Genomic DNA, 56,706 nt, shown 5'->3' on the forward strand with positions numbered 1-56,706 from the left:
GCCGGTCTGGTGGTTTGAGCGGTGTGCCCAGAACCCGATCCCATCTCGAACTCGGCCGTTAAACGCACCAGCGCCCATGGTACTGTGTCTCAAGACACGGGAGAGTCGGTCGCCGCCAGACCTGCCCAGAACAAGAGGCGCTCAACACATGAGCCAGTCCCTCTAAACGATCCGCCAAAGCCGTCTCGATCGAGGCCGTCCCGCCCGGGACGGCCTTTTTCGTGTTTGCGGGCATGACCAAACCGTCATCCGCCTGCCAGCCGTGCGCAACATCCAGTCCCCTACGATCCCCTGCGTCGAGCGCGAGGGGAGGGGTGGCATGAGGATGTCTGGAGAAGGTGGTTTCCCGCGGGCGGGCGAGCCCGTATCACTCGCGTCCATGCGTCTGCTCATCATCGAGGACGATCGCGAGGCGGTCGCCTATCTCGTCAAGGCTTTCCGGGAGGCCGGCCATGTCCCGGATCATGCCACCGACGGCCTCGACGGCTATGCCCTCGCCCGCGAGGGTGCGTACGATGTGCTCATCGTCGACCGCATGCTGCCGAAGCTCGACGGCCTGTCGCTGATCCGATCCCTGCGGGAGCAGGGCGTGACGGTCCCGGTGCTCATCCTGTCTGCCCTGGGACAGGTGGACGATCGGGTGAAGGGACTGCGCGCCGGGGGGGACGACTACCTGCCGAAACCCTACGCATTTTCCGAACTGCTCGCCCGGGCCGAGGTTCTCGCGCGGCGACGCTCCGGACCGAACGCCGCGCCCGAGGCCACGTCCTACCGGGTGGGCGACCTTGAGCTCGACCGCCTGTCTCACCGGGTCACCCGCGCGGGCCACGAGATCGCGCTCCAGCCCCGCGAGTTCCGGTTGCTCGAATACCTGATGCGCCATGCCGGGCAGGTGGTGACCCGCACGATGCTCCTGGAACACGTCTGGGATTATCACTTCGACCCGCAGACCAACGTGATCGACGTGCACGTCTCGCGCCTGCGCGCCAAGATCGACAAGGAGTTCGGGCCTCCGATTCTGCACACGGTGCGGGGCACCGGCTACGTGCTCCGGGCCGACGAGGCCCGCGGCCCCGTCGCGGTCTCGTGAAGGCGGTGGAGGAGGGACGGAGCGGGCGGCTTCGCAACCTGTTTCGCACCACCGCCTTCAAGTTGTCCTTCGCCTACCTCGTGGTCTTTGCGACCTTCGCGCTGCTGGCCCTCGGTTACGTCGCCTGGAATGCGAGCCGGGCCCTCGACGACCAGATGGTCTCCACCATCGAGGCCGAGATCAACGGCCTGTCCGAGCAGTACAAGGTCGGGGGCTTGCGTCGCCTGATCGCCGCCGTTCAGCGGCGTGCCGGTGAGCCCGGCGCCTCCCTCTACCTCGTGACCAACGCGGCAGGCGAACGCATCGTCGGCAATATCGAGGCGCTGCCCACTGGGCTCCTCGTCGATCCCGGCCAGACCGAGGCCGACTACGTCCGCAACGGGGAGTCCCAGTCCCTCGACCACCGCGCGATCATGCAGATCTTCGTGCTGCCGGGCGGCTTTCGCCTGTTGGTCGGGCGCGACGTGGAGGAGCGGGATCGCCTGCGCCTCGTGATCGGGCGGACCTTCGGCTCCTCGGTGGGGCTCGTGGTGCTGCTCGGGGTGGCGGGCGCCTGGTTCATTGCCAGCCGCGTCCTGAAGCGCGTCGATGCGATGACCGAGACCACGCGCCGGATCATGGCCGGCGACCTCGACGGGCGCCTCGCCGTCGCCGGCACCGGTGACGAACTCGATCGCCTCGCTCGCAACCTCAACGCGATGCTAGAGCGGATCGGTGAGCTCATGCGGGGCCTGCGCGATGTCTCTGACAACATCGCGCACGATCTCAAGACGCCCTTGACCCGCCTGCGCAACCGGGCCGAGGAGGCGCTGCGGACCGTCGAGACGCCGGAGAGCCTGCGAGCCGCCCTGGAGGGCGTGATCGCGGAGAGCGATGGTCTGATCCGCGTCTTCAACGCCCTTCTGATGATTGCTCGGCTCGAGGGCATCGACGCCAACCAGGACTTCGTCGCGTTCGATGCCGGTGCGGTGATGCAATCCGTCGCCGAACTCTACGAGCCCCTGGCCTCGGAGCAGGGCACCACGCTGATCGTCGAGACCGGCGACGCGGCGCTGACGATGCGAGGCAACCGCGAACTGGTCGGTCAGGCGCTGGCCAACCTCGTCGACAATGCGGTGAAGTATGGCGGCGCGCAGGGCGTGATCCGCCTCACCGCCGCGCGGCTCGGCGAGACCCTGCGCCTCAGCGTCGCCGATTCCGGGCCCGGCATCCCCGCGGAGGCACGGGGGCGGGTCCTCGACCGCTTCGTGCGCCTGGAGGAGGCACGCTCCCGCCCGGGCTTCGGCCTCGGGCTCAGCCTCGTCAACGCGGTGGTGCGCCTCCACCAGGGCACGCTCAGCCTGGAGGACGATGCCCCCGGACTTCGGGTCGTGGTAACCCTGCCGGTGGATGCGTCGGGAGGGTAGGGCCATGGCTCAGGACGGTGGCGGACGAAGCGGCAGCCTTCGCGCGCGCCTGCGCGCTGCCCCGGTCCTGTCCGATCCCGAGGCTGCCGCCGCCCGACTGGAGGATGTCGCGCCGGACTTCGCACCCGGGTTCCTGAACCCGGAGATTCGGGCGCTTCTGCTCGGGCTCGCCGACCATTCGCCCTTCCTCTGGCAATTGGTCGCCCGGACCCCCGACCGCCTGGCGGCCCTGATCGACGCGGAACCCGAAGCGGCCCATGCGGAGATCGTCGCCCGGCAGCGGACAGCCGGGCGGGAGGTCGACCACGCGCTCTTGGCGACGAACCTGCGGCGAAACCGGGCCGAGCACGCACTCCTCGTGGCACTTGCCGATATCGGTGGCCTCTGGTCGCTGGCCGAGGTGACGGCGGCTCTTTCGGATTTCGCCGATGCCTCGGTGCGCGCCGCCGCGGACGCGATGCTGTTGCAGGCAGCGGGCGCAGGCCGCTTCCTGCCGCGGCATATGGACGATCCTCAGGTGGGCTCCGGCCTCGTCGTGCTGGCGCTCGGCAAGCATGGCGCGGGCGAGCTGAACTATTCCAGCGACATCGACCTCGTGGTGTTCTTCGATGCCGAGGCCGCACCGCTGAAGGCCGACGTGTCCCCGACTCCGTTCTTCACCAAGCTCGCGCAGGGCATGGCCAAGCTCCTGCAGGAGCGGACCGCCGACGGCTACGTGCACCGGGTCGATTACCGTCTGCGGCCGGACCCCGGCTCCACCCCGGCGGCCCTCTCCCTGAACGCGGCCTACCTCTACTACGAGAACCTCGGCCAGAACTGGGAGCGGGCGGCCTACATCAAGGCGCGGGCGATCGCGGGCGATATCCCCGCCGGCGAGGCGTTCTTGGCGAACCTGCGCCCCTTCGTCTGGCGCAAGTACTTCGATTTCGCCTCCATCGCCGACGTGCACGCGATGAAGCGCCAGATCCACGCGGTGCGCGGCCACGACACCATCGCGGTGGCCGGACACGACATCAAGCTCGGGCGCGGCGGCATCCGCGAAATCGAGTTCTTCGTCCAGACCCAGCAGCTCGTCTTCGGCGGGCGCCGGCCCGAGTTGCGCGGACGCGGCACCGTGGCGATGCTCGCGGGCCTGACGCGGGACGGCTGGATCGATGCGACCGCGCGCGACGACCTGACCGCGGCCTACGATTTCCTGCGCACGGTCGAGCATCGCCTGCAGATGGTGCGCGACGAGCAGACCCAGCGCCTGCCCCAGGAGCCGGAGGAGCTCGCGCGCTTCGCGCGCTTCGCCGGCTTCGCCGACCGTTCGGCCTTCGAGGCGGCACTGCTCCATCACGCCCGGCGTGTGCAGGGCCATTACGCGATGTTGTTCGAGGCCGAGCCGGACCTTTCCTCGGATGTGGGCGACCTCGTCTTCAGCGGCACGGGGGACGATCCCGCCACCTTGGCGACCCTTAGCAAGCTCGGCTTCCGCGAGCCCGAGCGGGCTGTCGAGACGGTGCGCGGCTGGCATTTCGGTCGGCGCCCCGCCGTGCGGACCCCGCGCGCTCGGGAGGTTCTGACGGAACTGGTCCCGGCCCTGATGCAGGCGCTCGGCGGCACGGCGCAGCCGGACGCCGCCCTCGATACCCTTGACCGGGCCTTCGCCCGGATGCCGGCGGCCCTCGAACTCCTGACCATCCTGCGTTCCAACGAGCGGCTGCGGCTGCTCTTCGCCGATCTTCTCGGAACCGCGCCCCGCCTGGCCGAGACCGTGGCCTTTAGTCCGCATGTGCTCGATGCGGTGATCGACCGGGATTTCGCCGAGGCAACGACGGATGCTGCGGACCTCGCCGCGCAGTTCCGGAATCGCCTCGGCCAGCCGAGTGACCACGAGGATTTCCTCGACCGCAGCCGCGATGCCGCCCGGCAGCTCCGCTTCCTGACGGGGGCACGGCTCCTCTCCGGGATCTTGTCCCCGGAGGAAGCGGGCCGCGCCTTCACGGGCATCGCGGACGCGGTCATCGGCACGACCCTGGAGCGCATCGCGGACGCGTTCTTCGCCGAGCACGGCGCGGTGCCGGGGGGGCGCATGGCGATTCTCGGTCTCGGCCGCCTGGGCTCGCGCCAGCTCACCGCCGATTCCGACCTCGACCTCGTGATCCTCTACGATTTCGACCCGGCCGATCGCATGAGCGCGGGCCCCAAGCCCCTCGACGCAGCGGTGGCGTACAACCGCCTCGCCCAGCGCCTCGTCGCCTCACTGACCGTGCCCACCCGGCGCGGACATCTCTATGAGGTCGATCTGCGGCTGCGGCCGGGGGGCGGGCAGGGGCCCGTGGCGGTGCAATGGCGAGGCTTCCGCACCTATCACGCCGGCGAGGCGGAACTTTGGGAGCACATGGCCCTGACCCGCGCGCGGGTCATCGCGGGAGATGCGGAACTCGCCGCCGACCTCGACCGGGACATCCGCGCCATCGTCGGCCGCGAGCGGGAGGCCGCCGAGGTCCACCGAGCGGTCCATGCCATGCGCATGCTGGTGGAGCGGGAGAAGGGGGATCGCGGCGCCCTCGACCTCAAGCTCGCCCCGGGCGGGCTGCTCGACCTGGACTTCCTGGCTCAGGCGCTCGTACTCGCCCACGCCCATCGCCTGCCCGATCTCATCGGGCTCGGCGCCTGCGCGGTGTTCGCGCGCGCCGCCGATGCGGGGCTGCTGGCCGCGGGCGAGGCCGAGGCGTTGATGGAAGCCTATCGGACCTTCGACGCCGTGCTGCATTGGCAGCGGCTGATGGTGGAGGGCGATTCCGCGGCGGCGTCACCCGTGACCCTGTCGCGGCTCGCCGTTGCCATGGGCGCGCCCGATGCGGCGCGGCTGGTGGCGCAACTCGACGACCAGCGCCACGCGGTGCGTGTGCTGTTCGACCACCTGCTGTCGGATTGACGGATTGCGTGAGAGGCCGAGGGCCGGGCTTCAGACCCGTTCCGGCAAGCGGGTCGTGGCGCCTGACGCGTCGCGCAGGGAGGCCACGGTCTCCTGGGCGGCCTCGATGGTGAGGGCCTGCCGGTGCTCGGGCGTCGGGGCGGGCAGGCGCACCATCACGATGGTGCCGAGCCCTTCCTGGGAGCGGATGCGCAGGGCGCCCCCGTGCAGCTCGGCCATGGAGCGGGCGATGGCGAGGCCGAGGCCCGACCCCTTGTGGCTGCGGGTGAGGTTGGTTTCGACCTGTTGGAAAGGGGCGCCGAGGCGGCGCAGGGCCGATTTCGGGATGCCGATGCCGGTATCCTCCACGAAGACGTGCACGCTGTCGCCTGCCGGCCGGGCTTTGACGATGATGCGCCCGTTGCCGGACGGCGTGAATTTCACCGCGTTCTGAAGGAGGTTGCTGAGGATCTGGTGCAGAGCGCGCTCGTCGGCCAGGACCGGGAGAGCCTCGACCACGTCGACGTGGATGCTGAGGGATTTCGCCCGTGCCGCCTCGCCGACGAGCTTGAGCGCCCCCTCGATGGCGGTCGCGATCGGGATCTCGCGCGGGACGAGCTTCACGCGTTGGGCCTCGATACGCGACATGTTCAGAATGTCGTCGATCACCGAGAGCAGGTAGTCGCCGCTGGTGCGGATGTCGCGGCAATAGTCGGTGTAGCGCGGCGAGCCGAGGGAGCCGTAGACCTCGCTCTCCATGAGTTCGGCAAAGCCCATGATGGCGTTGAGCGGCGTGCGCAGCTCGTGGCTCATGTTGGCGAGGAACTCCGATTTCGCCTGATTGGCGCCTTCCGCCTGCGCTTTCTGGTCGAGGTAGCGCTCGGCGAGATCGGCGAGCTGCTGAGTCTGAAGCTCGAGGGTACGGCGCGAGCGCTTGAGGTCGCGTACGGTCTCGATCAGCTCCCGCTCGGACTGGACGAGCTGTTCCTGGTGGCGCTTGAGGTTCGTGATATCGGTGCCGACCGAGACGTAGCCGCCGTCCTTGGTACGGCGCTCGCTGATCTGCAGCCAGCGACCGTCGGTGAGCTCGGCCTCGAAGGTCCGGGCGGTGGCGCCGCTCGGCTCCAGGTCGCGCAGTTCGCGCCGCACCGGAGGCAGTACGCCCCGGCCCATGATCTCGGCGTAGCGCCGGCCGGGGATCGCGTCCTCGGGGCTCAGGGCGTGCAGGTGGCGGAACTTCGAGTTGCACAGGACGAGGCGATTGCCGGTGTCCCACAGGACGAAGGCCTCGGAGATCGCCTCGACGGCGTCGCGCAGGCGCATGTCAGCGGTGGCGTTGAGTTCGGCGAGGTTTCGCTGCTCCGTCACGTCGAGGGCGATGCCGACGAGGTGGCGCCCGCCGTCGATCGTGTCGGGCACGATCTCGGCGCGCATGCGCATCCAGACCCAGTTGCCCGTCGCACCCCGGACGCGGAACTCGTGGTCGACGGTCGACTGGCTCGCCGCCAGGTGCCGGGCGAGGCTGTAGAGGTCGCCGTCGTCGGGATGCACCAGGGCGTTCACGTCGCCGAAGGACAGGAACTCACGCTCGCGGTGATACCCCAGAAGGGCATACATCGAGTCCGACCAGTAGATCCGGCCGCGTGGGATGTCCCAGTCCCACAGGCCGCAGCGGCCGCGGCCGAGGGCGGTGTCGAGGCGCTGCTTGATCTGCTCACAGACACGGTCGACCGCGTGGGCCCGGTTGGTCTGGAGCGCGTAGGCGATTCCGGTGCCGATGATGACAAGGGCGGCAGCGCCGAGCAGGATCGCCTGATTGCGCGCGCGCAGACCCCAGCTCGCCGTGATGTCCTCCAGCGGCTGGAGAACCGCGACCTGCCCGCGCCCGCCGGGCAGGCGGCGAAGGGCCGCCACCGCCGTCGATCCGTCGGCCAGGGTCACGGTCATGACGCCGGCGCGTTCGCCGAGCGTGCTGAGCGCCTGCATCTCCCCGAGATGCTCGGTCAGGGTCCGCCGGGGCCCCGGCAGCGGCGGATTGGCCGCCACGATGCTGTCGTCCGGCGCGATCAGGAGGATGCGGCGGCCCGCATGGAGCAGGCCCGGCGGCAGCAGCGTGCGCAAGGCGTGGTGAGCCTCCGCGCCCTTCGCCTCGTCGGCGATCTCGACGCCGGAGAACGCCGCTGCTGCCAGGCGGGTCAGGGCGTCCACGTCGGTCACCGCCGACCGGATCACGTCCTCGCGCTGCGTCTGCAGCAGCAGGGTCGCCACCACCGCGAGGCAGATCAGGAAGGTCGCGAACAGCGCCGGGAGGGCGAAACGCAGCCAGGTCTCCGCACGAACGAACCGGACATGTGTGGAATGCTGCGGCCGATGAATACCCAGGATGGTATCGGCGCGCGCGGAGAGGGAAGCGGAATCCGCCTCCAGCATGGTCTGACTCCGCAACTGAGTTGAATCGGTGGAAGCGGGCCCGCGAGCGCCGCTTCGAATCGTATACGATTCAGCATTTCCACCGGTGTTTTGTCCACGCGTTTTTTTCGGCTCCGCTTGACTCGTCCGCCGAATCGAAGGGCGGAAACAAGTGCTAAGTCGGCCCGAAAAGGCGATTCGGATCAGTGGTTTGGCTAGCCGGCAAGGGTCCGCGCCAGGATATCGCCGACGTCGCGCGACAGCGCGGAGGCCGCACGAATTTCCAGCAGTGTGGATTTTGCCAGATCGCGCCGCCCGGGCTCCAGCATCCGCCAGGAGCCGAAGGCCGTGAGCATGCGCGCGGCGACCTGGGGATTCGTCCGATCAAGGGCCAGGACCGTTTCCGCTACGAGGCGATAGCCGGCGCCGTCTGCACGGTTGAATTGCGTCGGGTTCCCCATGCTGAAGCTGCCGATGAGGGCGCGGACCCGGTTCGGATTGGTCATCGAGAAGGTCGGGTGGACCTGCAGGCGGCGGATGCGCTCGGGCGTGCCCGCCTCCGGGATCGTGGCCTGGATCGCAAGCCACTTGTCGAGGACGAGTGGTTCGGCGCGGTAGGCCTCGGCAAATCGCGCGAGGGCGTTCTCGCGCGCAGGCCCGGGCATCTGCGCCAGCACCGCGAGCGCGGCGAGACGATCGGTCATCGTCGTGGCGCCGGCCATCTGGGCCTCGGCCTGCGCCGTCGCGCCGTCCGGATCGGTCGCGGCCAGGAGGTCGAGGGCGGCGTTGCGCAGCGCCCGGCGGCCGGCCGAGGAGGCATCGGGATTGAACGGAGTTCCGGGCGCATCCGCCAGGGCGTCGCGCAGGTGTCGGAGGCGCTCTGCGAGGCCGGCCCCGAGGGTTCGCCGCAGGGCGTGGCGGGCGCGATGGATGGCATTGGGGTCGATCTCGGCGCCGATCTCGTTGGCGACATCCGCCTCGCTCGGGAGCGCCAGGATCAGGGCGGCGAAGGCGGGATCGGCCAGCGCCTCCGCGTCGAGGAAGGCGGCGAGGGCCGCCGCGAAGGCCTCGGCGGCTTCCTTCGGCAGGATGCCCGAGCGCGTGCCCTGCACGAGGAGACGCATCGCGACACTCTGGGCTGCCTGCCAGCGATTGAACGGATCGCTGTCGTGGCGGAGCAGCACGAGCCGGTCGGCGTCGGCCATGTCCATCTCGATCCGCACCGGGGCGGAGAAGCCGCGAAACAGCGACGGCACCGGCGGTGTGGCGACGCCGGTGAAGGTGAGGGTTTCGCTCGCCCGCTCCAGCACGAACACGCCGTCCCGGACCCGGTCGCAGACTGCTGCGAGGGGACCGTCGGCGCCGACGAGGCCGAGGCTCACGGGAATGACCAGGGGCGGGCTGTCGGGGGCGCCGGGCAGGCTCTGGCGGAAGGTCAGGCGGTAGCTGCGCGCGTCCGCGTCGTAGGCGCCCTGCACGGCGACGCGCGGCGTGCCCGGCCGCTCGTACCAGCGCGCGAAGGCGTCGAGATCCCGGCCCGAGGCGGCCGCGAAGGCGGCCAGGAAATCCTCCACCGTGGCCGCGCGGCCGTCGTTGTCGGCAAAGTAGCGGTCCATGCCGGCGCGGAAGGCCTGAGCGCCGAGGAGCGTGCGCAGCATCCGCACGATCTCGGCCCCCTTCTCGTAGACGGTCGCCGTGTAGAAGTTGTTGATCTCGGCATATTGCCGGGGCCGTACCGGGTGGGCCAGCGGCCCGGCATCCTCGGGGAACTGCCGGGCGCGCAGGGTGCGGACCTCGCCGATGCGGTGCACCGCGCGCGACCGCATGTCGGACGAGAACTCCTGGTCGCGGAAGACCGTCAGCCCCTCCTTGAGGCAGAGCTGGAACCAGTCCCGGCAGGTGATGCGGTTGCCCGTCCAATTGTGGAAATACTCGTGCGCGATGATGGCCTCGATCGCCGCGTAATCGGCATCCGTCGCCGTCTCGGGAGAGGCCAGCACGTAGCGGTCGTTGAAGATGTTGAGGCCCTTGTTCTCCATCGCGCCCATGTTGAAGTCGGAGACCGCGACCACATTGAAGACATCGAGGTCGTAGGCGCGGCCGAAGGCGGTCTCGTCCCAGGCCATCGAGCGCGCGACGGCCTCCAAGGCGTAGTCCGCCCGCGCGGCCTTGCCCGGCTCGACATAGACGGCGAGCGCCACCCGCCGGCCCTCGGTCGTGGTGAAATCGCGCCGGACGTGGTCGAGGCGCCCGCCGACCAGGGCGAAGAGGTAGGCCGGCTTCGGGTGGGGATCGTGCCAGATCGCGTAGTGACGCCCCGGCCCAGCCTCGCCCGCCTCCATCGGATTTCCGTTACCGAGGAGGACCGGAGCCTCGGCCCGGTCCGCCTCGATGCGGGTGGTGTAGACCGCCATCACGTCGGGTCGGTCGAGAAAGTAGGTGATCCTGCGGAAGCCGTCGGCCTCGCACTGCGTGCAGTAGACGCCGTTCGACCGGTAGAGGCCCATCAGCTTCGTGTTGGCCGTCGGGTCGATCTCGGTCTCGATCGTGAGTGTGAAGGGGCCGGCAGGCGGGCGCGCCAGGGTCAGGGTCGAGGGCGTGACCGCGTAGGCGTCGGCCACCAGGGGCGTTCCGTCGAGGCGCAAGCCCGTCAGGGTGAGATCGTCCCCGTCGAGGACCAGGGGGGCGCCGGCCCGGCCGTCCGGGTTAGGGCGCAGGCCGATCTCCGCGCGCACCCGCGTCGCGGTGGGATGCAGTGCGACGTCGAGCGCCACGGTCCCGATCAGGTAGTCGCTCGGGCGGTAATCCTCGAGGCGGATCGCGATCGGAGTCTCGGTGCGCATGCGGGTCCCTTCCGGCGTCCGCCCCATCTTGCGGGGGCGGCGGCAGCGGCGCAACGCGCGGGACCCCAGGCCCGTTGACGCGTGCGTGCGCCGGTCCACATAGGCGCCATCCATCGGAAGAGAGCACTACCCCATGCGTTTCCTGCACACCATGGTCCGCGTCGCCGACCTCGACCGGGCCCTCGACTTCTACGTGAACACCTTCGGGCTCCAGGAGGTGCGCCGGGTCGACAACGAGAAGGGCCGCTTCACCCTCGTCTTCCTCGCCGCCCCCGACGATGCCGGCACGGCGCGCGAGACCCAGGCGCCCGTCATCGAGCTGACCCACAACTGGGACCCCGAGAGCTATTCGGGCGGCCGCAATTTCGGCCACCTCGCCTATGAGGTGGACGACATCTACGCGTTCTGCGCCAAGCTCCAGGCGGCCGGCATCACCATCAACCGCCCGCCCCGCGACGGCAACATGGCCTTCGTGAAGTCCCCGGACGGCATCTCGATCGAGCTCCTGCAGAAGGGCCTGGCCAAGCCGCCGCAGGAGCCCTGGTCCTCGATGGAGAACACGGGCTCCTGGTAGCCCGAACCGACGAGCCGCCGCGCGCCGGCGGCTCGTCCCGTCGTCAGGCGCCGGTCTCGGGCGCGGGCGTGAGGCCGAGCTGGCTCAGTTTCGCCGCCACGATCTCGATCGGCCGGCGCAGCTTCAGGCTCATCACCGAGACCGGGATGCCCTCCCGGGCCATCGCGGTGAGTTGCTGGACGGATTCGAGCGTCCAGGCCGTGTCGTTCGTCGCCATCGCTTCCTCCTGTTCCGTGCGTCCACCGGCCGGGGCGGTGCCGCCCGCGGGCCGATTCCGGCAGTTGGAGCGGGGCATCGGCCTCGCCAAGCGGGGTGTCCAAAATCTCCGCATGCCGATCCTGGCGTCACGCCGCGCGTCGCGAACACCCTTGACCTGTCGCGCCCGCCCGGCGCACATCCGCCGCGGATCAGTCGGCCGGGCGGCCGCTCCGGGCGCAGGGTTCAAAGATCCTTGCCCGGGGAGGAAAGTCCGGGCTCCATGGAGAGACGGTGCCGGATAACGTCCGGCGGGGGCGACCCCAGGGACAGTGCCACAGAGAGCAGACCGCCATGGTGTCGACTTCGGTCGACGCTGCGGTAAGGGTGAAAGGGTGCGGTAAGAGCGCACCGCGGACGCGGCAACGCGGACGGCACGGCAAACCCCACCGGGAGCAAAACCGAATAGGGGCGACACGCGCGGGCTCCGGTCCGCGCAAGCTCTCTCTCCAGGCTCGTCGCCCGGGTTGGTTGCTCGAGGCGTTCGGTAACGATCGTCCCAGAGGAATGGCCGCCACGTCAGGGCGATCCTTGCGGATCGCTCGGGCCCTACAGAACCCGGCTTAAAGGCCGGCTGATCCGCGTTTCACCCTGCGACTGCTACCGAAACCCGAACGTAAACTTACGCTCGGTTAACCTTGCTGAGGTCTGATCGCTCCCGGCGGCGCACTCCCGCCCAGGTTCGTTGACGGCGCTCAGAGGCCCATGGTACCCCGATTCATCCCGTCAACGGCGATTTTCGGATCGACGGACGCAGCCTGTCCGAGGCAGGCTGGTGTCCTCTCGCGCGGTCGCGTCACGCGTCGACCCGGAGACGCCCCGTCTCTCCGAGCCGCGCCAGCGCGCTCCAGCCCCGTGGAAGGGACGCATGCGCCGCTTCAGTCCGGTTTCGTCCTCGCTCTCACCCCGACCTTCGTCCCGTGCGCGCGTCGTACGACCGTCCCGTATCGGGGCCGCCCGATGACGCGTGCGCCGCGCGCGCCGCGGCCGGTCGACGGAGCGCCGCACGTTCCGGTCCTCCTCGACGAGGTGCTGCAGGCCCTCGACCTTCCGGGCCGCGCCCTGGCGGTGGACGGGACCTTCGGCGCCGGCGGTTACACGCGCGCCATGCTGAAGGCCGACCCCGCGGTGCAGGTCCTGGCAATCGACCGCGACCCTGGCGCCATCGCGGGGGGCGCCCCCCTGGTGGCGGAGGCCGCCGGCCGCCTCGCTCTGGTCTCCGGCCGCTTCGGCACCCTGGATTCTTGCGTGCGGGCGGCGGGTCACGCAGAGGCCGATGCCGTCATTCTCGATATCGGCGTCTCGTCGATGCAGATCGACCAGCCCGAGCGCGGCTTCTCGTTCCGCAACGATGGCCCCCTCGACATGCGCATGGAGCGCGCCGGACCGAGCGCCGCCGACCTCGTCAACGAGTCCGAGGAAGCGGATCTGGCCGACATCATCTACCATTACGGCGAGGAGCGCCGCTCGCGCGCCGTGGCGCGTGCGATCATCGAAGCCCGGCGTAAAGCGCGCATCGAGACGACCGCCGCCCTCGCCGAGATCGTCGCCAGCGTGGTCTGGGCCGATCCGGCCAGCGGCATCCACCCCGCGACCCGCACCTTCCAGGGATTGCGGATCGCCGTGAACGACGAACTCGGCGAGCTGGTGCAGGCGCTGCACGCCGCCGAGCGAATCCTGAAGCCGGGCGGGCGCCTCGGCGTGGTCACGTTCCACTCGCTGGAGGACCGGATCGTGAAGCAGTTCTTCTCGGCCCGGAGCGGCCGGGCGGCCCAGGCCTCGCGCCACGTGCCGAGCCTCGAGGCACCGGCGCCCCGCAGCTTCGCGGCCGTCACCAAGGGGCCGGTCCTGCCGTCGGAGGCCGAGATCGCCGTCAATCCCCGCGCCCGCTCGGCCAAGCTGCGCGCGGTCCAGCGCACGGATGCGCCCGCGCCCGAGCCCCTGGCGGCCATCGAGACCCTGGCCGCGCTGCCCGCGCGGACGGGCCGCAGCGGAGGAGCGCGCCGGTGATCCGATTGCTGAACCTCGTCGCGGTGCTGGGCCTGATCGGGTCGGCGATCTACGCCTACTCGATCAAGTACGACACGCTCTATCAGGCCGGTCAGGTCTCGAAGGCCCAGAGCCAGCTCAAGCGGGAGCGCCAGGCCATCGCGGTCCTGCGCGCCGAGTGGCAGCTCCTCACCCGCCCTGACCGCCTGCAGGCGGCGGTGGACCGCTACCTCGCGCTGGAGCCGATCGGCACCGTCCATCTCGGGCGCCTCGCCGACCTGCCGGCCCGTCCCGACCGCGGCGACGAGATCGGTCGCCTCCTCGCCGCCACCGCGACGCCGAAGGAGAAGCCGGTGGCCGGGCGCGCCTCCGACGACCCGCGCACCACGGGCAGCGTCACGCCCCGGACCACCACCACCAGAACCCCGACCACGACTTCGAGGTAGTGTCCGTGTCCGAAGTCCAGCCCCCCGACGTATCCCGGCCCGACCCGATTCCGGAGGCCCAGGCCTCCGCGCTCCACGAACATCCGGTCGATTCCCAGGTTTCGGTCGAATCGCAAGGCTCGGCGGAACCCGAAGCCCCGGCGCCGGCCGAGCGCATCGCCGACGCGTCCGTCGCCCGGACCAGCTGGCTGGTGCGTGGCGCGAAGGCCATGTTCCACCTCGCCATCGAGCGCTCCTACGCTCGCGTCGGCCTCGTGGGCCTCGGCTTCGCGCTGGTCTTCGCCACCATCTCCGGCCGCCTCATCTACATGGCGGCCTTCCCGGAGGCGGATAACGGCGACCGCCGGATCGCAGCCGCCGCCACCACGGCGATCCGACCCGATATCGTCGACCGCAACGGTGAGATCCTGGCCACCGACATCCGCACGGTCTCGATCTTCGCCGAACCCCGCAACATCTACGACAAGGACGAGGCGGTCGAACTCCTCACCGCCGTGCTGCCGCAGATCAACGCCACCGAATTGCGGGCCAAGCTCTCCACGAAGAAGGGCTTCGTCTGGGTCAAGCGCGAGATCACCCCGAAGCAGCAGGCGGAGGTCCACCGGCTCGGCATTCCGGGCATCGGCTTCCTGCCCGACCACAAGCGCGTCTACCCGAACGGCACGGCTGCCGCCCACATTCTGGGGGTGACCAACCTCGACAACATCGGCATCGCCGGCATCGAGAAGTACATCGACAACCAGGGCAACAAGGCGCTCAACGATTTCGGTCTGGTCGCCAAGCAGACCGACCTGAAGCCGGTGCAACTCTCCATCGATCTGCGGGCGCAGTTCGCCGTGCGGGACGAACTCGCCTGGGGTCTCGACCACTTCAAGGCCAAGGCCGCCGCCGGCATGATTCTCGACGTGCAGACCGGCGAGGTGATCGCGCTCGCCTCCCTGCCGGACTTCGACCCGAACGACCCGGCCGACGCGCTCAATCCCGACCGCATCAACCGGATGAACGTCGGCGTCTACGAGATGGGCTCGACCTTCAAGGCGATGACCCTCGCGATGGCCCTCGATTCCGGCAAGTTCAACGTCAACTCGACCTTCGACACCCGCGGCGGCGTGCTGAACTGGGGCCGGCAGAAGATCCACGAGTACCACGGCACCAACCGCGTCATCACGATGCCGGAGGTGTTCACGCACTCGTCCAACATCGGCTCGGCCAAGATGGCGCTCGGCATCGGTGTGCCCGGCCACAAGGCCTTCCTGAAGAAGATGGGCCTGACCGACCGCGTCCGCACGGAACTGCCCGAGAGCGCCGAACCCATCGTTCCCGCTCGCTGGACCGAGATCAACACCATCACGATCGCGTTCGGCCACGGCCTCGCGGTGGCACCGATCCAGGCCACGGCGGCGGTGGCGGCGATCGCCAACGGCGGCTTCCTGATGACGCCGACCTTCCTGAAGACGACGCAGGAGGAGGCGATGGCCAAGGCCACCCGCGTGCTCAAGCCCGAGACCAGCGAGGCGATGCGCTTCATCATGCGCCTCAACGCCGTCGAGGGCTCGGCCAAGAAGGCGGCGATCCCGTACTACTTCGTGGGCGGCAAGACCGGCACCGCCGAGAAGGTGATCCACGGCCGCTACGTGAAGAACCGCCTGTTCACGACCTTCATGGCCGCCGCACCCATGAACAACCCGAAATACCTTTTCGTGACCATCATGGACGAGCCCCAGGGCCTGCCGGAATCCGGCGGTTACGCCACCGCCGCCTGGAACTCCGGGGTTGTCACCGGACGCGTGATCGAGCGTGTCGCCCCGGTTCTTGGCCTGCCGCCCCAGTTCGACCCGCCGGTGAAGCCCTTCCCCCTCATGGTGAAGCTCGGCGCCTACCACGCCACGCAGGTGGACGGGCGATGAGCGGGCCGACCCTCGGTGGGCTCTTTCCCGAGGCGGAGGCCGGCCTCGCCGGCCTGCCGGTCGCGGGTCTGACGGCGGATTCGCGAAACGTCGGGCCGGGCTTCGTCTTCGTCGCCGTGCCGGGCACCGTGGCCGACGGCCGCCGCTTCGCCGCCAAGGCTGCGACGGCCGGCGCCGTGGCGGTGGTGAGCGAGGGCCCACGGCCGGGCGGGCTCGACGCCACTGTGCCCTATGTCGCCGTGGCGGACGTGCGCCGCAGTCTCGCCCTCGCGGCGCGGGCCTTCTCGGGCCGGCAGCCGGCCCGGGTCGTGGCAGTGACGGGGACGAGTGGGAAGAGTTCGGTCACGGATTTCGTGCGCCAGATCCTGGCCCGCCTCGGTGCCGAGGCCGCGAGCCTCGGCACCGTCGGCATAGTCACCAGCCGGGGCGCCACCTACGGTTCGCTCACCACCCCCGACCCCGTCACCCTGCACGCCACCCTGGCCCAGCTCGCCGACGACGGCATCGACGATCTGGCCATGGAGGCGTCCTCCCACGGCATCGAGCAGCGCCGCCTCGACGGGGTCGCGCTCGCCGCGGTGGGCTACACCAATCTCGGTCGCGACCATCTCGACTACCACGCCACCATGGACGACTACCTGGCGGCCAAGCTGCGGCTGTTCACGACACTGGCGCAGCCAGGCATCCCGGCGGTGATCAACAGCGACGGCGCCTATGCGGACGTCGTCGTGGCGGCGGCCGCCGCCCGTGGCCTCGACGTCCACACAACGGGGTCGAAGGGCGACACGGTGCGGCTGATCTCCGCGCGCACCGAGGGCTTTCACCAGCATCTCGCCTTGCAGGCGCCCGGCACTTCGGGCCGGTTGCAGGACTACACCGTGCGCCTGCCGCTGGTCGGCGGCTTCCAGGTGGAGAACGCGCTGCTCGCCGCCGGCCTCGTGCTGGCGACCCCCGCCGGCCGGGCCGATCCGGCGGGCGTAATCGACGCCCTCGAACACCTCACCGGCGTGCCGGGCCGCATGGAGCGGATCGGCGAAGCCAATGGCGGCCTCTGCCTCGTGGACTACGCCCACAAGCCGGAGGCCCTCGACGGCGTGCTGACGGCGCTCCGTCCCTTCGCGACGGGGCGCCTGCGCCTCGTCTTCGGCTGCGGCGGAGACCGTGACACCGGCAAGCGCCCGATCATGGGCGCCATCGCGGCAAGACAAGCCGACGCCGTCATCGTCACCGACGACAATCCGCGCAGCGAGGACCCGGCCGCGATCCGCGCCGCAATCCTGGCCGCCGCGCCGGGCGCCGTCGAGATCGGCGACCGGGCCGAGGCGATCCGCACCGCCGTGTGCGCCCTGGAGCCCGGTGACGTCCTCGTGGTGGCCGGCAAGGGCCATGAAACCGGCCAGATCGTGGGGTCACAGGTCCTGCCCTTCTCGGACCACGACGTCCTCCGGGCTGCGATCGCGGAACGCTCAGCATGACCGACACCACCCCGCTCTGGACGCCCGAAGCCCTGGAGGCCGCCACCGGCGGCACGCTGTCGGGCGTGCCGAAGCCGATCACCGGCGCCTCGATCGACACCCGCACGCTGCAGCCCGGCGACCTGTTCTTCGCCATCCGGGGCGAGGCCCGGGACGGGCACGACTTCGTCGAGGCCGCCCTGGAGCGGGGTGCCGGCGCGGCCGTGGTCGCGGCGGACCGGGCTCAGGACTTCGCGGGCGTCGGGCCGGTCCTGGCGGTCTCGGGCACGGGCGACGATCCCGTCCTCGGCGCCATGCGGGCCCTCGGCGCCGCTGCCCGCGCCCGCACGGGCGCGAGCATCGTCGCGGTGACGGGGTCGGTCGGCAAGACCGGGACCAAGGAGGCCCTGCGCCACGTCCTCGCGGCGCAGGGGGCGACGCACGCTTCCATCGCCTCCTACAACAACCACTGGGGCGTGCCCCTGACCCTGGCGCGGATGCCCGCCGACACCCGGTTCGGCGTGTTCGAGATCGGCATGAACCACCCGGGCGAGATCGTCCCGCTCACCGCGATGGTGCAGCCCGACATCGCCCTGGTGACCACGGTCGAGCCCGTGCACATCGAGCACTTCGCCTCGCTCTCGGCCATCGCCGACGCCAAGGGCGAGATCTTCTCGGGACTGAAGGCGGGCGGCACCGCGATCATCAACCGCGACAACCCGAACTATCCCCGCCTCCTCGCGCACGCCCAGGCCTCGCGCGCCGGTCGGGTCGTCTCCTTCGGCGAGCATCCGGAGGCGGATGTCCGCGCCCGGCGCATCGTCCTGCGCCCCGACCTCTCGGTGGTCGACGCGGTGGTGATGGGCATTCCGGTGACCTACCAGCTCGGCACGCCCGGCCGGCACACGGCCATGAATTCGCTGGGCGTGATGGCGGTGGTGCATGCACTCGGGGCGGACCTCGCCCGCGCGGCCCTCTCCTTGGCGGCCCTGCGGCCCCCGGTGGGGCGCGGCGAGCGCACCGCCCTTGCGGTCGGGGAGGGCGAGGCCTTCCTGGTCGACGAGAGCTACAATGCCAACCCGGCCTCGATCCGCGCGGCTCTCGCGACGCTGGCCGGCATCGAGACCGGCCCGCGCGGCCGCCGCATCGCGGTGCTGGGCGACATGCTGGAACTCGGGCCCGAGGGCGACGCCCACCACCGCGACCTCGCGGGCCCGGTGGAGGCCGCCAAGGTCGACCTCGTCTTCACGGCCGGCCCGCTGATGCGCAACCTGTTCGAGGCCTTGCCGGTGAGCCGGCGCGGCGCGGCAGCCGCGACCTCGGCCGACCTCCTCGAGCCCGTGCTCTCGGCCCTGCGCCCCGGCGACGCCGTGATGGTGAAGGGTTCGAACAGCATCCGCATGGGCCGGATTGTCGAAGCGCTCAAAGCCCGTTACGCGAACGCCCAAGCCGAACCGCCGCACGCCGCCGTGCGCTGAGGCGACCTTCATGACGGCCGGGGAGGGTGACGCGCGCGCGCCTCCGGCCGAGTTCCGAACTGAACCACGGCCGGGTGCTGGATGCTGTATCTCCTCTCGGACTTGAGCGGCACCGTCTCCGCCCTCAACGTCTTCCGCTACATCACCTTCCGCACCGGCGGCGCGCTGTTCACGGCGGGCCTGTTCGTGTTCTGGTTCGGGCCGCTGATCATCTCGCTGCTGCGCCTGCGCCAGGGCAAGGGCCAGCCGATCCGCGAGGACGGCCCCCAGTCGCATCTGCTGACGAAGCGCGGCACGCCGACCATGGGCGGCCTGATGATTCTGGCCGGCTGCGTGGTGGCGATCCTGCTCTGGGCGAACCCGCGCAACCACTACGTCTGGGTGACGCTGGCGGTGACCCTCGGCTTCGGCGCGATCGGGTTCTACGACGACTACCTCAAGGTCACGAAGCAGTCGCACAAGGGCTTCTCGGGCAAGTTCCGCCTGGCCCTCGAAGCCGCCATCGCCATCGCGGCCTGCACGCTGATCGCGGTCTACTCGCCGCCCGCCCTTCAGAACCAGCTCGCCTTCCCGGTCTTCAAGGACGCGCTTCTGAACCTCGGCTGGTTCTACGTGCTGTTCGCCGCCTTCGTAATCGTCGGCGCCGGCAACTCCGTGAACATGACCGACGGCCTCGACGGTCTCGCCATCGTGCCGGTGATGATCGCCTGCGGCACCTTCGGCGTCATCGCCTACCTCGTGGGCAACGTCTTCACGGCGGGCTACCTCCAGGTGAACTACGTGCGCGACACCGGTGAGCTCGCGGTGGTCTGCGGGGCGGTGATCGGTGCGGGGCTCGGCTTCCTCTGGTTCAACGCGCCCCCCGCGCAGGTCTTCATGGGCGATACTGGGTCCCTGGCGCTGGGCGGACTCCTCGGCACCATCGCGGTGGCGACCAAGCACGAGATCGTGCTGGCCATCGTCGGCGGCCTGTTCGTGCTGGAGATGATGTCGGTGATCATCCAGGTCGCCTCGTTCAAGCTCACGGGCAAGCGGGTCTTCCGCATGGCGCCGATCCACCACCATTTCGAGCAGAAGGGCTGGAAGGAGCCGCAGGTCGTGATCCGGTTCTGGATCATCGCGGTGATCCTGGCCCTCGCCGGCCTCGCCACCCTGAAGCTGCGCTGAGCCCGTCGCCAGAGAGCCCGTCATCATGACGCCCGTCACCACCTTCGCCGGCCGGAAGGTCGCCCTGTTTGGCCTCGGCGGCTCCGGCCTCGCCACGGTTCGAGCCCTGATCGCCGGCGGCGCCGACGTGCTCGCCTGGGACGACAGCCCGGAGAGCACGGGCCGCGCCCGCGACCAGGGCGTCACGGTGTTCGACCTGAACGAGGCCGACTGGTCCGGCTTCTCGGCCCTGGTGCTGGCCCCCGGCGTACCCCTGACCCATCCGGTTCCGCACTGGACCGTGAAGAAGGCCGAAGAGGCCGGCATTCCCGTCATCGGCGACATCGAGCTGTTTGCCGAGGAACGCCGCGCCTGTGCGGCGGGCGCGCCCTTCGTTGCCATCACGGGCACCAACGGCAAGTCGACCACCACGGCGCTGATCGCCCACATCCTCACCGCCGCCGGGCGCGACGTGCAGATGGGTGGCAATATCGGCACCGCGATCCTCTCCCTGGCGCCGCCTGCGCCGGACCGGATCCACGTGATCGAGATGTCTTCGTTCCAGATCGACCTGACGCCGAGCCTCGACCCGAGCCTCGGCATCCTCCTCAACATCACGCCCGACCACCTCGACCGCCACGGCACGCTCGCCGACTACGCCGCCATCAAGGGGCGGCTGGTGGCGGGTGCGGACCGCGCCATCGTCGGCGTCGACGACAATCTGAGCCGGGCCATCGCGGATGCGCGGACGGGGCCGACCGTGCGCATCCATGTCGGGACGCCGCAGGCTGGCTTCCAGGGCCTGTCGGCCCGCGACGGGACCGTATTCGACGCTGACGGCACGCCCATCGTCGATCTCACCGGCATCGGGTCGCTCCGCGGCGCGCACAACTGGCAGAACGCGGCCGTGGCCGCCGCCTGCGTCCGGGCGCTGGGCGTCTCGGACACTGATCTCGTCTCCGGCTTGCGCAGCTTTCCCGGCCTGCCCCACCGCATGGAGGAGGTCGGTCGGCGCGAGCGCGTGCTCTTCGTCAACGATTCGAAGGCGACCAACGCCGATTCCACCGAGAAGGCGCTCACCGCCTTCCACGACATCCACTGGATCCTCGGCGGCAAGGCTAAGGAGGGCGGGATCGTACCCCTGGCGCCCCTCTTCGGACGGGTCGCCCATGCCTATCTCATCGGCGCGGCGAGCGACGCGTTCGCCGCCACCCTGGAGGGGCGGGTGCCCTACACGACCTGCGGCACCCTGGCGGTCGCGACCGCCAGGGCGGCCGAGGCGGCGGCCGCGTCGGCGGCGGCGGAACCCGTGGTCCTGCTCTCGCCGGCCTGCGCCTCCTACGACCAGTTCCGCAGCTTCGAGGATCGCGGGGATCAGTTCCGGAATCTGGTGCGCGCGCTGCCCTGAGGCCCGGCGTTTCTCGAAATCTCAATCATTCCCGCGCCTGATCTTGGTCAGTAGCGCGCAGACGCCCAGTCGGCGGCGCGGAGTGAGTGAGTGCATGGCGTCCACGATCGCACCCGGCACATCGGGCTGGCAGGCCGGAGCCTGGGCCCACGTTTCAGTCCTCCGCGTCCTGAGGCGTCTGGCGACCCTGCTCCTCGTCGCCTTCATCTTCTTCGCCTGCTTCGCCTTCTCGGACACGTCGCCCTACGACATGGTGGCGATCCCCACCATCCTGCTCTGGCTCTGCCTGGGTCTGCGCCTGCACCGGGGCATGCTGCCGCTGCTCTGGCTCCTGATCCTCTACGTCAGCGCCATCACCGTCGCGCTGCTGCCCTTCATCGACCAGCCGCTGCCGGTGACCTGGACGATCCAGCTCGCCTACCTGTCGATCACCGGCGTGTTCTTCGCGATGCTGTTTTCCGACGACACGCATGCGCGCATGGAACTGGCGCTCAAGACCTTCGTGGCGAGCTGCCTCCTGTCGAGCGCCTTCGGCATCGTCGGGTATTTCGGCTTCATCCCGACCGAGGATCTGTTCTACAAGTACGGGCGCGCCTCCGGCACCTTCCAGGACCCGAACGTCTTCGGCTCGTTCCTGACGCTCGGCGCCCTCTACCTCATGCACGGGCTGCTCCTCGGCACCACCCGCCGGCCGATCCTCTCCGCCGCCGTGCTCCTGGTGATCGTGGCCGGCATTTTCCTGTCGTTCTCGCGCGGCTCCTGGGGCGGGACCCTCATCGCCATCGCGGTGATGGTCGGCAGCGTCTACCGCACCACGCGGTCCACGGCCCTGCGCCGGCGCATCGTCACGCTCATGGTCCTGGCGGTCGCGGGATCGGCGCTCGCCATCGTCGGTCTGATGTCGATCGGCGACACGGCGGAGATGTTCTCCAAGCGCGCGGCGGTCACGCAGGATTACGACACCGGCGAGACCGGCCGTTTCGGCAACCAGATGCGCGGCATCGGCATGCTGGTCGACGAGCCCCTCGGGATGGGGCCCTTGCGCTGGCGCCTGATCTTCGCCCTGGAGCCGCACAACAGCTACATCGGTAGCTTCGCCAATGGCGGCTGGGTCGGGGGCGCCACCTTCATCGGCCTCGTGGTGATGACGAGCATCGTCGGCTTCCGCCTGATGAGCCGGGACACCCCCTTCCGGCGGCACGCGCAGATCGTCTGGCCGGCCCTGATGATGTTCTTCCTGCAGGCGGCGCAGATCGACATCGAGAAGTGGCGCCACGTCTACATGATGCTGGGCATGATCTGGGGCCTGGAGGCCGCCCGCCTGCGCTGGCTCGCCGGCCGGGCCCGCACCTGACCGGGATCGTTCAGGCGTCCCCGGGCACGCTGTCGGGTTCCGGCTCCTCCGGCTCGGGATCGGCCGTCCAGGCTGTCGCGAAGGCCGCCAGGTGCCGGGCATCGGCGAAGGCCATCACCGCGACGGCGCGATCCTCCGGCATCGCCCCGGGATAAGGCGCCAGAAGCACCTTCTCCTGCGAGAACGTGGCGCCCGGGGCATGCTCGGCGAGCCAGGCCTCCACTTCGGGCAGGAGGCGGCTCGGATCGGCCGGGTCGCGTGCGCGGGAATCCCCGCGCAACACCAGGACGTAGGAGCCCAGCGCCGGATTGCGCTGCTGCACGGCCTTCACGATGTCGATGAACATGGCGCTCGTGTCCGCTCGTTCTCAGTGCAGCTTCACGCGGGACTCGGTGCGCCGGGTCAGTGCCCGGGCGACCGCGTCGAGGGTGGTCTTCACCGTCCCGTGCAGGGCCTGCTCGTGCATCTTGTAGAGCGAACGGTACATCATCCGAGCGAAGAGCCCGGCGATGAACATGTTCTTGCCCTTGATGAACCCCATCAGGCTGCCCACCGTGGAGTATTCGCCCAAAGAGACCAGCGAGCCGAAATCGCGGTACTTGAAGGCCTTCAACGGCTTGCCGGCCATCTTGTCGGGAATGATCTTGATGAGGTGCGAGGCCTGCTGGTGCGCGGCCTGGGCGCGGGGCGGGATCGGCGTATCGGAGCCCTTCTCGACGAGATAGGCGCAGTCGCCCATCGCGAAGATGTCCGGGTCGCGGGTGGTCTGCAGGGTCGGGGTCACCACGAGCTGGTTGTTGCGCGTGGTCTCAAGGCCGCCGATCTCGTGCAGGAAGGGGGGCGCCTTCACGCCGGCCGCCCAGACCACGAGCTCGGAGGGAATGAAGCCGCCATCGGCGAGCTGGACGCCTTCGGGCCGGACCTCCGTGACCCGCGCGCCGGTGCGGACCTCGACGCCGATCTTGTCGAGCAGCACCATGACGTCGCGGGACATCCGCTCCGGTACCGCCGGCAGGATGCGGCTCGCCGCCTCCACCAGGGTGATCTTGAGGTCCTTGGCCGGGTCGATCCGGTCGAGGCCGGTGGCCGCCACGTGGCGGGTGGTGCGGTGGAGTTCGGCGGCGAGCTCGGTGCCGGTCGCCCCGGCGCCGATGACCGTGACGTGGAGCTGGCCCGGGCGCACCGGTCCCGGCTGGGTGTGGGCGCGCAGCATGCCGTTCACGAGGCGCTGGTGGAAGCGCACCGCCTGCCCCTGGGTGTCGAGGGCGATGGCGTTCTCCTTCACGCCGGGCGTGCCGAAATCGTTGGTGGTCGAACCCACCGCCATCACCAGGGTGTCGTAGGTGATCTCGCGCACCGGTGTGACCTCGCGGCCCTCGGTGTCGTGGCTGGCCGCGAGGTTGATCACGCGCTTGGTCCGGTCGAGTCCGGTCATCTCGCCGATGCGGTAGCGGAAATGGTGCCGGTGGGCGTGGTGCAGGTAGTCGACCGCGTGATGGCCGACATCGAGGCTGCCGGCGGCGACCTCGTGCAGCAGCGGCTTCCAGATGTGGGTCCGGGCCCGGTCGACCAGGGTGACGTGGGCCTTGTGCGTGCGCCCGAGCGAGTCCCCCAGTTTCGTGGCGAGCTGCAGGCCCGCCGCGCCGCCGCCGACGACCACGATGCGGTGAAGGTTGTCCTCGGTTTCGCCCGGTACCATGTCGCTCAGGTCCTCGTGTGCCGCGTTTGCGCGGATGCGTACCGCCACGGCGGGCGGCGCATCGTCATCCCAGGGTTCAGCTTAGAAGGATTGCAATCCGACCGCCATTCCTGTCACGCCGGTGCGCCCGGCTGGCGCAGGGGATGCGCCCGGGCGAAGGCGTCCTGCGACAGGCAATCCTCGGCGATCCGGCGCACCGTCGGGAACGGGGCGGTGTCGACGCCGAAGATGCCGGTGCCGACCCAGAGGCTGACGAGGCAGAGGTCGGCGTGGCTGACCGCGTCCCCTTGCGCGTAACGCCCCGTGCCGGGCTCCTGGGTGAGGCGGGTCTCCAGGGTCTTCAGACCGGTCGCCATCCAGTGGCGCACGAAGCCGAGCATGCGCTCGCGCGGCAGGTCGTAGGTCTCCATCAGGAAGTTGCGCACCCGCGGCACGTAGAGCGGATGGGTGTCGCAGGCCACGACCTGGGCGAGCGACCGGGCGCGGGCGCGCTCGCGGGGCGCGCTCGGCAGGAGCGGCGTGGCCGGGTGGATGTCCTCGAGGTAGTCGAGAATCGCGAGCGACTGGATCAGGGGTGGGCCGTCGCCGTCGAAGAAGGCCGGCACCGCGCCCTGCGGATTGATCGCCAGGAAGTCCGGCTTCAACTGCTCGCCGGCATCGAGGTCGAGGAAGACCTCCTCGTAGGCGATGCCCTTCAGGTTGAGGGCGACCCGGACCCGGAAGGCGGCGGCCGAGCGCCAATTGCCGTACATCTTCATGCGCGCGACGTTTCCTCTTCGCGGACTGGGGTCCGTCTTTCGTCGCCCAGACCACACCCGACATCGTGCCCGCCCGCAAGCCCGTTCTGCGGGCGCAGGCGCGCGAGGCCCATGATTTGGCAGCGCCGTGATCATCGCGCATAGGAGAACACGAGGTGTCGAGCCTCGGCCGGTGATTGACGCGATGCAGATCGAAACGCCCTACCTGATGTTCCTCGGCGACGTGCCGGACCGGTTGGCCGCCAAGACCGCCTACGGCATCAAGGACTGGCGCCCCGAGTGGTGCGTCGGCCAGTTGCGGCTGCCGGGCTGCGCCGCCGATCTCGGCATTCCGGACCTCGACCTGACCGAGGCCGTCGCGAAGGGCTGCCGCACGATGGTGATCGGGGTCGCCAATGCCGGCGGCGTCCTGCCCGAGCACTGGATCGCCCAGGTCGTGGCGGCCCTGGATGCCGGCCTCGACATCGCCAGCGGGCTGCATGCGCGCCTTGGGGCGGTCCCGGCCATCGCCGAGGCCGCCGAGCGCAACGGCCGCCAACTGCACGACGTGCGCCACACCGCGGAGACGTTCGCCACCGGCAAGGGCACGAAGCGGCCCGGCCGCCGCCTGCTCAGCGTCGGCACAGACTGCTCCGTCGGCAAGAAGTACACCGTGCTCGCCCTCGAGAAGGGCATGCGTGAGCGCGGTCTCGACGCGGATTTCCGCGCCACCGGCCAGACCGGCGTCTTCATCTCGGGACGCGGCGTCGCCATCGACGCGGTGGTGGCCGACTTCATCTCCGGTGCCGTCGAGTGGATCGCGCCCGCCGCGGCCCCCGATCACTGGGACCTTCTGGAGGGCCAGGGTTCGCTGTTCCACCCCTCCTTCGCCGGGGTCAGTCTCGGGCTGCTGCACGGGGCGCAGGCCGACGCCTTCGTGGTCTGCCACGAGCCGACCCGCACGACGATGCGCGGCGTCCAGCATCCGCTTCCCACGATCCAAGAGGTCATCGACCTCACGATCCAGCTCGGGAGCCTGACCAATCCGGACATCCGTCCGGTGGGCATCGCCGTCAACACACAGGACCTGGAGGAGGGGGCAGCACGGGCGCTGCTGGCCGACCTCGCCCGGGCGCACGACCTGCCCGCCACCGACCCGGTGCGTTTCGGCGTCGAGAGCATCGTCGACCGGATCGTCGCCGAGTTTCCGCCCGCCGTGACGGGGGCGAGCGCGTGAGCCGGCGCCTCGACGTCGCGGTCGAGCGCTTCCCCATCGCGGGGGCGTTCACCATCGCGCGGGGCAGCCGCACCGAGGCGGTGGTGGTGGTCGCCACCATCACCGATGCCGAGGGTCGGGTCGGGCGCGGCGAGTGCGTGCCCTATGCCCGCTACGGTGAGACCGTTGAGAGCGTCTCCGACTTGATCCGGGCACGTGCCGGTGACATCGCCGACGGGGCGAGCCGGGCCGATCTGCAGGCTGGCATGAAGCCGGGCGCGGCGCGCAACGCCCTCGACTGCGCCCTGTTCGACCTGGAGGCCAAGCAACTCGGGTGCCCGGCCTACACGATCGCGGGTCTGTCGGCGCCGCAGGTCGCCACCACCGCCTACACGCTGAGCCTCGGCGACCCGGCGGGCATGGAGGCGGCGGCACGCAAGGCCGCGCACCGACCGCTGCTGAAGGTGAAGCTCGGTGGTGCCGGTGACCCGGAACGGATCGCCGCCGTGCGGCGCGGCGCACCGGATGCACGCCTCATCGTGGACGCCAACGAGGCCTGGCGCCCGGACACGATCGAGGCCAATCTCGCGGCCTGTGTGGCCGCCGACGTCCGCCTGATCGAGCAGCCCCTGCCGGCGGACGCGGACGGCCTGCTCGCCGAGATCGCCCGGCCGATCCCGATCTGTGCCGACGAGAGCCTGCACGACCGCGCCGGTCTCGACGCCCTCAGCCGACGCTACGACGCCATCAACATCAAGCTCGACAAGGCCGGCGGCCTGACCGAGGCGGTGATGCTGGCCCACGAGGCCCGGGCGCGGGGCTTCTCGCTGATGATCGGCTGCATGGTCGGGACCTCCCTCGCCATGGCGCCCGCGATGCTGCTGGCGCACCACGCCGACTACGTCGACCTCGACGGTCCGCTGCTGCTGGCCCGGGACCGCGACCCGGCGTTGCGCTTCGAGGGGAGCCTGATCCACCCGCCCGAGCCCGCGCTCTGGGGGTGAGCCCTCAGCCCTTCACGATGAAGCGCAGCAGGTAGACCAGCGCCGTGAAGGTGAGGAGGCTGACCGCGTAGAAGGCGACGAACCAGAGGAGTCTGTTGCCCTTGGGCATGGGCGCCCGCCCCCTCAATGCCCGTAGCCCCCGGACCCGATGTCCTCCGCCACCTTCCCCCGGAAGACCCAGTAGGCATAGGCGGTGTAGGCGAGGGTCAGCGGCATCACCACCGCGTAGCCCACCAGGGCGAATTGCAGCGCGCTAACCGCGTTCGCCGCCTGCCAGATCGTGAGCCGCGGCGGCACGATGTAGGGAAACAGGCTGATCGCGAGGCCGAGGAAACCGAGCAGGAACAGCGCGATCGTCAGCAGGAACGGCGCGACGTCGCGCCCGCCGCGGATGCTGCGATAGATGCCGAGGGCCACGAGGGCGGTGACGATGGGCACCGGCGCCACGTAGAGGATGTTCGGCCAGGACACCCAGCGCCACTGGATGTCCCGGCCGAGGAACGACACCCAAGCGCTCACCGCCGCCATCGACACGACGGTGGCGGCCAGGAACTGCAGGCTCTTGCGCCGTGCCCAGACCGCGAGCTCGCCCGAGGTCTTCATCACGCACCACGTCGCCCCGAGGAGACCGTAGCCGCAGACGAGGCCGATGCCGGTGAGCACGCTGAAGGGGGTGAGCCAGTCCAGGGTGCCGCCGGTGAAGCCGCGCCCCTCGATCTGGAAACCCTGCACGAAGGCGCCGAGCACCATCCCCTGCGCGAAGGTCGCCACCAGGGAGCCGTAGTGGAAGGCGTTGTCCCAGATGAACTGCGAGCGGTCGGCCTTGAACCGGAACTCGAAGGCGACGCCACGGAAGATCAGCGCGATCAGCATGAGGATCAGCGGCAGGTAGAGCGCCGGCAGCAGGATGGCGTAGGCAACGCTGAAGACCGCGAACAGGCCGCCGCCGCCGAGCACCAGCCAGGTCTCGTTGCCGTCCCAGATTGGGGCCACCGAGACCATCATCCGGTCGCGCCAGTTCCCCTTGCGCGCCGCCGTGAACAGGATGCCGACGCCGAGGTCGAACCCGTCGATGACCACGTACATGGCGACGGCCACGGCGAGCAGGCCCGCCCAGACCAGGGGGAGCCAGAAGGCGGCGCCCTCGTATTCCATCCCGAAGCCGAACATCCGCTGGATCCACTCCCGTGCCGCGGACGGACTACCGCCTCAAGGGATCGAGCGTTCCCCGCGTGCGGTCACTCTAGCCCCATCCCGCCGGGTTTGCGCACCCCGCCAGGGCGGTTTTCGGTCGCTGTCCGAGAGGGTGTCGCGGGACGACGGCGCCGAGCCGGCGAAGCGCTGGATCACCTCGGCGCCACCCTCGTGCAGAACGTCGGCCCGTGCCTCCTCGGGCAGCGCCTCCCAGAGTTCGAGGGCGGCGGCCGCGACGTCGACCCTGCCCTGGACGCGGTCGGGCAGGGCCGGACCCTGCCGTTGCAGGGCCAGCCAGGACAGGATGCCGATGACCAGAGCGGCGCGAAGGAGAAACGACATCGGTCGGGGCCCGAGGATCTGGCCCGGACGGGGCCGGGACGACGCGCGAACGAGCTTTCGGACCGACCGGTAAAGGCTCCCTGACGATCGGGGGATCAGGCCGCCGATCGGTCGCCCCGCCAGCGCACATGGTAAATGCAAGCTTAGCTCAGATCCCCCGGACACTTCGAACGTTTTGCCCCGAAAAGGACTGTGGTCCGGATCGACGATAGTTACATCCCGGAAAGCATGCGGCGACAATCGGATCGTCTTGCGAAAGACTCGCTTAAGTCGGCTCTGCGAAGTTGCCTTTCGTCGAGTTTCAGTCGAGCCAAGGGGCGTCGGAGCGGCCTGTCGAGCCACCTCCGCGCTGTGCGTGTCGGTATTGCGTATCTACGGTGCCCTGGCTTCCCTCATCGACGTGCGCCTCGCGGGGCTCGTCCATGAGTCGGTGATCGAAGAGAGCGGCGTTCGCTTCCGGCACGAGCGTTTCCTGGTCTCGCGCCTCGCCACCGGCCTCATGATGATGCTGGGCCTGCCGCCCTACCTCGTGCTTCGCGGGGTGCCGACCGGCATCGAGGCCCTCGGAATCGCGAGCCTGCTGCTTCCGGTCTTCGCCGCTGTGCTGCTGTCGCGCACCGGCATCCTCTGGCTCGCCCACGCCATCTCCTCGGCCGGCCTCACGGGTGTCGTGGTCTGCCTCGCGTCGATGACCGGCGGCGCGCAGTCGGCGGCCGTGATCTGGCTCGTGGCCATTCCCCTCGAGGCGGTGGTGTCCGGCTCCCGACGGGCGACCCTGGCGGCGGCGATCATCGCGGGGCTCGGCGCCCTCGCCGTCGCCCTGCTGCCGCCCCTCGGGGACGGCATGTCGCTCCCCGACTGGTCGCGTGCCCTGGCCATGCCGGTCTTCGCCCTCACGGCCATCGGTCACATCGCCGCCCAGGCCTCCGAGCACTTCCGGCACGAGGGCCGCTGGCTGGCCCGCCTGCGGGACAACGAGCGGCGCGACCGCATGCTGCTCTCGGCCATCGACGATCTCGTGACCTGGCACGACCATAACGGCCGCGTCATCGAGGCCAGCGCCTCGGCCGAGCGCTTCGTCGGCGCCGAGGCGGGACGCCTGCAGGGCCACGGCCTGCTTGAGCGGGTGCACGTGGCCGACCGCCCGATGCTGCTCCAGGCCCTCAGCGACGTCGCCGCCCACGGCCGTCCGGCCACCGTCCAGTTCCGCCTGCATCTCGACCCGTCCGCGATCCGGGCGCAGGGTGCCTCGCGGATCATCTTCGCCGAGATGCGCATCCACCGGATCGACGAGGGCGCCGGCGATCGTTCGGCGTCGAGCGTGGTCGCGGTCACCCGCGACGTCACCGAGCATCGCCGCCACGCGGCCGAGCTGGAGCAGGCGCGGGCCGAAGCGGAACGGGCCGACGAGGTGAAGAGCCGCTTCCTCGCCAATGTCAGCCATGAGCTGCGCACGCCGCTCAATGCCATCATCGGCTTCTCCGAGGTGCTGGCGGGGGAGGGGAACTTGGCCACCGACGCCGGCCGGACCCGCGAATATGCCGGCATCATCCGCGAATCCGGCCAGCACCTGCTGGAGGTGGTCAACACGCTCCTCGACATGTCGCGGATCCAGAGCGGGCACTTCGACTACGCGCCCGAGCCCGTCGACATGAGTGCCCTGGTGCGCGCCTGCTGCGACCTGATGCAGCTCAAGTTCGACCAGGCCGGGATCACCCTGGTGCGCGACGCCAGCCCCGTGCCCGTGGAGATCACCGCCGATTTGCGCGCCTGCCGGCAGATGTTCATCAACCTCCTGTCCAATGCGCTGAAGTTCACCCCCCGCGGCGGCCGGGTGGAGATCGCCCTTCGCGGATCGGGCCAGCAACTCGACCTCATCGTCGCCGATACCGGCATCGGCATCGGTGCGGCGGACCTGCCGCGGGTGGGCAACCCGTTCTACCAATGCGCCGGCGGCTACGCTCGCACCCATGAGGGGACCGGACTCGGTCTGTCGGTGGTGCAGGGGCTGGCCGGACTGCACGGTGGCGCCATCGCGATCGAGAGCACCCGCGGCGAAGGCACCACCGTGATCGTGACCCTGCCGCGCGAGTGTCGCCGGGCTGGCGGGCCCGTGCCCCTCGCGCCGATCCAGACGCGCCCGCGCCCCCCCACGATCGACGGACGCCTCGTCGCCGCCCCCGGCCCCGTGCCGATCCGTCGTCCGATGGGTCTGTTCGACGTCAGTCCCGAAACCGTTCGCGAGAGCTACGTCCCGATGCGGCGCGCCGGATGAGGGTGCGCCGAGATCACCGTGGACGCCGCCAGCCAGGCGTGTCGCGTGCCGCGACGCCTCCGGCTGGTCCTGTTTCGAGCCCCAAGGAGTTGTGATGCGCGAGCCGCAAGCACGCCGCGACCAGCGTGAGATCGTCGTTCCCGCCCGGAGCCGCGAACCGCGCGTCGCTGCCCGCCGCCGCCCGGCCGCCGGGGCCTCGGGGCGGTTCGCCGCCCTCGGGGCGACGGCGGGCGCCGCCGGGCGGGCCTTCCTGCGTCATCCCGGTGAGATCCTCGGCGTCGGCGTGGTGCTGGGCGCGGTTTCGCTGATCTGCCTGAACGCCCTCGGCTACCAGGCCGGCCGCCACCCCGCGCCGATTTTCCCGAAACTTCCCGCACAGGCGCTCGCGGGCCGGACTCCCGAAAAACCGAAGGCCGCCTCGTCGGGAGCCGAGGCGGAGAAGGCGCCTCCCGCGATCTCGGAGGCGCCGAAGGCCGAGGCTTCGCGCCCCGGCCGCGACACCATCGGGGATCTGATCAAGGGCGCCGAAACCAAGGGCGCCGAGACGACGGCCTCCGTCGCCGGCCCTGGCAACCTCTCCCTGGCGCAAGCGCAGCGCGCCCTGGTCAAGCTCGGCTACGGCCCCCTCAAGGCGGACGGCCTGATGGGACCCGGCACCCGAGCGGCCCTGGAGAAGTTCGAACGCGACCGGAAGCTGCCGGTGAAGGGCGAGCCGACGCCCCGGACCCTGCGCGAACTCGCGGCCCGCGCCGGCATCACGCGGGGCTGAAGCCCGGTGCCGTCACCCGTCGAGCCGGGGCCGGTCGGATGGGCGGCCCAGCAGGGATGATGCTATAGGGCGGCTCATGGCACGCCTGCGATCGGATTTCTGGGTTTCGGCCCACCTGCGCCGCCTCGCAATCGAGGGCGTCGCCGCCGTTCAGCGCCGGCGCGGGGCGGCCGAGGCCGGTGCGATCTTCGTGAAGGTCGACCGCCTCGACGGCAGTGCCGACCTCTACGGCCCGGCGCCGCAATCCCTGGTCGATACCGAGACCGACGGTGACCGGCGCTTCGTCGCCCTGCTCACGCAAGCCGTGCCGGCCGACGTGGAACTGCGTCTGACGAAGGAGTTGCGGTTCGACGCCGACCTCTGGATCGTCGAGATCGACGATCGCGCCGGGCGTCACCGCCTGGATCTGGCGGAGTAGGTTGGCTCAGGAGGTCTGGCGCTGACGCGCCGGGAGGGGCGTGCGCAGGGACGGCCGCTCCGTGGCCGCCGCCTGCATGCGGGGACGCTGGGTATCGGGGGCATGGTAGGGCTGGTGCGCGCTCGCCGCAGCCGAGCGGTCCTGGGGCGTCCAGTCGAGAATCGCCGCGAGCAGATCGCGCGCTGCCGCGCGGGGCAGGGTGCGGAACAGCTTCACGAGGTCGAAGACCCGGTCCACCGAGCGCGCCACGGTCTCGTTCAGGGTGAGGAAGATGTAGACTGCCTCCTCCTCGTGCAGGCCCACCGCCCGCAGGGCCACCGTCAGCAACTCGTAGCGCAGGGACGGGTCGGGCGTGGCGGCGAGGAAGCCCTTGGGCAGGCCGAGGAGCTCTGTGAGGGCGGCGACGAAACCCGCGATGTCGCCGCGCGCCGAGAAGCCGGTGAGCACCGACCCTGCCTCGCGTGGCGCGGGTGGCAAGGGGCGCAGGGCGGCGGTCGCCAGCATCGCGTGGCCGATGGACTCGCGCCGGGCCTCGTCGGCGACGAGGAAGAGGGGGGCGACGTCGCCGTGGGCAAGGTCGGGTCGTTCGAGGAGGAGGCGCGCCAAGTCGGGAGCCTTGCGCGCGCGGGCCACGAGCCGGGCCAGCACCTCGCCCTGAAGATTTACGGCGCGGTTGGCCACGAGCGCCCGGTCGATGGCCGGCTCGTCCCGGGCGATCAGGTCCGCCAGGGTGGCGCGGTCGAGGTCTGGCCGCTGCGCGAGGGCGATGCCCACATCGGCGCCATCGGTGCGGGCCGCCGCGATCATGGATTGCGTGAGTATCGGCGCGCCGGCGAGGACGGCATCGCGCGCCGCCCCGCCCCGGGCCGCGAGGGCGGCCAGCAGGGCAGGGGGCGTCTCGGGGAACGGCGCCAGCTTGCGTGCGACGATCTCGGCGGTCTCGTCGTCGACGATGGGAATGAGGCCGCCGGCGAGCGACGCGAAGGCCGCGATGGTCTTTCGGTCACGGACCGAAGCCGACAGGAAGAGGTCCGTCTGCACCCGAAGGATGACCGGTTTGAGATCGAGGTTGTCGAGGCGTGACAATTCGATCAGGCCGGAGAGGTCCGGCGCATCGTCGAGTGATGGGGACATGGCACTTCGGTTTACGCAGAACTCGCTGAAGCCAAGCTTTAGGCGAATTGCATGAACCGACCTTTAAGGACGGTGGCGCACCCCCGTCCTTTCCTGTGCCAGGACCGCGAGCCGCGCGCCGGCAAAGCGACCGTCGGGAGACGCGCCGTCTTTGACTCCCGGCCGCTCAACCTGCCCGGCGGGGCTTGGCGTCATCCCCCGTGCGGATCGGCGGGAACACCACGGGGCTCGTCGTACCGGAGGCGGGCGGACCCGCAGGTGTCTCGCTCACGTCGGCCGCCGCCTGTGCCATGCCCGCGGCCACGGGCGCGACGCCGTTGGGCTTGACCGGCTCGGCCTCGCCGGCCTTGGAATCGGTGGGAACCGGCACCGTCGGGGCTTTCACCTCAGGCGTCGGTGCGGGCGCCGCAGCGATGGTTCCGGGCTGTGCGGGGGCCGGGCCAGACGGCGCCAGCTGCGCCGGCTCGGAGGCCGGGCCGGCTTCGTCGTCCGCCCCGGTCGCGTTCGGGCCAGCGAGAACCTCGGTCGGCGTCTTCCAGGCGAAGGCGTCGAGGCGTCCGCTGACGGGCGAGACCGGAGCCCAGGTCTCGGAGGCGACGCCGTCCGCGATCCAGAGCGGGTCGCGCGGCGCGTGGGCCGCGCGGGCCAGCCATTCGCGGGCGCGGCCGGAGCCAGCGCCGTGCTCGGTCTCCTCCAGGCGCGCCATGGCGAGGCAGGCGCGCACCGTCGGACGGTCGGCGAGCAGCGGCGCGAGGGCTTCGCGGGCCTTGCCGAACTCGCGGGCCTCGTAGGCGGCCTGCGCCATCGCGAGGCGGGCCTCCGGGTGCCACGAGGAGATCTTCGCCAGCGTCTCGGCGCGGGCCATGCGGTCGCGCACGGAATCGCCGGTGCGCAAGCCCACATAGGTCTTGGCGAGGTCCGGATGGGGCCCGGCGCGCCAGGCCGTCTCGATGATCTTGGCCGCCTTGCGGAGGTCGCCACGACGGACCATCAGGCGCGCGGCGAGCACCGCCGCCGGCACGAGGTCGGGAGCGAGCTTGATGGCCTTGAGGACGCGCTCGGTGGCGGCCTCGGGCTCGCCCGCCTCGCGCTCCTGGGCTGCGGCGGTGAGAAGCACGGCGCGCTGGCGGCGGGCGGTGCCCTTCTCGATGAGGCCGATGGAGGCGCGGCGCTCCACGGTCTCGGTGGCGCCGCTCCAGTCGCCGTCGGCGCATTGCGCCTCCAGGACGGCTTCGTTCGCCCAGGTGACGCTGGGCGCCAGGCGGGCGGCTTCCGCCGCGTAGGCGCGAGCGGAGACATCGTCCTCGCGGCGGCGCGCCTCGACGAAGAGGCCGCGCAGGCCGAGTACCCGGGTCTCGGGATCGTTGACCATGCGCTGGAAGGCGTGCTCGGCCGCCTCGCGGTCGCCGGAGATCTGCGCGGCCTGGGCCTTCAGCAGAAGCGCCAGCGGCTCGGCGCCGAGCAGGCGCTCAGCGTCGTTGGCGTGGCGCCGGGCGGCCAGGGGATCGCCCGAGCCTACAGCCACCATGCCGCGTGACAGGGCGGAGAAGCCCTTGGCCCGGCGCCGGTCGCGCGAGCCGCGCACCAGGGTCTCCGGCAGGGTGATGAACCCGCGCACGATCGCCCAGACGAAGCCGAGGATGATCGCCGCGATCAGGACGGCGATCAGGCCGAAGGCGAGGCTGGTCGCGACCTCGTAGCCGTTCCACACGATGGTGACGGTGCCGGGATGGTCGGCGATCCAGGTCGCGCCGTAGGCGGCGACGGCGAGGAGGGCCAGGAAGGCGAGGGCGCGCCACATGAGATCAGAAACTCCCGGGAGTGGCGTCGGCCGGTCCGGCGACACCGAGATTGGAGGGCGGAAGCGCTGGGCGCCGCCGCGCGAAATCCGGGCTGCCGCGCCCCGCCGCCGGATCGGGCGCTGGGCACGGCCGCCCGGTCAACGGGACGCGCCGGTGGCGGGCAGACCCTTGAAGGCGTCGGCGAGCAGAGCCTGCGCCGCGTCGCCGGCCGCAGCCCGGGAGCGCAGCTTCGTGCCGAATTCGCCGGCCTCGGCGCGGGACGCCTCCGGCATCGCCGCGAATGCCTCGGCGGCCTCCTTGATCGCGCCGCGATCGAGGGCCTCCTGCACCTTCGGCGCGGTATCGGGGGCCGGCGTGTTCGCCGCGCCCGCGCTGGCCGGCACCTCGACGCGGCGGACCTGCACGATCGATTCCGCCATGCTCATCAGCTTGGTGCCGATGTCGCCGCTCTCCGCCACGGCCTTGCTCTGGGCGGCCCGGCGGCTCGCCGCGATCTTCTCCGCGATCGGCCGGAACTCGGCCGCCAGGGAACGGGCCGTGGGCGCGCCCTTGTCGGCGAAGGCCGCGACAGCCGTCAGACGGGCCGGGTCGCCGGGCTCCAGGCCGCGCAGGGCGGCCAGAGCGTCGGCGTAGGGCGCGCCGGTGTTGAGGGCCGTGACGATCCGGTCGGCCGAGACCACCCGGAGGGCCGCCTGGACCGTTGCGGTCTCGGCCCGCTCGGAGACGGCCTTGTCGAGGCCGGCGATCTTCTCGGCCTGGGCCTGGAGCTGGCGCTCCACCGCTTTGGCCGCCTCGGCCGCCTGGGTCTTGCTCGCGTCTGCGACTTTCTCGCTGGCCTGCGTCGCGGACTGGACCGCCTCCGTCGCCGCCTGGATGCGCGCCTCGAGGGACGATTGGAGCGCCGCCACCTTCTGGCTCACGGCCTGGGCCGCGTCGGCATTCGCCTTGGTTCGTGCCTCGACATCACCCTGGAGGGCCGCGATCTTCGGAGCGAGATCGGGTACCTCGGCGGGCTTGGGGCTCGCGTCGACCTTGCCTTCGAGCGACTTCAGGCGCTCCTCGAGGGCGCTGACCTGGGCCGTGCTCGCGCCGGGCTGCGTCACCGCCATCCGGGCGTCGCTGCCCTGGTCGCGGCCCGGCTCCTCCTGGAGCGCGGAGACGCGCTGATCGAGAGCGTCGAGGCGCGCGGTCAGGTCGGCCGGGATCGCCGGAGCCGGGGCCGAACCCTCGGCGGCCGGGGCGGCCGAGGACGAAGCCGGGGCGGGGGTCGCGCTCGCTTTCTCCAGGGCCTCGCGCGCCTTCGCCAGGGCCTCCGGCACGGCCTTCACGGCGGCCTCGTTGGCGGCGACGCGCTTGTCGAGGCCCGCCACCGCGTCCTTCGGGGCGAGGGCGGCGATGCGCTGGTCGAGGGCGGCCAGACGACCATCGTCGGGCTGGTGCAGCAGGCCGCTGCGCTCGACGCCGAAGAGCAGGCCGGCGCCGATCACACCGCCCAGGAGGCCGGCGGTGGCGAGGGAGCCGAAGCCCGGTCCGCGCGCGGCAGGGGGCGGGGTCGTTGCAGCTGCGGCGGGCGAAATCCGTGGCGTGGCGGAACCGGGCGGCTTGGCGCCGGCATCGCCCCCGGCCCCTGGCTTGACAGCCTCCGAGGCCTTCGGGTCGGTCGCACGCACGTCACCGGGCTTGATCTCCCCGGGCTTCGTCTCGCCCGGCTTGGCGTCCGTGGTCTTGCCGGACATGGTGGATGCCACACCGGCCGCAGCCGCGGCCCCTGGCTTGGCGGGCGGAACGGGATCGGGCAGGCGCTTGGCCTTAAGGTCGATGATCGGACCGTCGGTCGCGGAACCCGCCGGGCGCGTGCCGCTCTGCGGGCCGCCGAAGGAACCGGTTCGCGTCGGATCGGGCTTCGCGTCCGCAGCCTTGGGGGCATCGCTCTTGGGCGCATCAGGCTTTGGTGCTTCCGGCTTGAGGGTATCCGGCTTGACGGCCCCGATGCCCGCGTCGGCCTTCGGTTCGGCCTTGCCCGGCTCGGACTTACCCAATTCAGACTTGCCCAAATCAGACTTGCCGAACTCGGGTTTGCCGCTTTCGACCTTGCTGCCTTCGATCGGGCCGGGCCCGCTCTTGAGCGGATCGCTCTTCGTCGCCTCCGCCTTCACCGTGCCGGGCGCCGTCGCCTCCGGCCTGAGGAGATCGGCCTTGGCGGCCTCCGTCTTCAGCGGATCGGTCTTCACGCCGTCCTGGCCCACGCCGGGGGCCTGCGTGTCGGTCTTCGTGTCGCTCTTGCCGCTCGCGGCGACGAGGGGTGCGCCGGGCTTACCCGGCTGGCTGCCGGTGGGAGTTCCCGGACGGTTGGCGTCGCTGTTGGGTGGTTTCACGGTTCAAGGCTCCCTTCCCGACCTGCCGCTTGGCCCCGCCCCGTGCGGCGCGTCCGGCGCCCGGTGGGTCGAGGCTGACGGCGCAGCTTCTTTTGCTCGTCCTAGCACCAGGGGCGCCGCCGGAGCGAGACCCTTGTCAGATTCCTGACGGTTTCGGTGCCGCCAATCCGGCGAGGAGCATCTCCTCGTCGGGTCGTTCGGGCACAAAATGGACCGCGACCCCGGCAGCGACCAGGGGCACGGCCACATCCGCCGACAAGCAGTAATGCGTCAGGGCTCGGAAGGCTCCGCCGAGGCCGTGGGTGCCCGCGAGATCGTGTGCCGCCGCGGCACTGCGCCGGGAGTAGTGCAGGACGGCGTCGAGGGCGCGCGCACCGAGGGCGTCCAACAGCGCGTCCGGAAGGCGCGGGGCGATGCGCGTCGCGTAGAGTTCACGCACGCTGAGGGTGAATCCGGCCGCCGCCAGCGTGGCGGCGGGCTCGGCCTTGCGCTCGGCGCCGGCGGCATGGAGCAGGGCGGACCCTCGCGGCAAGGAGGCCGCAACGAGGGCGGCGAGTGAGCGGGCGTCCCCCCCCGCGATGCGGACATCCCCCAGGCCGGCCGCCCGGACGGCGGCGGCGGTGCGGGCACCGACAGCGAAGGCGGGGACGTCGCGGAACCGGGCGCGCTCGTCCGGGCTGAGGGCAGCCACCGCATTCGTGCTGGTCAGGATCAGCCCCGCGAAGCGCCCCGCCGGCAGGCGCGCACCCGTCTCCGCCACGGCGAGGACCGGGGCGACGAGGGGACGATGACCGAGGTCGCGGAGGCGGTGTGCGGTGCGCGAGGCTCCCGGTTCCGGCCGCGCCACCCAGATCCGCATGCTGTCCCGCGCTCCCTCGCAATCTCCGCCCATCCATGCCGGTCCGGCGCCGCGAGGCAAGCCGTCCGTTGCCGGGACGGGGCCGGGGCGGCTAGGGTGGCGGGGACACAGCCCGTCTCCCGCCTCCCGGAATGATCCGCCGTCCATGAACGTCCTCGGCATCGAAACCACCTGCGACGAGACTGCCGCCGCCGTCGTCGCCCCGGGCGAGAACGGCCGGGGCCGCATCCTGTCCAACGAGGTGCTGAGCCAGATCGCCGAGCACGCGGCCTATGGCGGCGTCGTGCCGGAGATCGCCGCCCGCGCCCATGTGGAGGTGCTCGACCGCCTGATCGATCGGGCGGTCTCCGGCGCCGGCCTGACCCTGGCGCAGGTCGACGGCATCGCGGTGGCGGCTGGGCCGGGCCTGATCGGGGGCGTGCTCATCGGCCTCGTCACCGCCAAGACCCTGGCGCTGGTGACGCGCAAGCCCCTCATCGCCGTGAACCATCTGGAGGCGCATGCGCTGACGGCCCGGCTCACCGACGGCATCGGGTTCCCCTACCTGCTCCTCCTCGCCTCGGGGGGGCACACCCAGCTCGTCGCGGTGAAGGGCGTCGGCGAGTACGTGCGCCTCGGCACCACCATTGACGACGCCATCGGCGAGGCCTTCGACAAGGTCGCCAAGCTCCTCGGCCTCGGCTATCCGGGCGGCCCCGAGGTTGAGCGCATGGCCGAGACGGGCGATCCCGAGCGCTTCGCCCTGCCGCGCCCGATGCTGGGACGGCGCGAGGCCAACTTCTCCTTATCAGGCCTGAAGACCGCCCTTCGGATCGAGGCGGAGAAGCTGGCCCCGCTTTCCTCGGTCGACGTCGCCGACCTCTGCGCCAGCTTCCAGGCGGCGGTGGTCGACGTCGTGGTCGACCGCCTGCGCGTGGCGATGCGCGATTTCGCCACCGTGGCCGGGCACCCGACCGCCCTGGTGGCGGCGGGCGGCGTCGCGGCCAACGGCGCGATCCGGCGGGCACTGACGACCCAGGCCGGCGAGGCCGGTCTCGCCTTCGTGGCGCCGCCGCTCGCCCTCTGCGGCGACAACGGCGCGATGATCGCCTGGGCGGGCATCGAGCGCCTGCGCCTCGGCCTCGTGGACGATCTGACCGCCCCGGCCCGGGCCCGCTGGCCCTTCGCGGAGCCGGCCGCCATTGCCTGAGGCCGAACGGGGGCGCTGGCGCGACCTCGTGGAGCGCCGCCTGCCGGCGGCCGCCCGGCCCGACTGGCCGGTGCGGCTCGACCACTGCTTCGCCCGCATTCTCCTCGACAACACCTGCGGCGCGCCCTGGCGCGAAACCGTCGCGGCACCCGCCTGGGCGAACCTGTCGCCGGATCAGCTCGCCTGCGCCATCGGCCTCGGCGAGGCGGTGCTCGCCGGGCAGGCCGACCTCGCAGCCCTGAACCGACGCTCGCTGGCCCTCCGGGGCAAGCTGCGGACCTCCGCACTGACCGCGCCGCCCGAGCGTCTGGGCGATGGGGACTGCGTGCTGCGTCGCTGGCGGCCGGACGACACCGATGGCCTCGCGGCCCTCAACGCCGATCCGGAGGTCATGCGCCATTTTCCGGCGATCCGGGACGCGGATGCCAGCCGGGCCGAGGCGCGGGCCTGCGAGCGGCGCTTCGCGGTGGACGGCTTCGGCCCCTGGGCGGTCGAGGCGGCTGGGCTGGGCTTTGCCGGCCTGGTGGGTGGCGCGCGCCTGATGCGGGTCATGCCCTTCGCGGGCGGGGAGCGGCCCGGTGAATCCGTCGAGATCGTCTGGCGCCTCGCCCGCGCGGCCTGGGGCCGAGGCATCGCCACGCGAGCGGCCGAGCGCGCCCTCGGCGACCTGTTCGGCCGCTGCGGCCTCTCCGAGGTCATCGCCTTCACGGCGGAGGTCAACGCGCCCTCGCGCCGGGTGATGGAGCGCCTCGGCATGCGCGCCGCGGAGCGCTTTTCGCATCCGGCCCTGCCGCTGGGGCATCCCCTGCGGGCGCATCTCCTGTACCGTCTGTCGGCGGAATCCTACGCAAGCGAGAGGTCTGGCGCGTGACCAGCATGAGCAGTCCGGCCACGCGAATCGGGGTCGTCGGCGGAGGCGCCTGGGGCACGGCGCTCGCCAACGCGGCGGCGGCGGCCGGGCACGACGTCGTCCTGTGGCTGCGCGACGGGGCGGCGGCCGAGCGCCTGGAATCGACCCGTGAGAACGCGCGCTACCTCCCCGGCGTGCCGCTCCACCGCCGCATCACCGCGACCGCCGAGGCCGGTGCCCTGACGGCGGCCGGCACCCTGCTGATGGTGGTCCCGGCCCAGACCCTGCGGGGCGTGCTCGGCGATCTCGGGCCCGCCTTCGCGCCGGGGGCGGCCATCGTGCTCTGCGCCAAGGGGATCGAGCGCGGCAGCGACGCCTTCATGAGCGACGTCGCGCGGGAGAGGCTGGGCCCTTCGGCGCCCGTGGCGGTACTGTCCGGGCCGAGCTTCGCGGCCGATGTCGCCCGCAACCTGCCCACCGCCGTCACGCTCGCGGCGGCCGATGCGGGGCTCGCCGCTCGCCTCGCAACCACGCTCTCGGGCCCGGCCCTGCGGGTCTATCACACCGACGACGTGCGCGGCGTCGAGATTGGGGGAGCCGGAAAGAACGTGCTCGCCATCGCGTCGGGCATCGTGGCCGGGCGCGGCCTCGGCGAGAGCGCGCGCGCGGCCCTGATCGCCCGGGCCTTCGCCGAACTCATGCGTTTCGCCCGCGCCTATGGCGGGCGGCCCGAGACCCTGATGGGGTTGTCGGGCCTCGGCGATCTCGTCCTGACCGCCTCCTCGCCGCAATCGCGCAACTTCGCCTTCGGCCAGCGACTCGGGGCCGGCGCCTCGCCGGAGGAGGCCGCCGGCGGCAAGCTCGCGGAGGGCGCCTTCACGGCCGCCGCCCTGGTGGACCTCGCCCGGGCCCGGGGCGTCGAGATGCCGGTGGCGGAAGCGGTCGCCTCCATCGTGTCCGGCGGCGCCAGCGTCGATTCGGTCGTCACCGCCCTGTTGGCCCGGCCCCTGAGGGGGGAGGCCGAATGAGCCAGTACCCGATCCAGGCCTTCCTCGCGGGCACCGGCCGCGACGGGGCCGGGCGTGTCCTCAAGGACATCCTCGCGTATGACGACCCCCATATCGAGGGCGTGCACGACTTCATCCAGTGGTGCTTCCCCCTGCACGAGGCGAGCCTCGCGGTGCCGGGCGCGCCGGTCCTGTCCCGCGCCGAGGCCGAGGCGATCCGGTCCGATCCCGCCGCCCTCTCGGGCCTGCGCGCCGCGCTCGGGCGGATGACCCGCTTCTACGCCGAGACCGACGGCTGGCTGCGGGCCCACGACCACAACCATCTGCGCATCACCCGCATCCTTTCCGCCCTGTCCGACCTCGTCGGACCCGAGCCGGCCGCCGAGTTCCACGCCTTCGTCACGGCGCGCAACGTCAAGGCCGGCGGACCGGTCAACGCCACGAGCCTGCGCTACTGGGACTCCGCGCTTCGCGGGGCCTGACGGCCACGCTTCTCCGGTGTTAGAGAGGGCGCGTTTTCCGGGAGACGCGCATGGCCCACTGGCTCTACAAATCCGAGCCTTCGACTTGGTCGTGGGACCAGCAGGTGGCGGCGGGGGCGGCGGGCACGCACTGGAACGGCGTGCGCAACCACGTCGCCAAGAAGCACCTTATGGCCATGGAGGTCGGCGAGCGGGGCTTCTTCTACCACTCGAACGAGGGCAAGGCGGTGGTCGGCATCGTCGAGGTGATCCGCCCCTATTACCCGGACGACAGCGACGAGACCGGTCGCTTCGGCATGGTGGACTTGGCGGCCGTCGAGGCGCTGTCCCGGCCCGTGACCCTGGAGGCGATCAAGGCCGAGCCGCGCCTGTCCGCGATGGTGCTCGCCAACAATTCAAGGCTCTCCGTGCAGCCGGTGACGGACGCCGAATGGGCCATCGTCCGCGCGATGGGTGGACTCGGCTGAACCCTCAGCCCTGCCGTTGCGCCTGGGTCACCGCCACATGGATCAGCTCGGCCAGCGTGCGCACCCCGAGCTTCTGGCGCATCAGCGAGCAGGCGTTCGTCACGGTCTTGTAGCTCACCGACAGGTCGCTCGCGATGGTGCCGTAGGACTTGCCCTGGGCCAGCCGCTGCAGGATCTGCAACTCGCGCGGCGTCAACTGCGTTTCGGGGGTGCGTTTGGGGTCGGTGCGCAGCATCGCGACCTCGGTGGCGAGACGCCGGTCGAGATAGGGCTGGCCGGCGCGGACGCGCTCGAAGGCCTCGAACAACTCGCCGGAGGCGTGGTCCTTCAGTACGTAGCCGAGCGCCCCCGCCTCGAGGGCGCGCGACACGATCACCGGGTCGTTGTGCATGCTGAAGACGAGGATGCGCGCTGCCGGGTTCACGTTCCGCATGCGCCGGATCAGGTGCAGGCCCGCGAGGCCGCTGCCCTGGAAGGTGAGGTCGCAGATCACCGTCCCGGGGCGCAGGCGCAGGAACATGCGGTAGCCCGCCACCACGCTCGTCGCCTCCGCGATGCGTTCGATGCCCGCATCCTCCAGCACCCGGCGGCAGCCCTGGAGCACGATGGGATGGTCGTCGATGACGAGGGCGGGTGCCTCGGTCTTCAGGGCGATCGCGTTCATGCGCGTGCGTTCGAGCTCGTGTCCGTGTCCGGCTCGCGGTCGAGCGGGATCATGATCCGGACAACCGCGCCGGGCTGCCCGTTGTCAAGTCCGAACGTGCCCCCGAGCGCCTCCACCCGCTCGCGCATCCCCGACAGACCGAGGCCGAGTCCGTGATCCTCGGGCACGCCCGCCCCGTCGTCGCGGATCGTGATCCGGAGGGCGCGCCCACTTGCCGCGCCCGGCTCGGCTTCGTCCTGCGCTCGCACCGTGACGTTCGAGGCCCGCCCGTGGCGCACGGCGTTGGTCATGCTCTCCTGGATGCAGCGGAACACGGTGAGGTCGGTCACGTCGCCGTAGCCGCGCGCGAGCCCGTCGAAGGTGCCGGCAAAGCGCGTACCCGCGTGCCGCCGCCGGAAATCGCGCAGCAGCAGTTCGAGGCAATCGGCCAGCGGCACCTGGCCGAGGGCGTGCGGCCGCAGGCGGTTGAGAAGGTCGCGGTTCTGGACCTGGACCTGGCCCACGATGCTGGCGATCTCCTGAGCGCGCTGCTTCAGGCGCTCGCGATCGGGCGGCGCCTCGGCCTCGGCCATGCGGATCACCGAGGCGGCATTGGCCTCCAGGGCGAACAGGCACGGACCGAACTCGTCGTGCAGCTCGAGGGCGGTGCGGCGGCGCTCGTCGTCCTGCGCGCTGAGGAGCTGCCGGTTAAGCCGGCCGTTGGCGGCCCGCGTCTCGGCCAGGGCCTGCGCCACGCTGTTGAAGCGGTTCGCGATGGTTGCGAGTTCCCGCGAGGCGGGCGGTTCGAGGCGGGCGGTGTAGTCCTGCCGCTCCAGCTGGGTCAGACCGTCGGCGAGGCGTGTGAGGGGTGCCAGCACCCGGCCGAAGGCGACGGTGAGCGCGATGAGCAGGCCGAGGCTGAGGCCCAGGCTCGTCAGGGAGAGCGAGACCGCGTAGCCCCAGACCTCGTCGATCTCGTCACGCGGCTGGGTGGTGATGCGCGCGGTCCCGATCCGCGCACCCCGGGCGACGATCGGCAGGTCGTGCTCGCGGATCGATGGCGCGATCAGGACTGCGAACCAGTCCGGCGAGACGTGCTGATCGCGCCGCAGACGTCCGAAGCCGCTCGGCACGACCTTGCCCGAAGCATCCAGCACCGTGACGCGCACGTGCCGGAGGTCGTGAATGCGCAGGTTCAGGGTCTGAAGGATGCCGGAGGGCGCCTCGTTCTGGGCCAGATCGATGGTGTCCGAGACCAGAAGCTCGACATTGGACATGGCCGCCTGCATCTCGACCTCGACGGCGGAGCGGGCGTTCAGCACGATGACCGCGCAGGACACCAGGGCGGCGAGGACGTCGATGGCGAGGACGAGGGCGATCATCCGCGCGCGGGTGGGCCAGGAGGACCAATTCAGCCAGCCCGCCCATCCCGCGCGGGCGGGGTCCGGCGCGCGGCGCGCGGGTCCGCGCCAGGGGGGGCGTGCGGCCGTCGGGGCTGGGTTCTGGGACATCGGACCGTGAGCGGAAGCGCCGGATGGGTCAGGGTGCGCGCCCCCGCTTCTAGCCGAAGCGGCACGGGATGGCAGGGGGGCGCCGCTCGCCCCGGACACCTCGGTATGGCGACCCCATGAGGATGGCGAACGACGCGGCGGAGGCCGTGGCGGCCCTCGTCGCGGACGGGCTCGCCGATTCCGAGGCGACCTGGAGCCTCGGCGGCTTCGGCGCCCTGGCCGAGTTCGGCCGTGGACAAGCGGAAACGGTCACGCGAATCGTGGGCCCGCGAGCCGGCTTGGCGACGGCGCGCGGCGCGATCAGCCTCGATCCCCGCGCCGCCATCCCGGTCGCCTACGAGACCGCATTCCATGGGGGCTGGAGTCACGCGGTCGCCCTCTGCATTCCCGCCGCACACGGCTCGCCGAGTTCCGGCGTGCTCACGGAGAGCGGGCCGGACGGCGATGCGGTCCGGCCCGAGAATCGTGGGGATAACCTGTTCGACCTCGGCCTGGGATTGCCCCAGGGCCGATTCGGGCTTCGTACGTCCGACCCGGAGACGCGGGCAAGCCTGCGCCGCGCGGTGGGCCTTCACGCCTTCGATCCTGCCGCGCACGTCCTCGATCTCGTCGCGCGACGGGCCGTCGACATCGTCGTGGCGACCCCGCTCGGGCGCATCGAGGTCTTCGCGGGCGCCGAACCCGTCGCGCCCGGGCCGCGCGGATTCCTGGCTCCGCGCGTGCTCGCTCTTGTCCGGACCCATGCGGCGACGGCATCGATTCCCGATGGGTTGATGCCCGTCGCCACCCTCCACCCGGCCCATCCCTGCCGCGATGCCGACTGGCATCCGCGCGCTTTCGACAGGGCGCGGCACCTGCGCTTCCAGGCGCTCTACCGCCGCTGGGGAATCCCGGACCTCGTCGCCCTCAAGGAGCGCCTCGCGGCCGGTGCGATGCTGGATGCGGGATCGGCGACGCGGCGGACACGGAACGTGGCGCGGGTGGTGCGGGCACAGGCCGAGGCGATGGCGCCCGATCGCGACGCCGGAAAGTCGAGCCACGATACGTCTCGTTAAAGCTGTGGGGCTTATTCAGATTCGTGGCGTATCAAGGTGAGTGATGACCTGATGACGCCGCAATGACATCTTCGTGCCCCAATGCACGGCCTTTCTCATGACACGCCGAGCGTCCTTCGCGGGGTGGCCTCGCACAGCCCGGAGCCGGACGGCGCGGCGTGATCGACCCGCAACGGTCAATCCAAACGGTTTCCAGCGTCCGAGATGTCTCAACCGATGATGCCCGTGACGATCGACCCCTCGCAGACCCGAAGCCCCGCCGCGCCGGCGCGTCCCGCCCGCCCCAATCTGCGCGTCGTTCTCCTGTCGAGCCTCGGCGTGCTCGGCCTCGCGGGCTTCGCCGCCCTGGCCTCCTCGATGCTCGGCGGACTTGCCGGGCCGCAATACACCCGGCCGACGATCCAATCCGCCGCCATGACGCAGAAGGCCTCCGAATGGCCCGACCTGCGCGACGGCGTCCCGGCGCTGGCACCGGCCAAGGTCGAGACGGTCAAGGTCGCGAATTCCGGGCCCGAGAGCGCCAAGGCCGAAACCGTCGCGTCCATGACCGGCACGGTTCCCGCCGAGGCCCGAGCGCCCGAGCGCGCCGCGTCGGTCGTCGCGGTGTCGGCCGCCCCGAAGGCCGTGGCGACGCCGTCTCCAATCCAGACCGCCGTAGCCCAGCCGGCAATCACGCCCGCCGCCGTCACGCCGGACGTACCCGCGCCACAGAAGCGGATCGAGGCCGCGGCGACGCCGAAGCCCGCGCGCCTGCCGCCCATCGAGAATGCCGCGGTGCTGCCGCCGGCCCGGCCCGCCGCCCTGGTTCCGGTCGCCCGAACCGCGACGCTGATCCCACCGTCGCCCAACGAAACCACCCGCTCGCGGGCTACCAGCGGCACCTTCACGGCCCTAACCAGCGAGCGCGAGGCGCCTCAGAAGCGCGTTGCCCCCTCGCCGGTGGCCCATGCCAAGCCGGCGGCTGTCAAGCCGGTGCCCGCGAAGGTCGCTGCGGCCGCCGCTGCGCCCGAGCCTCAGGCGGAAGTCGAGGCGGAGCACACCGAAGTGTTCGGGATGAAGGTGCCGTCCCTGGCGCCCGCCGGGCGCAAGCTCGCGGAAGGGGTCGAGGCCCTCGGCAACGCCGTTAAGAATCTGCCGAACAGCTTCTGAGCCGGGGCGCCGTCCGGCGCCCCGATCACTTGGTGTGTTACTTGGCCCGGCTGGCGCGGGGCTTCTTGGCGATCTCGCGCTCGTGGCGCGCGCCGCGCGGGCTCTTGAAGCCCTTCGGCCCCGCCTCCTCGCGCGCCGGCTCGCCGTCGAGCAGCGGCTCCACCTGGATCTCGGGCGAACCGTTCTTGGCGAAGGTCTGGGCGAAGCGCGAGGCCGCGCCGCCGCGCACCTCGAACTTGGTCTCGCGATCGAAGATGCGGATCGCGCCGATCTCCTGGCGGCCAATATTGCCGCGCCGGGTCAGCATCGGCAGCAGGCGGCGCGGATCAGCGTTGTCGCGCCGGCCGAGATTGAGCCGGAACCACACGGCCGGGCCCTGGGCATCGATCCGGTCCACATCGGCGGGGTCGTAGACCGGGCGGGTCTTGCGCTCGGGGCCTGCGCCCGGGTCGGTGACGTCCTCGGGCGCCGGCAAGCGCGAGCGGTAGATCCGGGCGAGCGCGGCGGCGAGTTCCTGGGGCGTGCGCTGCGCCATCAGGGTCTCGGCCATGGCGATGTCTTCCTCGGCCGGCTCCTCGGTGAAGATCGGGTCCTGCCACATGCGCTCGCCGTCGAGGCGGCGGATCTCGTCGGCGGTGGGGGGACCGGCCCACTCGAACGAGACCTTGGCGATCATCAGCATCTGCTCGGCCCGGCGCCGCTTCGAGGCCGGAATGAGCAGGAGGCTGGTGCCCTTGCGCCCGGCGCGCCCGGTGCGGCCGGAGCGGTGCTGCAGCACCTCCGCGTCGTGCGGCAGGTCGGCGTGGATGACGAGGCTGACGGTCGGCAGATCGATGCCGCGGGCGGCGACGTCGGTGGCGACGCAGACCTTTGCCCGGCCGTCGCGCAGCGCCTGGAGGGCGGCGTTGCGCTCACCCTGGCCGAGCTCGCCCGACAGGGCCACGGCCGAGAACCCGCGCTCGGTCAGCACCGCCTGGAGATGGCGCACGGCGTTGCGGGTGTTGCAGAAGATGATCGCGGTCGGCGCATCCATGAAGCGCAGGGTGTTGACCACCACGTGCTCCAGCTCGCGCGGCACCACGCGGATGGCCTTGTAGGTGATGTCCGCGTGGCCGCGCTCCTGGCCCTTCACGGCGATGCGGAGCGCATCGTTCTGGTAGCGCTCGGCCAGGGTCGCGATGGCCTTGGGAAGGGTCGCGGAGAACAGCAGGGTGCGGCGCTCCTTGGGAGTCACCGAAAGGATGAATTCGAGGTCGTCGCGGAAGCCCAGGTCGAGCATCTCGTCGGCCTCGTCGAGGACGACGGCGCGCAGGTCCTGCGTCGCGAGGTTGCGCCGCTCCAGATGGTCACGCAGGCGACCCGGGGTGCCGACGACGATGTGGGCGCCGTCGTTGAGCTGCCGGCTTTCCCGCCGGGGGTCCATGCCGCCGACGCAGGAGATGACGCGGGCGCCGGTCTCGGCATAGAGCCAGGACAGTTCGCGCTCGACCTGCAGCGCCAGTTCGCGCGTCGGGGCGATGACGAGGGCCAGCGGCGCGCCGGCGGGGCCGAAACGCTCGGCGCCGTCGAGCAGGGTCTCGGCGAAGGCGAGGCCGTACGCCACGGTCTTGCCCGAGCCGGTCTGGGCCGAGACGAGGAGATCGCGCCCCTGCGCGGCCGCCTCGATGACGGCGCTCTGGACGGGCGTCGGGTCTTCGTAGTCGCGCGCGGTCAGCGCTCGTGCGAGCGGGGCCGGCAGGGTCGGGAAGGGCACTGTGACGGAAGCCTTAGCGGGCAAGCAGGCGAAGAACCCGCCGGGGAGGGATGCGCCCAGGGGCGCGATCCTCCGAACCGACGTGATTCCGGCCTCGAACGGTTACGGATGGACGTCCTTGTAGCCGGAACTTCGACGCAGCGCCATGACCGCGCATGCATGCGCGACCCTCGCCCACCGGGCATGCCGAACCTCGTATGTCGAGCGGAGTGAGCCGCCAGCCCGAGACGTCGTGCTGCTCGGGCCATGATTCGGACGGTTGTCTTCCGCCTCGCCCTCGTGCTCATCTCCCCGCCGTGATGGATATCCTCGTCGTCGGTGCCGGAATCGTCGGACTCGCCACGGCCCGTGCGCTCGCGCGCCGGGGGCATTCCGTCATCGTCGCCGAATCCGAAGGCGCGATCGGAACGGGCGTCTCGGCCCGCAGCTCCGAGGTGATCCATGCCGGAATGTACTATCCGGCCGGATCGTCGCGGGCGCGCCACTGCGTCGCCGGGGCCGCCCTGCTCTACGCCTTCTGCGAAAGCCACGGTGTGCCGCACCGGCGCTGCGGCAAGCTCATCGTCGCCACGGACAATTCGGAGCGCGCGGCGATCGCCGCGATCGCCGCGCGGGGCGAGGCCAACGGCGTTCCGGGCCTCGTCATGCTGGACGGATCCGAGGCGAGGGCGCTCGAGCCGAACCTCGCCTGCGTCGCCGCCCTCCATTCGCCCGCGACCGGCATCGTCGACAGCCACGCCCTGATGCTCGCCCTTCAGGGCGATCTCGAAGATGCCGGCGGGGCCGTCGCCTTCAACAGCCGGGTCGCGCACATCGCGCAGGCCCCCGATGGATGGCGCGTCGCAGTCAACGGTGAGGCCCTGCCGTTCGATGCGGTGGTCAACGCCGCCGGCCTCGGCGCGCAGGCGGTGGCCGGCACGGTCGAGGGCTACCCGGCCGCGCGCATCCCGCGCCAGGTCCTGGCCAAGGGCAGCTATTTCGGTTGCCTGGGACGCCCGGCCTTCACACGGCTGATCTATCCGGCGCCGGTGGAAGGCGGCCTCGGCATCCACCTCACCCTCGATCTCGCCGGGCGCATGCGCTTCGGGCCGGATGTCGAGTGGGTCGACACCCTGGACTATCAGGTCGATCCGGCCCGCGCCGATCGTTTCGCCAGCGCGATCCGCCGCTACTGGCCCGGCCTGCCGGAGGGTGTGCTGACCCCGGACTATGCCGGCATTCGTCCGAAGCTCACGGGCCCGGGCGAGCCGGCGGCCGATTTCCGCATCGACGGTCCGGCGGAGCACGGGCTCGGCCGCCTGATCTATCTCTTCGGCATCGAGAGCCCGGGGCTGACGTCGAGCCTGTCGCTCGCCGAGGAGGTCGCCGACCGCCTGATCGACGTTTAACCCTCGGCGACGAAGCGCAGCGTGCCCGCGCGGCGGGTCGCCCCGCCGGTGTCGTTCGGGTGATTCACGCCGTCCAAGACGGGAACTTCGGCGAAATCGAATGGACTAACCCCGTCGAGACAGGCGACGTTGACGCCGTACTGGTTCGGGTTCGAGCGGCGCTGGTGGTGGGTGTAGATCCCGCAGCGCCCGCAGAAGAAGTGCTGCGCCGTGCCGGTGTTGAAGCGGTAGGAGGTCAGCAACGCCTCGCCCTGCAGGATCTCGACACCGCCGATCTCCGCCGAGACGACGACGGCACCGCGCATCCGGCAATACGAGCAGGTGCACCGGCGCAGCGTGTCGAACCCGTCGACCAGCGTCGCCCGGAAACGGACGCCGCCGCAGTGACACTGCCCGGTGTGCTGCTCAGATTTCTTCGCCATGATGGCTCGAACCTCCGCTCGCCCGGACAATCTAAGACCGAGGCCGGTGAAGCGACAAGTCTGGGTCGATCAGCCGCCGAAGCGCTCGGTGTGGACGCGGGCGGGGTCCAGTCCGGCGTCGAGGAGCAGGTCCGCCACCGCCCCGACGAACGGATTGCCGCCGCACAGATAGGCGTGGCGGGGCGGCCCGAGCCGTTCGAGCGCCTCGGCGATCATCGCCGCGTCGACCCGGCGGCCGCCAGCGCGAGTGAGGTTGAGCATCAGCTGAAAATGCGGCTCGTCCCGGGCGCGGACAGCCAGTTCCTCCGCGGCGATGACCTCGCTCGCCTCGCGGACCGAATAGAGGAGGAGGGCCGGGACGCCGGGCGCCGCCGCCGCGCGGTGGCGCAGCATCGCCAGGAGCGGCACCACGCCCGAGCCGCCGCCGGCCAGGAGCAGCGGGCCGCCATCCTCCGGTCGCCAGACGAAGGCGCCCCCGATCGGTCCACGCAGTTCGATCGTATCGCCGATCTCCGCCACCGCGTCGAAGAAGCCCGAAACCTCGCCGTCCGGCAGGCCCTCGATCATCAACTCGATGGTGCCGTCGCCGGCGGGCGCGGAGGCGATGGAGTAGCTGCGCTGGGCCTGATAGCCGTCCGGCGCGGTGAGCCGGACATCGACATGCTGACCGGCCAGCACCGGCCGGTCGAAACTGACCTGGAAGCGATAGCTCTTCACCCGCTCGGTGATCGGCCGGATCGCCGTGAGGGTGGCGGTCTGCCAGGGGAGCGGCCTCTGGTCCGGATCAGTCACCGGTGAAGCGCTGCTCGCGCCAGGGATCGCCGTACATGTGATAGCCGCGCATTTCCCAGAACCCGCCCTCGTCGCGCTTCGTGAAGCGCAGGCCCTTCACCCATTTGGCGCTCTTCCAGAAATAGAGGTGCGGCACGAGGAGCCGGGCAGGGCCACCATGGTCTGTCGGGATCGGCTTGCCGTCGTAATGGGTCGCCACCATGCCCTTGCCGCCGGCGAGATCCGTCACCGGCACGTTGGTGGTGTAGTCGTCGTAGCCCTCGGCGAGCAGGAAATCGGTCGGGGCTTCGATCCCAGCATCAGCCAGCAGCGCGTCGAAGCTCACGCCTTCCCAGGCGGTGTCGAACTTCGACCACTTCGTCACGCAGTGGATGTCTCCGCCCCAGCGCGTGCGGGGCAACGCGTTGAACTCGTCCCAAGTCCAGCTCTTCAGAGGCCGCGAACCTTCGCGCAGGGTGAAGGACCAGGTCGCCAGATCGATGCGGGGATTCGGGCCGATCTGCAGGACGGGGAAATCGTCGGTCAGGTACTGACCCGGCGGAAGGCGCTCGCGCGTCGCCTCCGGCGGCTTGCGCCCGGTGAACCCGCGTGTGCTCATCGCAACCTCATGATCCCATCACGCCGAAGGCCGGTTCGCGGCGCCCCGGCGAGGCGGAAGGCTATCATTCTCTCAGCGCTCGCGCAGCACCAGCCAGAGAGCGTGGATGGTGCCCGGCAGGACGAAGAAGATGGTCAACAGGATGTTGAGCAGGAATTGCAGGCCGATGCCGTTGGTCATCAGGACCGCGACGGGGGGCAGGAAGATCGCGAGTAGGATACGGACGAGGTTCGACACGGTCGCTCCGGGAAGATTGCAGGCGCGGGTTCGCGCTCGCAAGGGCCCAAGCGCAACGGCAGCCGCGTGCCACGGTTCCCGATCGGGCAATCTTTGAAGCGACGTCCATGCTGATCGAATTGCTTCACCTGATGACCACGCCGGTGCCCCTGGCGCATCGGCGCCACCTGCGGGAGAGCGTGCTGCTGCTGTCACGCTCCCGGCGCTGCCGAGCGGCCTGGGCGAGCCACCTCGAACAGGCGCGCGCTGCGGTGATCGCGTCCTGCGCCGGGCTGCGGCACCGGCGGGTGGCGGTTGTTCTCGGGTCCGGCCTCCTGCAGGACGTGCCGCTCGCCCACCTCGCGCAGACCTTCGAGGCGGTCCACCTCGTGGATGCCGTGCATCTCTGGCCGGCCCGCCGGCAGGCGCGGGCCTTCCCCAACGTGCGGCTGATCACGGCCGACCTGACGGGCGGGCGCAACGGGGGCGGTCCCCTGCCGGCGCTCTGCGGCGGTGACCGCGTGGATTTCGTAGTCTCGGCGAACGTCCTCTCGCAGCTGCCGATCCTGCCCCTCGACCGAGCAGGACCGGTTCCGGCCGAGCTCGGGGCCCGCATCGTCCGCGCCCATCTCGACGGATTGGCGCGTCTCGCCGCCCGGGTCTGCCTCCTCACGGATGTGGAGCAGGTGGAGGAGGACCGCGTGGGCCGGATCATCGACCGGCTCGATCTCCTGCACGGCGTCGACCCCGGCACGCCGGACCGCCGCTGGACCTGGGAACTCGCGCCCTACGGCGAGGCGGCGCGCCACTTGCGCCAGCGCCACCGGGTGGTGGCGTTCCTCGACTGGCGCGGACCCCAGACACGGGAAAGCCGCCCCGAACCGGGACGGCTTTCCTGAAGCGCTTGATCGAGCAGACGCCTACTCGGTGATCGGCGAGACGTCGCCGGAAGCCTCGTTCCCCTCCGGGGCTTCCGAGCCCTCGAAGCGCGCACGGCGGCGGCGACGGGGCTTCGGCACCAGGGGGGCCTCGTCCGAGTCGGGGCTCGATGCCGACTGCGACGGCACCGGCTCGGACGCGGGTTCGACTGCGGGCACCGGGCGCGGCGGCGTCATCAGGAAGGCCGGCAGAGCGGCGACATCCTCTGCGCCGCGCGGCTCCTGCTCGTCACGACGGCGGCTGCGGCGGGGCGCGGCTTCGTTCGTGCGGGCCGGGCGCGGCTGCTCTTGCCGAGGCTGGTCTTGCCGAGATTGGTCTTGCCGAGGCAGCTCTTGGCGGCCCGCGTCGGGGGCGTTCAGGTCGAGCCGAACCGGCTCGTTCCCGGCATTGTCGGCCCGACCATTGCCGTAGCGCGGGGTCTCGCCCCGAGCGGGCCCGGCCCGCCCGAACTCCTGGCGAGGCTGGTCTTGCCTGGGCTGGTCTTGCCTGGGCTGATCCTGTCGCGGCTGGTCCTGCCGGGAATAGTCCTGACGCGGAAACTCGGCGCGGGGCTGCTCCTGGCGGTTGAAGTCGGTCCGATTCGAATCCTGGCGACCGTAATCCCCCCGTGGGGTATCGTTGCGGGCGAAATCCTGCCGGTTGCCGTCCTGACGATTGAAGTCGTCGCGACGGTTGAAGTCCGGCCGATTCGGATCTTGCCGGTTCGAGTCCGGGCGGTTTCCGTCGCGCTGGTTCTCGAAGCGCTGCTGGCGATCGTTCCGGTTCGCGAAACGGTCGCGGCGGTTCTGGCGGTTGCCGTCCTGGCTCGCATCGGAGCGGGCCTCGCCACGCGTGTCCTGGCGCGGCTCGTAGGGCTGCGGCTGGGGAGCCGCTGCGGTTTCGGCGTACTCGTCGTTGTAGCCGTTCGCGCCGTAACTGGAGGCGGCGTAGCCCTGGGGGGCGCCTGCGCCGTCATCGTCACCGTCATCGTCGGCATCGTCGAAGCCGCGGGCGTAACCCCCGACCTGCTGCCGGGCCTGCTCCTGAGCCCCGGAGATGATCCGGAAATAATGCTCGCCGTGCTGAAAGTAATTCTCGGCCGCAACCGGGTCGCCGCTGGCTTGCGCATCGCGCGCGAGCTGGGCGTACTTGTCGGCGATGTGCTGAGCGGTGCCGCGAATCTTGACGTCCGGTCCGTTGGATTCGTAGGAACGCGTGAGCGGATTGGGACCCTTGGGGCGGTTACGACCGCGCATCCGTCTATTCTGGTTTGGTCTCATCGGTCTCGATTGACCCTCGTTCGTCTCGGAGCGTCTGATGATGCGGCGGTTCCAGGCGATGGCGACGACACCTTGGCTGTGGCTCGTCGGTGGCGCCGCGTGATCCGGGTCCGGTTTATCCGTGATCGGTTTCGCCGTGCTTGCCGTCTGTCCCTCGGCCGAAGCGCTCTGAGCGTTCAGGCGTCCTTCGGGTCTCAGGCTCGAAGTTGACCAAGCTTCTACGCCTCGTCCTGCGCGCGCCAGCCTGATCGTGGGGAGACCGTCTAAGAGCGTTGCGGAACGAAGCCGCTACCCACCTTACCGCGATCCATCTTAATGGACCGTTCGCGATCTGCACGGGAGACTAGCGGTTGATGCGCGAGGCAACAAGCTCTTTTTGCGCCGCTTGCCAGACTCCAGATAAGTTTCGCGCTCCCGCCCCACAAGTCCCGCTGCCAAAACCGGCTCAATCCGGTCTGAAACACACGACGCGGGCATGGCCCGTAAGGTCACGCGTGATCCGCCCCGGCCCGAACCCGGCCTCCAGCCCCAGCCGCTGAACGGGGTCAGCCTGATCGTAACCGATCTCGAACGCCAGCGTGCCGCCCGGCGCGAGGCGGGCCGGTCCCAGGGTCAGACTGCGTAGGATGTGGCGATACGCATCGAGCCCGTCGGTTCCGCCGTCGAGGGCGGCCAGGGGATCGTGGCACCTGACCTCCACGGCGAGGCCCGGAATCGCCGGGCTGGCGATGTAGGGCGGGTTCGAGACGACGAGATCGAAGGCGCCGTGCAGGCCGGCCGTCCAGTCGGCCTGGACGAAGGCCGCCCGCCGGCCGACGCCGTTCCGGTCCGCGTTGGTCCGGGCCTGCACCAGGGCCGCATGAGCGCGGTCGATGCCGATTCCGAAGGCGTTCCGCAATTCGCTGAGGAGCGCCACGAGGATGCAGCCCGAGCCCGTGCCGAGGTCGAGGACGCGTAAGGGGCGGCGACGGTCGGCCTGGGCGGCGAGGGCCACCTCCACCAGGGTCTCGGTGTCGGTGCGGGGCACCAGGGTCTCCGGGCAAAGCCCGAAGGGCAGGCCCCAGAACTCCCAGGCGCCGACGATGCGTGCCACGGGCTCGCCGGAAAGTCGCCGCGCCAGGCCCGCTTCGAGCCGGTCCGCATCGGGCGTGCCCAGCGGCCGGTCGCCGTGCAGGATGAGCTCGGTCGTGTTGAGCCCGAGCAGGTCGAGGACGAGGAAGCGGGCATCGTTGCCGAGGATGCCCTTCGCCGCCAACGCCTCCGTCATCTGCTTGAGGGCCGCGCTGCGGCTGAGTGTCGGATCGAAGCGCATCGTGGGCATGCCGGACGCCGCCCGCGCCGTCAGGCCATGCCCTCGGCCGCCAGCAGTTCCGCCTGATGTTCGGTGACGAGGGCGTCGACGAGTTCGTCCAGCGCCTCGCCGGCCAGGACCTCTTCCAGCTTGTAGAGGGTCAGGTTGATGCGGTGGTCGGTGACGCGGGCCTGGGGGAAGTTGTAGGTGCGGATCCGCTCGGAGCGGTCGCCGGAGCCGACCTGCGACTTGCGGTCGGCGGCCCGGGCCGCGTCCTTGGCGGTGCGCTCGGCGTCGTAGAGCTTGGAGCGTAGCAGCGACATCGCCCGGGCGCGGTTCTTGTGCTGCGAGCGCTCCTCCTGGACGAAGATGACGATGCCGCTCGGCATGTGGGTGATGCGGATCGCCGATTCGGTCTTGTTGACGTGCTGTCCGCCGGCGCCCTGCGAACGCATGGTGTCGATCTTCAGGTCGGCATCGTTGATCACGATGTCGACCTCCTCGGCCTCCGGCAGCACCGCCACCGTGGCGGCGGAGGTGTGGATGCGCCCCTGGGTCTCGGTGTCGGGCACGCGCTGCACCCGGTGGGCACCGCTCTCGAACTTCAGGCGGGCGAACACGCCTTTGCCCTTCACCTCGGCGATGACTTCCCGGTAGCCGCCGACGGTGCCCTCGCTCTCGGAGATCACCTCGACCTTCCAGCCCTTGGCGTCGGCGTACTTGGCATACATGCGGAAGAGATCGCCGGCGAAGAGGGCGGCCTCGTCGCCGCCGGTGCCGGCCCGGATTTCCAGGATGGCGCTCTTCTCGTCCGCCGAATCCTTGGGCAGAAGGATGAGCTGAAGCGCGCGGTGGGCGGCCTCCAGCCCGGCCTCGGCCTCCGGCTTCTCGTCGGCGGCCAGCGCCCGCATCTCGGAATCGCTGCCCGGCTCGTCGATCAGCGCCTCGATGTCGGCGAGATTCCGCGCCGCCGCGCGATAGGCGTGGATCGCGGCGACGACGCCCTCCAACTCCGACAACTCGCGCGACAACTGCACGAACGTGTCGGAATCGGCCGAGCCGGCGCTCAGCGTGGCGGTGACGATGTCGTGGCGCGTCAGGATCGCGTCGAGACGGTCGGGAGGAATTGGGGTCATCGCCCTTCGGAAACTCTCATGGGGACAAGGGCTCGTCGGGCCGGAGGCCTCATTCGACGACGGGGCCGCGGCAC

48 protein-coding genes, 1 rRNA gene and 1 other RNA gene are annotated in these 56,706 nt (G+C 70.9%); 28 read left to right on the forward strand and 22 right to left on the reverse strand.

Going from position 1 to position 56,706, the window contains the following annotated elements; all coding sequences use genetic code 11:
- Positions 1 to 5: 5 nt before the first annotated feature.
- The 4 genes from rrf (at position 6) to MKK58_RS14025 (ending at position 5,419) form a co-directional block, all read left to right on the forward strand.
- Positions 6 to 121 (forward strand): 5S ribosomal RNA (gene rrf, locus MKK58_RS14010).
- A 258-nt stretch (positions 122 to 379) separates the two neighbouring features.
- Positions 380 to 1,090: a response regulator transcription factor gene (locus MKK58_RS14015; RefSeq protein ID WP_243912629.1), complete on the forward strand. Its 711-nt coding sequence runs from the start codon at positions 380 to 382 to the stop codon at positions 1,088 to 1,090.
- Positions 1,087 to 2,496, forward strand: coding sequence for a sensor histidine kinase (locus MKK58_RS14020; RefSeq protein ID WP_243912630.1), 1,410 nt, complete (start codon positions 1,087 to 1,089; stop codon positions 2,494 to 2,496). The genes MKK58_RS14015 and MKK58_RS14020 overlap by 4 nt, the downstream gene beginning before the upstream one ends.
- Positions 2,497 to 2,500: 4 nt before the next feature.
- Complete coding sequence (locus tag MKK58_RS14025) at positions 2,501 to 5,419, forward strand: bifunctional [glutamine synthetase] adenylyltransferase/[glutamine synthetase]-adenylyl-L-tyrosine phosphorylase (protein ID WP_243912631.1); 2,919 nt, start codon at positions 2,501 to 2,503, stop codon at positions 5,417 to 5,419.
- 30 nt (positions 5,420 to 5,449) lie between these two features.
- Here MKK58_RS14025 and MKK58_RS14030 read toward each other — a convergent pair whose 3' ends face one another.
- Together MKK58_RS14030 and pepN are read right to left on the reverse strand one after the other, a co-directional pair.
- The gene (locus MKK58_RS14030; RefSeq protein ID WP_243912632.1) at positions 5,450 to 7,828 is read right to left on the reverse strand and encodes a PAS domain-containing sensor histidine kinase; all 2,379 of its coding nucleotides are present in this window, start codon (positions 7,826 to 7,828) and stop codon (positions 5,450 to 5,452) included.
- Between the two features lie 194 nt (positions 7,829 to 8,022).
- Entirely contained in the window at positions 8,023 to 10,650 is a 2,628-nt protein-coding gene (pepN, locus tag MKK58_RS14035) for an aminopeptidase N (protein ID WP_243912633.1), read from the reverse strand.
- A 133-nt stretch (positions 10,651 to 10,783) separates the two neighbouring features.
- Here pepN and gloA point away from each other — a divergent pair, with 133 nt between their 5' ends.
- Positions 10,784 to 11,224, forward strand: a complete 441-nt coding sequence (gloA, locus tag MKK58_RS14040) for a lactoylglutathione lyase (protein ID WP_243912634.1) — start codon at positions 10,784 to 10,786, stop codon at positions 11,222 to 11,224.
- A gap of 43 nt (positions 11,225 to 11,267) precedes the next feature.
- Here the strand turns inward: gloA and MKK58_RS14045 are convergent, their stop codons facing one another.
- A complete protein-coding gene (locus MKK58_RS14045) occupies positions 11,268 to 11,441 on the reverse strand; it encodes a hypothetical protein (protein ID WP_243912635.1) in 174 nt (57 codons plus the stop codon).
- Between the two features lie 190 nt (positions 11,442 to 11,631).
- Here MKK58_RS14045 and rnpB point away from each other — a divergent pair.
- The 9 genes from rnpB to MKK58_RS14090 all read left to right on the forward strand — a co-directional run bounded on the left by rnpB (position 11,632) and on the right by MKK58_RS14090 (position 22,661).
- Positions 11,632 to 12,061: RNase P RNA component class A (rnpB, locus tag MKK58_RS14050), an RNA gene on the forward strand.
- Positions 12,062 to 12,439: 378 nt separating this feature from the next.
- Positions 12,440 to 13,489 carry a 16S rRNA (cytosine(1402)-N(4))-methyltransferase RsmH gene (gene rsmH, locus MKK58_RS14055; RefSeq protein ID WP_243912636.1) on the forward strand — a complete coding sequence of 350 codons (1,050 nt, stop codon included), beginning with the start codon at positions 12,440 to 12,442 and terminating at the stop codon, positions 13,487 to 13,489.
- Positions 13,486 to 13,914, forward strand: a complete 429-nt coding sequence (locus MKK58_RS14060; protein ID WP_243912637.1) for a hypothetical protein — start codon at positions 13,486 to 13,488, stop codon at positions 13,912 to 13,914. Before rsmH ends, MKK58_RS14060 begins: the two co-directional genes overlap by 4 nt.
- A gap of 155 nt (positions 13,915 to 14,069) precedes the next feature.
- Entirely contained in the window at positions 14,070 to 15,821 is a 1,752-nt protein-coding gene (locus MKK58_RS14065) for a peptidoglycan D,D-transpeptidase FtsI family protein (RefSeq protein ID WP_243912756.1), read from the forward strand.
- The gene (locus MKK58_RS14070; RefSeq protein WP_243912638.1) at positions 15,818 to 17,296 is read left to right on the forward strand and encodes a UDP-N-acetylmuramoyl-L-alanyl-D-glutamate--2,6-diaminopimelate ligase; all 1,479 of its coding nucleotides are present in this window, start codon (positions 15,818 to 15,820) and stop codon (positions 17,294 to 17,296) included. Before MKK58_RS14065 ends, MKK58_RS14070 begins: the two co-directional genes overlap by 4 nt.
- Positions 17,293 to 18,753, forward strand: coding sequence for a UDP-N-acetylmuramoylalanyl-D-glutamyl-2,6-diaminopimelate--D-alanyl-D-alanine ligase (locus MKK58_RS14075; protein WP_243912639.1), 1,461 nt, complete (start codon positions 17,293 to 17,295; stop codon positions 18,751 to 18,753). The genes MKK58_RS14070 and MKK58_RS14075 overlap by 4 nt, the downstream gene beginning before the upstream one ends.
- Positions 18,754 to 18,834: 81 nt before the next feature.
- Entirely contained in the window at positions 18,835 to 19,920 is a 1,086-nt protein-coding gene (gene mraY, locus MKK58_RS14080; RefSeq protein ID WP_238276512.1) for a phospho-N-acetylmuramoyl-pentapeptide-transferase, read from the forward strand.
- Between the two features lie 25 nt (positions 19,921 to 19,945).
- Positions 19,946 to 21,307, forward strand: coding sequence for a UDP-N-acetylmuramoyl-L-alanine--D-glutamate ligase (gene murD, locus MKK58_RS14085; protein WP_243912640.1), 1,362 nt, complete (start codon positions 19,946 to 19,948; stop codon positions 21,305 to 21,307).
- A 94-nt stretch (positions 21,308 to 21,401) separates the two neighbouring features.
- Entirely contained in the window at positions 21,402 to 22,661 is a 1,260-nt protein-coding gene (locus tag MKK58_RS14090; protein WP_243912641.1) for an O-antigen ligase family protein, read from the forward strand.
- Positions 22,662 to 22,671: 10 nt separating this feature from the next.
- Here MKK58_RS14090 and MKK58_RS14095 read toward each other — a convergent pair whose 3' ends face one another.
- The 3 genes from MKK58_RS14095 to maiA all read right to left on the reverse strand — a co-directional run bounded on the left by MKK58_RS14095 (position 22,672) and on the right by maiA (position 25,118).
- Entirely contained in the window at positions 22,672 to 23,007 is a 336-nt protein-coding gene (locus MKK58_RS14095; RefSeq protein WP_243912642.1) for a hypothetical protein, read from the reverse strand.
- Between the two features lie 21 nt (positions 23,008 to 23,028).
- Positions 23,029 to 24,360, reverse strand: a complete 1,332-nt coding sequence (locus tag MKK58_RS14100; RefSeq protein ID WP_243912643.1) for an NAD(P)/FAD-dependent oxidoreductase — start codon at positions 24,358 to 24,360, stop codon at positions 23,029 to 23,031.
- A 113-nt stretch (positions 24,361 to 24,473) separates the two neighbouring features.
- Positions 24,474 to 25,118, reverse strand: a complete 645-nt coding sequence (gene maiA, locus MKK58_RS14105; protein WP_243912644.1) for a maleylacetoacetate isomerase — start codon at positions 25,116 to 25,118, stop codon at positions 24,474 to 24,476.
- A gap of 184 nt (positions 25,119 to 25,302) precedes the next feature.
- On the opposite strand from maiA, the gene dgcN reads away from it, so the two are divergent.
- Both dgcN and dgcA read left to right on the forward strand, forming a co-directional pair.
- Positions 25,303 to 26,334, forward strand: a complete 1,032-nt coding sequence (dgcN, locus tag MKK58_RS14110) for an N-acetyltransferase DgcN (protein ID WP_243912645.1) — start codon at positions 25,303 to 25,305, stop codon at positions 26,332 to 26,334.
- A complete protein-coding gene (dgcA, locus tag MKK58_RS14115; RefSeq protein ID WP_243912646.1) occupies positions 26,331 to 27,317 on the forward strand; it encodes an N-acetyl-D-Glu racemase DgcA in 987 nt (328 codons plus the stop codon). Before dgcN ends, dgcA begins: the two co-directional genes overlap by 4 nt.
- Positions 27,318 to 27,440: 123 nt before the next feature.
- On the opposite strand, the gene cydB is transcribed toward dgcA, so the two are convergent.
- Both cydB and MKK58_RS14125 read right to left on the reverse strand, forming a co-directional pair.
- Entirely contained in the window at positions 27,441 to 28,487 is a 1,047-nt protein-coding gene (gene cydB, locus MKK58_RS14120; RefSeq protein WP_243912647.1) for a cytochrome d ubiquinol oxidase subunit II, read from the reverse strand.
- A 39-nt stretch (positions 28,488 to 28,526) separates the two neighbouring features.
- Positions 28,527 to 28,853, reverse strand: a complete 327-nt coding sequence (locus tag MKK58_RS14125; protein WP_243912648.1) for a hypothetical protein — start codon at positions 28,851 to 28,853, stop codon at positions 28,527 to 28,529.
- Positions 28,854 to 29,208: 355 nt separating this feature from the next.
- Between MKK58_RS14125 and MKK58_RS14130 the strand changes: the two genes are divergently transcribed.
- From MKK58_RS14130 to MKK58_RS14140, 3 genes are all read left to right on the forward strand, one after another.
- A complete protein-coding gene (locus tag MKK58_RS14130) occupies positions 29,209 to 31,128 on the forward strand; it encodes a PAS domain-containing sensor histidine kinase (RefSeq protein WP_243912649.1) in 1,920 nt (639 codons plus the stop codon).
- A gap of 94 nt (positions 31,129 to 31,222) precedes the next feature.
- On the forward strand, positions 31,223 to 31,897 hold the full coding sequence (locus tag MKK58_RS14135; RefSeq protein WP_243912650.1) for a peptidoglycan-binding domain-containing protein: 675 nt from the start codon (positions 31,223 to 31,225) through the stop codon (positions 31,895 to 31,897).
- Between the two features lie 76 nt (positions 31,898 to 31,973).
- Entirely contained in the window at positions 31,974 to 32,315 is a 342-nt protein-coding gene (locus MKK58_RS14140; protein ID WP_243912651.1) for a DUF1491 family protein, read from the forward strand.
- A 6-nt stretch (positions 32,316 to 32,321) separates the two neighbouring features.
- Here MKK58_RS14140 and MKK58_RS14145 read toward each other — a convergent pair whose 3' ends face one another.
- The 4 genes from MKK58_RS14145 to MKK58_RS14160 form a co-directional block, all read right to left on the reverse strand.
- The gene (locus MKK58_RS14145; protein ID WP_243912652.1) at positions 32,322 to 33,449 is read right to left on the reverse strand and encodes a DUF2336 domain-containing protein; all 1,128 of its coding nucleotides are present in this window, start codon (positions 33,447 to 33,449) and stop codon (positions 32,322 to 32,324) included.
- Positions 33,450 to 33,615: 166 nt separating this feature from the next.
- The gene (locus MKK58_RS14150) at positions 33,616 to 35,250 is read right to left on the reverse strand and encodes a heme biosynthesis protein HemY (RefSeq protein WP_243912653.1); all 1,635 of its coding nucleotides are present in this window, start codon (positions 35,248 to 35,250) and stop codon (positions 33,616 to 33,618) included.
- 138 nt (positions 35,251 to 35,388) lie between these two features.
- Positions 35,389 to 37,626, reverse strand: coding sequence for a hypothetical protein (locus tag MKK58_RS14155; RefSeq protein ID WP_243912654.1), 2,238 nt, complete (start codon positions 37,624 to 37,626; stop codon positions 35,389 to 35,391).
- Between the two features lie 136 nt (positions 37,627 to 37,762).
- Positions 37,763 to 38,485, reverse strand: a complete 723-nt coding sequence (locus MKK58_RS14160) for a uroporphyrinogen-III synthase (RefSeq protein WP_243912655.1) — start codon at positions 38,483 to 38,485, stop codon at positions 37,763 to 37,765.
- 145 nt (positions 38,486 to 38,630) lie between these two features.
- Between MKK58_RS14160 and tsaD the strand changes: the two genes are divergently transcribed.
- Genes tsaD through MKK58_RS14185 form a run of 5 tightly spaced genes read left to right on the forward strand, consistent with a single transcriptional unit; the run spans position 38,631 to position 42,480 of the window.
- Entirely contained in the window at positions 38,631 to 39,674 is a 1,044-nt protein-coding gene (tsaD, locus tag MKK58_RS14165; RefSeq protein WP_243912656.1) for a tRNA (adenosine(37)-N6)-threonylcarbamoyltransferase complex transferase subunit TsaD, read from the forward strand.
- On the forward strand, positions 39,667 to 40,545 hold the full coding sequence (locus tag MKK58_RS14170; RefSeq protein ID WP_243912657.1) for a GNAT family N-acetyltransferase: 879 nt from the start codon (positions 39,667 to 39,669) through the stop codon (positions 40,543 to 40,545). Before tsaD ends, MKK58_RS14170 begins: the two co-directional genes overlap by 8 nt.
- A gap of 5 nt (positions 40,546 to 40,550) precedes the next feature.
- Positions 40,551 to 41,552 carry an NAD(P)H-dependent glycerol-3-phosphate dehydrogenase gene (locus MKK58_RS14175; protein WP_243912658.1) on the forward strand — a complete coding sequence of 334 codons (1,002 nt, stop codon included), beginning with the start codon at positions 40,551 to 40,553 and terminating at the stop codon, positions 41,550 to 41,552.
- Complete coding sequence (locus tag MKK58_RS14180) at positions 41,549 to 42,013, forward strand: opioid growth factor receptor-related protein (RefSeq protein ID WP_243912659.1); 465 nt, start codon at positions 41,549 to 41,551, stop codon at positions 42,011 to 42,013. The genes MKK58_RS14175 and MKK58_RS14180 overlap by 4 nt, the downstream gene beginning before the upstream one ends.
- A gap of 50 nt (positions 42,014 to 42,063) precedes the next feature.
- Entirely contained in the window at positions 42,064 to 42,480 is a 417-nt protein-coding gene (locus MKK58_RS14185) for an EVE domain-containing protein (protein ID WP_243912660.1), read from the forward strand.
- 4 nt (positions 42,481 to 42,484) lie between these two features.
- On the opposite strand, the gene MKK58_RS14190 is transcribed toward MKK58_RS14185, so the two are convergent.
- Positions 42,485 to 43,144 carry a response regulator gene (locus MKK58_RS14190; protein ID WP_243912661.1) on the reverse strand — a complete coding sequence of 220 codons (660 nt, stop codon included), beginning with the start codon at positions 43,142 to 43,144 and terminating at the stop codon, positions 42,485 to 42,487.
- Positions 43,141 to 44,505, reverse strand: a complete 1,365-nt coding sequence (locus tag MKK58_RS14195; RefSeq protein WP_409565247.1) for an ATP-binding protein — start codon at positions 44,503 to 44,505, stop codon at positions 43,141 to 43,143. Before MKK58_RS14195 ends, MKK58_RS14190 begins: the two co-directional genes overlap by 4 nt.
- Before the next feature lie 245 nt (positions 44,506 to 44,750).
- On the opposite strand from MKK58_RS14195, the gene MKK58_RS14200 reads away from it, so the two are divergent.
- Together MKK58_RS14200 and MKK58_RS14205 are read left to right on the forward strand one after the other, a co-directional pair.
- The gene (locus tag MKK58_RS14200) at positions 44,751 to 45,689 is read left to right on the forward strand and encodes a DUF6925 family protein (protein ID WP_243912663.1); all 939 of its coding nucleotides are present in this window, start codon (positions 44,751 to 44,753) and stop codon (positions 45,687 to 45,689) included.
- A 216-nt stretch (positions 45,690 to 45,905) separates the two neighbouring features.
- Positions 45,906 to 46,838 (forward strand): hypothetical protein, encoded by a 933-nt coding sequence (locus tag MKK58_RS14205; RefSeq protein WP_243912664.1) that lies wholly within the window; start codon positions 45,906 to 45,908, stop codon positions 46,836 to 46,838.
- Between the two features lie 37 nt (positions 46,839 to 46,875).
- On the opposite strand, the gene MKK58_RS14210 is transcribed toward MKK58_RS14205, so the two are convergent.
- Entirely contained in the window at positions 46,876 to 48,591 is a 1,716-nt protein-coding gene (locus MKK58_RS14210; protein ID WP_243912665.1) for a DEAD/DEAH box helicase, read from the reverse strand.
- A gap of 299 nt (positions 48,592 to 48,890) precedes the next feature.
- On the opposite strand from MKK58_RS14210, the gene MKK58_RS14215 reads away from it, so the two are divergent.
- Complete coding sequence (locus tag MKK58_RS14215) at positions 48,891 to 49,979, forward strand: NAD(P)/FAD-dependent oxidoreductase (protein WP_243912666.1); 1,089 nt, start codon at positions 48,891 to 48,893, stop codon at positions 49,977 to 49,979.
- Here MKK58_RS14215 and MKK58_RS14220 read toward each other — a convergent pair.
- From MKK58_RS14220 to MKK58_RS14235, 4 genes are all read right to left on the reverse strand, one after another.
- On the reverse strand, positions 49,976 to 50,401 hold the full coding sequence (locus tag MKK58_RS14220; protein ID WP_243912667.1) for a GFA family protein: 426 nt from the start codon (positions 50,399 to 50,401) through the stop codon (positions 49,976 to 49,978). The genes MKK58_RS14215 and MKK58_RS14220 overlap by 4 nt on opposite strands.
- Before the next feature lie 69 nt (positions 50,402 to 50,470).
- Positions 50,471 to 51,193 (reverse strand): FAD-binding oxidoreductase, encoded by a 723-nt coding sequence (locus MKK58_RS14225; protein WP_243912668.1) that lies wholly within the window; start codon positions 51,191 to 51,193, stop codon positions 50,471 to 50,473.
- Positions 51,186 to 51,791, reverse strand: coding sequence for a sulfite oxidase-like oxidoreductase (locus MKK58_RS14230; protein WP_243912669.1), 606 nt, complete (start codon positions 51,789 to 51,791; stop codon positions 51,186 to 51,188). Before MKK58_RS14230 ends, MKK58_RS14225 begins: the two co-directional genes overlap by 8 nt.
- A gap of 72 nt (positions 51,792 to 51,863) precedes the next feature.
- The gene (locus MKK58_RS14235) at positions 51,864 to 52,028 is read right to left on the reverse strand and encodes a YqaE/Pmp3 family membrane protein (protein ID WP_238276442.1); all 165 of its coding nucleotides are present in this window, start codon (positions 52,026 to 52,028) and stop codon (positions 51,864 to 51,866) included.
- A 107-nt stretch (positions 52,029 to 52,135) separates the two neighbouring features.
- Between MKK58_RS14235 and MKK58_RS14240 the strand changes: the two genes are divergently transcribed.
- Complete coding sequence (locus tag MKK58_RS14240; RefSeq protein ID WP_243912670.1) at positions 52,136 to 52,906, forward strand: hypothetical protein; 771 nt, start codon at positions 52,136 to 52,138, stop codon at positions 52,904 to 52,906.
- 21 nt (positions 52,907 to 52,927) lie between these two features.
- On the opposite strand, the gene MKK58_RS14245 is transcribed toward MKK58_RS14240, so the two are convergent.
- The 3 genes from MKK58_RS14245 to prfA all read right to left on the reverse strand — a co-directional run bounded on the left by MKK58_RS14245 (position 52,928) and on the right by prfA (position 56,632).
- Positions 52,928 to 54,181 (reverse strand): DUF4167 domain-containing protein, encoded by a 1,254-nt coding sequence (locus MKK58_RS14245; RefSeq protein ID WP_243912671.1) that lies wholly within the window; start codon positions 54,179 to 54,181, stop codon positions 52,928 to 52,930.
- 469 nt (positions 54,182 to 54,650) lie between these two features.
- The gene (prmC, locus tag MKK58_RS14250; protein WP_409565248.1) at positions 54,651 to 55,526 is read right to left on the reverse strand and encodes a peptide chain release factor N(5)-glutamine methyltransferase; all 876 of its coding nucleotides are present in this window, start codon (positions 55,524 to 55,526) and stop codon (positions 54,651 to 54,653) included.
- Between the two features lie 20 nt (positions 55,527 to 55,546).
- A complete protein-coding gene (prfA, locus tag MKK58_RS14255; protein ID WP_243912672.1) occupies positions 55,547 to 56,632 on the reverse strand; it encodes a peptide chain release factor 1 in 1,086 nt (361 codons plus the stop codon).
- Between the last annotated feature and the right edge of the window lie 74 nt (positions 56,633 to 56,706).

Origin of the sequence: Methylobacterium sp. J-078 (assembly GCF_022829285.1) — a bacterium.
Classification (GTDB): Bacteria; Pseudomonadota; Alphaproteobacteria; order Rhizobiales; family Beijerinckiaceae; genus Methylobacterium.

Coding starts and splice junctions, on each gene's coding strand:
- MKK58_RS14215 (WP_243912666.1), top strand. CDS start 48,891: ATGGATATCCTCGTCGTCGGTGCCGGAATCGTCGGACTCGCCACGGCC.
- MKK58_RS14160 (WP_243912655.1), bottom strand. CDS start 38,485: ATGCGGATCTGGGTGGCGCGGCCGGAACCGGGAGCCTCGCGCACCGCA.
- MKK58_RS14150 (WP_243912653.1), bottom strand. CDS start 35,250: ATGTGGCGCGCCCTCGCCTTCCTGGCCCTCCTCGCCGTCGCCGCCTAC.
- maiA (WP_243912644.1), bottom strand. CDS start 25,118: ATGAAGATGTACGGCAATTGGCGCTCGGCCGCCGCCTTCCGGGTCCGG.
- MKK58_RS14025 (WP_243912631.1), top strand. CDS start 2,501: ATGGCTCAGGACGGTGGCGGACGAAGCGGCAGCCTTCGCGCGCGCCTG.
- mraY (WP_238276512.1), top strand. CDS start 18,835: ATGCTGTATCTCCTCTCGGACTTGAGCGGCACCGTCTCCGCCCTCAAC.
- MKK58_RS14030 (WP_243912632.1), bottom strand. CDS start 7,828: ATGCTGGAGGCGGATTCCGCTTCCCTCTCCGCGCGCGCCGATACCATC.
- MKK58_RS14195 (WP_409565247.1), bottom strand. CDS start 44,505: ATGATCGCCCTCGTCCTCGCCATCGACGTCCTCGCCGCCCTGGTGTCC.
- MKK58_RS14185 (WP_243912660.1), top strand. CDS start 42,064: ATGGCCCACTGGCTCTACAAATCCGAGCCTTCGACTTGGTCGTGGGAC.
- MKK58_RS14205 (WP_243912664.1), top strand. CDS start 45,906: ATGATGCCCGTGACGATCGACCCCTCGCAGACCCGAAGCCCCGCCGCG.
- MKK58_RS14095 (WP_243912642.1), bottom strand. CDS start 23,007: ATGTTCATCGACATCGTGAAGGCCGTGCAGCAGCGCAATCCGGCGCTG.
- MKK58_RS14180 (WP_243912659.1), top strand. CDS start 41,549: ATGAGCCAGTACCCGATCCAGGCCTTCCTCGCGGGCACCGGCCGCGAC.
- MKK58_RS14245 (WP_243912671.1), bottom strand. CDS start 54,181: ATGCGCGGTCGTAACCGCCCCAAGGGTCCCAATCCGCTCACGCGTTCC.
- MKK58_RS14190 (WP_243912661.1), bottom strand. CDS start 43,144: ATGAACGCGATCGCCCTGAAGACCGAGGCACCCGCCCTCGTCATCGAC.
- murD (WP_243912640.1), top strand. CDS start 19,946: ATGACGCCCGTCACCACCTTCGCCGGCCGGAAGGTCGCCCTGTTTGGC.
- rsmH (WP_243912636.1), top strand. CDS start 12,440: ATGACGCGTGCGCCGCGCGCGCCGCGGCCGGTCGACGGAGCGCCGCAC.
- prfA (WP_243912672.1), bottom strand. CDS start 56,632: ATGACCCCAATTCCTCCCGACCGTCTCGACGCGATCCTGACGCGCCAC.
- MKK58_RS14140 (WP_243912651.1), top strand. CDS start 31,974: ATGGCACGCCTGCGATCGGATTTCTGGGTTTCGGCCCACCTGCGCCGC.
- dgcN (WP_243912645.1), top strand. CDS start 25,303: ATGCAGATCGAAACGCCCTACCTGATGTTCCTCGGCGACGTGCCGGAC.
- MKK58_RS14015 (WP_243912629.1), top strand. CDS start 380: ATGCGTCTGCTCATCATCGAGGACGATCGCGAGGCGGTCGCCTATCTC.
- pepN (WP_243912633.1), bottom strand. CDS start 10,650: ATGCGCACCGAGACTCCGATCGCGATCCGCCTCGAGGATTACCGCCCG.
- MKK58_RS14230 (WP_243912669.1), bottom strand. CDS start 51,791: ATGAGCACACGCGGGTTCACCGGGCGCAAGCCGCCGGAGGCGACGCGC.
- MKK58_RS14220 (WP_243912667.1), bottom strand. CDS start 50,401: ATGGCGAAGAAATCTGAGCAGCACACCGGGCAGTGTCACTGCGGCGGC.
- MKK58_RS14075 (WP_243912639.1), top strand. CDS start 17,293: ATGACCGACACCACCCCGCTCTGGACGCCCGAAGCCCTGGAGGCCGCC.
- MKK58_RS14175 (WP_243912658.1), top strand. CDS start 40,551: ATGAGCAGTCCGGCCACGCGAATCGGGGTCGTCGGCGGAGGCGCCTGG.
- MKK58_RS14135 (WP_243912650.1), top strand. CDS start 31,223: ATGCGCGAGCCGCAAGCACGCCGCGACCAGCGTGAGATCGTCGTTCCC.
- cydB (WP_243912647.1), bottom strand. CDS start 28,487: ATGTTCGGCTTCGGGATGGAATACGAGGGCGCCGCCTTCTGGCTCCCC.
- MKK58_RS14240 (WP_243912670.1), top strand. CDS start 52,136: ATGCTGATCGAATTGCTTCACCTGATGACCACGCCGGTGCCCCTGGCG.
- MKK58_RS14070 (WP_243912638.1), top strand. CDS start 15,818: ATGAGCGGGCCGACCCTCGGTGGGCTCTTTCCCGAGGCGGAGGCCGGC.
- MKK58_RS14100 (WP_243912643.1), bottom strand. CDS start 24,360: ATGGTACCGGGCGAAACCGAGGACAACCTTCACCGCATCGTGGTCGTC.
- tsaD (WP_243912656.1), top strand. CDS start 38,631: ATGAACGTCCTCGGCATCGAAACCACCTGCGACGAGACTGCCGCCGCC.
- MKK58_RS14045 (WP_243912635.1), bottom strand. CDS start 11,441: ATGGCGACGAACGACACGGCCTGGACGCTCGAATCCGTCCAGCAACTC.
- gloA (WP_243912634.1), top strand. CDS start 10,784: ATGCGTTTCCTGCACACCATGGTCCGCGTCGCCGACCTCGACCGGGCC.
- prmC (WP_409565248.1), bottom strand. CDS start 55,526: ATGCCCACGATGCGCTTCGATCCGACACTCAGCCGCAGCGCGGCCCTC.
- MKK58_RS14200 (WP_243912663.1), top strand. CDS start 44,751: ATGAGGATGGCGAACGACGCGGCGGAGGCCGTGGCGGCCCTCGTCGCG.
- MKK58_RS14145 (WP_243912652.1), bottom strand. CDS start 33,449: ATGTCCCCATCACTCGACGATGCGCCGGACCTCTCCGGCCTGATCGAA.
- MKK58_RS14090 (WP_243912641.1), top strand. CDS start 21,402: ATGGCGTCCACGATCGCACCCGGCACATCGGGCTGGCAGGCCGGAGCC.
- MKK58_RS14125 (WP_243912648.1), bottom strand. CDS start 28,853: ATGTCGTTTCTCCTTCGCGCCGCTCTGGTCATCGGCATCCTGTCCTGG.